Source organism: Klebsiella sp. I138 (assembly GCF_051131765.1).
Classification (GTDB): Bacteria; Pseudomonadota; Gammaproteobacteria; order Enterobacterales; family Enterobacteriaceae; genus Klebsiella.
Genome location: NZ_CP180447.1, coordinates 5,052,936 through 5,110,606 on the forward strand (window position 1 = coordinate 5,052,936; position 57,671 = coordinate 5,110,606).

The 57,671-nt window shown below is 52.4% G+C and carries 51 protein-coding genes and 1 tRNA gene (2 of these 52 cut by a window edge); 21 read left to right on the forward strand and 31 right to left on the reverse strand.

Annotated elements, in window-relative coordinates:
* The 4 genes from dsbC to lysS all read left to right on the forward strand — a co-directional run.
* Nucleotides 1-15, forward strand: partial view of a bifunctional protein-disulfide isomerase/oxidoreductase DsbC gene (gene dsbC / locus ACMYSK_RS23700; protein ID WP_434638869.1) — the 3' portion only. It extends 699 nt beyond the left edge of the window; the window shows 15 of its 714 coding nt (coding positions 700-714); its start codon lies off the left edge, out of view; its stop codon occupies nucleotides 13-15.
* A gap of 5 nt (nucleotides 16-20) precedes the next feature.
* Entirely contained in the window at nucleotides 21-1,754 is a 1,734-nt protein-coding gene (gene recJ, locus ACMYSK_RS23705; RefSeq protein ID WP_434638870.1) for a single-stranded-DNA-specific exonuclease RecJ, read from the forward strand.
* 122 nt (nucleotides 1,755-1,876) lie between these two features.
* A protein-coding gene (gene prfB, locus ACMYSK_RS23710) for a peptide chain release factor 2 (RefSeq protein WP_434638871.1) occupies nucleotides 1,877-2,975 on the forward strand; the annotation gives its coding sequence in 2 pieces (ribosomal slippage) (nucleotides 1,877-1,951 and nucleotides 1,953-2,975; 1,098 coding nt in all).
* A 9-nt stretch (nucleotides 2,976-2,984) separates the two neighbouring features.
* Entirely contained in the window at nucleotides 2,985-4,502 is a 1,518-nt protein-coding gene (gene lysS, locus ACMYSK_RS23715) for a lysine--tRNA ligase (protein ID WP_434638872.1), read from the forward strand.
* A 120-nt stretch (nucleotides 4,503-4,622) separates the two neighbouring features.
* On the opposite strand, the gene idi is transcribed toward lysS, so the two are convergent.
* Entirely contained in the window at nucleotides 4,623-5,177 is a 555-nt protein-coding gene (idi, locus tag ACMYSK_RS23720) for an isopentenyl-diphosphate Delta-isomerase (RefSeq protein WP_434638873.1), read from the reverse strand.
* 235 nt (nucleotides 5,178-5,412) lie between these two features.
* Here idi and actS point away from each other — a divergent pair, with 235 nt between their 5' ends.
* From actS to potE, 4 genes are all read left to right on the forward strand, one after another.
* The gene (gene actS / locus ACMYSK_RS23725) at nucleotides 5,413-6,135 is read left to right on the forward strand and encodes an amidase activator ActS (protein WP_434638875.1); all 723 of its coding nucleotides are present in this window, start codon (nucleotides 5,413-5,415) and stop codon (nucleotides 6,133-6,135) included.
* An 80-nt stretch (nucleotides 6,136-6,215) separates the two neighbouring features.
* A tRNA-Gly gene (locus ACMYSK_RS23730) sits at nucleotides 6,216-6,289 on the forward strand.
* Between the two features lie 680 nt (nucleotides 6,290-6,969).
* Nucleotides 6,970-9,168, forward strand: coding sequence for an ornithine decarboxylase SpeF (gene speF / locus ACMYSK_RS23735; protein ID WP_434638877.1), 2,199 nt, complete (start codon nucleotides 6,970-6,972; stop codon nucleotides 9,166-9,168).
* Entirely contained in the window at nucleotides 9,165-10,481 is a 1,317-nt protein-coding gene (gene potE, locus ACMYSK_RS23740) for a putrescine-ornithine antiporter (protein ID WP_434638879.1), read from the forward strand. The genes speF and potE overlap by 4 nt, the downstream gene beginning before the upstream one ends.
* Nucleotides 10,482-10,643: 162 nt before the next feature.
* Here the strand turns inward: potE and ACMYSK_RS23745 are convergent, their stop codons facing one another.
* The 6 genes from ACMYSK_RS23745 to ACMYSK_RS23770 form a co-directional block, all read right to left on the reverse strand.
* A complete protein-coding gene (locus ACMYSK_RS23745; RefSeq protein WP_434638881.1) occupies nucleotides 10,644-11,579 on the reverse strand; it encodes a helix-turn-helix domain-containing protein in 936 nt (311 codons plus the stop codon).
* A gap of 317 nt (nucleotides 11,580-11,896) precedes the next feature.
* Nucleotides 11,897-12,151, reverse strand: a complete 255-nt coding sequence (locus ACMYSK_RS23750; RefSeq protein WP_434638883.1) for a hypothetical protein — start codon at nucleotides 12,149-12,151, stop codon at nucleotides 11,897-11,899.
* A gap of 205 nt (nucleotides 12,152-12,356) precedes the next feature.
* Nucleotides 12,357-12,914: a hypothetical protein gene (locus tag ACMYSK_RS23755; protein ID WP_434638884.1), complete on the reverse strand. Its 558-nt coding sequence runs from the start codon at nucleotides 12,912-12,914 to the stop codon at nucleotides 12,357-12,359.
* Nucleotides 12,915-12,939: 25 nt separating this feature from the next.
* On the reverse strand, nucleotides 12,940-13,341 hold the full coding sequence (locus ACMYSK_RS23760) for a winged helix-turn-helix domain-containing protein (RefSeq protein ID WP_434638885.1): 402 nt from the start codon (nucleotides 13,339-13,341) through the stop codon (nucleotides 12,940-12,942).
* A gap of 428 nt (nucleotides 13,342-13,769) precedes the next feature.
* Nucleotides 13,770-14,255 carry a hypothetical protein gene (locus ACMYSK_RS23765; protein WP_434638886.1) on the reverse strand — a complete coding sequence of 162 codons (486 nt, stop codon included), beginning with the start codon at nucleotides 14,253-14,255 and terminating at the stop codon, nucleotides 13,770-13,772.
* 7 nt (nucleotides 14,256-14,262) lie between these two features.
* Nucleotides 14,263-15,138: a winged helix-turn-helix domain-containing protein gene (locus tag ACMYSK_RS23770; RefSeq protein WP_434638887.1), complete on the reverse strand. Its 876-nt coding sequence runs from the start codon at nucleotides 15,136-15,138 to the stop codon at nucleotides 14,263-14,265.
* A 2,141-nt stretch (nucleotides 15,139-17,279) separates the two neighbouring features.
* Between ACMYSK_RS23770 and ACMYSK_RS23775 the strand changes: the two genes are divergently transcribed.
* The 6 genes from ACMYSK_RS23775 to ACMYSK_RS23800 all read left to right on the forward strand — a co-directional run bounded on the left by ACMYSK_RS23775 (nucleotide 17,280) and on the right by ACMYSK_RS23800 (nucleotide 23,973).
* Nucleotides 17,280-17,801: a fimbrial protein gene (locus ACMYSK_RS23775; protein ID WP_434638888.1), complete on the forward strand. Its 522-nt coding sequence runs from the start codon at nucleotides 17,280-17,282 to the stop codon at nucleotides 17,799-17,801.
* 96 nt (nucleotides 17,802-17,897) lie between these two features.
* Complete coding sequence (locus ACMYSK_RS23780) at nucleotides 17,898-18,584, forward strand: fimbria/pilus periplasmic chaperone (RefSeq protein WP_434638890.1); 687 nt, start codon at nucleotides 17,898-17,900, stop codon at nucleotides 18,582-18,584.
* A 34-nt stretch (nucleotides 18,585-18,618) separates the two neighbouring features.
* A complete protein-coding gene (locus ACMYSK_RS23785; RefSeq protein ID WP_434638891.1) occupies nucleotides 18,619-21,219 on the forward strand; it encodes a fimbria/pilus outer membrane usher protein in 2,601 nt (866 codons plus the stop codon).
* Nucleotides 21,220-21,411: 192 nt separating this feature from the next.
* A complete protein-coding gene (locus ACMYSK_RS23790) occupies nucleotides 21,412-21,657 on the forward strand; it encodes a fimbrial protein (RefSeq protein WP_434638892.1) in 246 nt (81 codons plus the stop codon).
* A gap of 587 nt (nucleotides 21,658-22,244) precedes the next feature.
* A complete protein-coding gene (locus ACMYSK_RS23795) occupies nucleotides 22,245-22,904 on the forward strand; it encodes a fimbrial protein (protein ID WP_434638893.1) in 660 nt (219 codons plus the stop codon).
* A gap of 718 nt (nucleotides 22,905-23,622) precedes the next feature.
* Nucleotides 23,623-23,973, forward strand: coding sequence for a fimbrial protein (locus ACMYSK_RS23800; RefSeq protein WP_434638894.1), 351 nt, complete (start codon nucleotides 23,623-23,625; stop codon nucleotides 23,971-23,973).
* 132 nt (nucleotides 23,974-24,105) lie between these two features.
* On the opposite strand, the gene ACMYSK_RS23805 is transcribed toward ACMYSK_RS23800, so the two are convergent.
* From ACMYSK_RS23805 to ACMYSK_RS23820, 4 genes are all read right to left on the reverse strand, one after another.
* Complete coding sequence (locus tag ACMYSK_RS23805; RefSeq protein ID WP_434638895.1) at nucleotides 24,106-24,588, reverse strand: hypothetical protein; 483 nt, start codon at nucleotides 24,586-24,588, stop codon at nucleotides 24,106-24,108.
* Nucleotides 24,578-25,525, reverse strand: a complete 948-nt coding sequence (locus ACMYSK_RS23810) for a winged helix-turn-helix domain-containing protein (RefSeq protein ID WP_434638896.1) — start codon at nucleotides 25,523-25,525, stop codon at nucleotides 24,578-24,580. Before ACMYSK_RS23810 ends, ACMYSK_RS23805 begins: the two co-directional genes overlap by 11 nt.
* 455 nt (nucleotides 25,526-25,980) lie before the next feature.
* On the reverse strand, nucleotides 25,981-26,727 hold the full coding sequence (locus tag ACMYSK_RS23815) for an SAM-dependent methyltransferase (protein ID WP_434638897.1): 747 nt from the start codon (nucleotides 26,725-26,727) through the stop codon (nucleotides 25,981-25,983).
* Between the two features lie 10 nt (nucleotides 26,728-26,737).
* Nucleotides 26,738-26,995 (reverse strand): YjhX family toxin, encoded by a 258-nt coding sequence (locus tag ACMYSK_RS23820; RefSeq protein WP_434638899.1) that lies wholly within the window; start codon nucleotides 26,993-26,995, stop codon nucleotides 26,738-26,740.
* 366 nt (nucleotides 26,996-27,361) lie between these two features.
* On the opposite strand from ACMYSK_RS23820, the gene ACMYSK_RS23825 reads away from it, so the two are divergent.
* Nucleotides 27,362-27,751, forward strand: a complete 390-nt coding sequence (locus tag ACMYSK_RS23825) for a VOC family protein (RefSeq protein ID WP_434638900.1) — start codon at nucleotides 27,362-27,364, stop codon at nucleotides 27,749-27,751.
* A 29-nt stretch (nucleotides 27,752-27,780) separates the two neighbouring features.
* Here the strand turns inward: ACMYSK_RS23825 and ACMYSK_RS23830 are convergent, their stop codons facing one another.
* Nucleotides 27,781-28,338, reverse strand: coding sequence for a nucleotidyltransferase family protein (locus ACMYSK_RS23830; protein ID WP_434638901.1), 558 nt, complete (start codon nucleotides 28,336-28,338; stop codon nucleotides 27,781-27,783).
* 624 nt (nucleotides 28,339-28,962) lie between these two features.
* On the opposite strand from ACMYSK_RS23830, the gene ACMYSK_RS23835 reads away from it, so the two are divergent.
* On the forward strand, nucleotides 28,963-30,516 hold the full coding sequence (locus ACMYSK_RS23835) for a peptide MFS transporter (RefSeq protein WP_434638903.1): 1,554 nt from the start codon (nucleotides 28,963-28,965) through the stop codon (nucleotides 30,514-30,516).
* Between the two features lie 70 nt (nucleotides 30,517-30,586).
* On the opposite strand, the gene ACMYSK_RS23840 is transcribed toward ACMYSK_RS23835, so the two are convergent.
* The 3 genes from ACMYSK_RS23840 to ACMYSK_RS23850 form a co-directional block, all read right to left on the reverse strand.
* Complete coding sequence (locus ACMYSK_RS23840; RefSeq protein WP_434638904.1) at nucleotides 30,587-31,762, reverse strand: TCR/Tet family MFS transporter; 1,176 nt, start codon at nucleotides 31,760-31,762, stop codon at nucleotides 30,587-30,589.
* 27 nt (nucleotides 31,763-31,789) lie between these two features.
* Entirely contained in the window at nucleotides 31,790-32,431 is a 642-nt protein-coding gene (locus ACMYSK_RS23845; protein ID WP_434638905.1) for a TetR/AcrR family transcriptional regulator, read from the reverse strand.
* 220 nt (nucleotides 32,432-32,651) lie between these two features.
* Nucleotides 32,652-33,431: an acetoin reductase gene (locus tag ACMYSK_RS23850; RefSeq protein ID WP_434638907.1), complete on the reverse strand. Its 780-nt coding sequence runs from the start codon at nucleotides 33,429-33,431 to the stop codon at nucleotides 32,652-32,654.
* A gap of 196 nt (nucleotides 33,432-33,627) precedes the next feature.
* On the opposite strand from ACMYSK_RS23850, the gene ACMYSK_RS23855 reads away from it, so the two are divergent.
* Nucleotides 33,628-36,363, forward strand: coding sequence for a LuxR C-terminal-related transcriptional regulator (locus ACMYSK_RS23855; protein WP_434638909.1), 2,736 nt, complete (start codon nucleotides 33,628-33,630; stop codon nucleotides 36,361-36,363).
* Nucleotides 36,364-36,395: 32 nt separating this feature from the next.
* On the opposite strand, the gene ACMYSK_RS23860 is transcribed toward ACMYSK_RS23855, so the two are convergent.
* Genes ACMYSK_RS23860 through ACMYSK_RS23875 form a run of 4 tightly spaced genes read right to left on the reverse strand, consistent with a single transcriptional unit; the run spans nucleotide 36,396 to nucleotide 41,128 of the window.
* Nucleotides 36,396-37,868 carry an MdtP family multidrug efflux transporter outer membrane subunit gene (locus ACMYSK_RS23860; RefSeq protein ID WP_434644318.1) on the reverse strand — a complete coding sequence of 491 codons (1,473 nt, stop codon included), beginning with the start codon at nucleotides 37,866-37,868 and terminating at the stop codon, nucleotides 36,396-36,398.
* 5 nt (nucleotides 37,869-37,873) lie between these two features.
* A complete protein-coding gene (locus ACMYSK_RS23865) occupies nucleotides 37,874-39,811 on the reverse strand; it encodes an FUSC family protein (RefSeq protein ID WP_434638910.1) in 1,938 nt (645 codons plus the stop codon).
* A gap of 9 nt (nucleotides 39,812-39,820) precedes the next feature.
* Nucleotides 39,821-40,849, reverse strand: a complete 1,029-nt coding sequence (gene mdtN, locus ACMYSK_RS23870) for a multidrug transporter subunit MdtN (RefSeq protein ID WP_434638911.1) — start codon at nucleotides 40,847-40,849, stop codon at nucleotides 39,821-39,823.
* A 6-nt stretch (nucleotides 40,850-40,855) separates the two neighbouring features.
* Nucleotides 40,856-41,128, reverse strand: a complete 273-nt coding sequence (locus ACMYSK_RS23875; protein WP_434638912.1) for a YtcA family lipoprotein — start codon at nucleotides 41,126-41,128, stop codon at nucleotides 40,856-40,858.
* Nucleotides 41,129-41,398: 270 nt separating this feature from the next.
* Here ACMYSK_RS23875 and yjdI point away from each other — a divergent pair, with 270 nt between their 5' ends.
* Together yjdI and ACMYSK_RS23885 are read left to right on the forward strand one after the other, a co-directional pair.
* Nucleotides 41,399-41,629, forward strand: a complete 231-nt coding sequence (yjdI, locus tag ACMYSK_RS23880; protein ID WP_434638914.1) for a 4Fe-4S mono-cluster protein YjdI — start codon at nucleotides 41,399-41,401, stop codon at nucleotides 41,627-41,629.
* An 11-nt stretch (nucleotides 41,630-41,640) separates the two neighbouring features.
* Complete coding sequence (locus tag ACMYSK_RS23885; protein WP_004867312.1) at nucleotides 41,641-41,913, forward strand: GNAT family N-acetyltransferase; 273 nt, start codon at nucleotides 41,641-41,643, stop codon at nucleotides 41,911-41,913.
* Between the two features lie 166 nt (nucleotides 41,914-42,079).
* On the opposite strand, the gene ACMYSK_RS23890 is transcribed toward ACMYSK_RS23885, so the two are convergent.
* Nucleotides 42,080-43,318: an MFS transporter gene (locus ACMYSK_RS23890; protein ID WP_434638916.1), complete on the reverse strand. Its 1,239-nt coding sequence runs from the start codon at nucleotides 43,316-43,318 to the stop codon at nucleotides 42,080-42,082.
* 605 nt (nucleotides 43,319-43,923) lie between these two features.
* On the opposite strand from ACMYSK_RS23890, the gene ACMYSK_RS23895 reads away from it, so the two are divergent.
* Nucleotides 43,924-44,838 (forward strand): L,D-transpeptidase family protein, encoded by a 915-nt coding sequence (locus tag ACMYSK_RS23895; protein ID WP_434638917.1) that lies wholly within the window; start codon nucleotides 43,924-43,926, stop codon nucleotides 44,836-44,838.
* A 43-nt stretch (nucleotides 44,839-44,881) separates the two neighbouring features.
* Complete coding sequence (locus ACMYSK_RS23900; protein WP_434638919.1) at nucleotides 44,882-45,508, forward strand: LysE family transporter; 627 nt, start codon at nucleotides 44,882-44,884, stop codon at nucleotides 45,506-45,508.
* 182 nt (nucleotides 45,509-45,690) lie between these two features.
* Here ACMYSK_RS23900 and ACMYSK_RS23905 read toward each other — a convergent pair whose 3' ends face one another.
* From ACMYSK_RS23905 to ACMYSK_RS23955, 11 genes are all read right to left on the reverse strand, one after another.
* Entirely contained in the window at nucleotides 45,691-47,139 is a 1,449-nt protein-coding gene (locus ACMYSK_RS23905; RefSeq protein ID WP_434644322.1) for an EAL domain-containing protein, read from the reverse strand.
* A gap of 28 nt (nucleotides 47,140-47,167) precedes the next feature.
* Nucleotides 47,168-48,073 (reverse strand): fimbrial protein, encoded by a 906-nt coding sequence (locus tag ACMYSK_RS23910; protein ID WP_434638920.1) that lies wholly within the window; start codon nucleotides 48,071-48,073, stop codon nucleotides 47,168-47,170.
* A gap of 17 nt (nucleotides 48,074-48,090) precedes the next feature.
* Nucleotides 48,091-48,594 (reverse strand): fimbrial protein, encoded by a 504-nt coding sequence (locus ACMYSK_RS23915; protein WP_434638921.1) that lies wholly within the window; start codon nucleotides 48,592-48,594, stop codon nucleotides 48,091-48,093.
* Between the two features lie 12 nt (nucleotides 48,595-48,606).
* The gene (locus ACMYSK_RS23920) at nucleotides 48,607-49,137 is read right to left on the reverse strand and encodes a fimbrial protein (protein WP_434644325.1); all 531 of its coding nucleotides are present in this window, start codon (nucleotides 49,135-49,137) and stop codon (nucleotides 48,607-48,609) included.
* 10 nt (nucleotides 49,138-49,147) lie between these two features.
* On the reverse strand, nucleotides 49,148-51,787 hold the full coding sequence (locus ACMYSK_RS23925) for a fimbrial biogenesis usher protein (RefSeq protein ID WP_434638923.1): 2,640 nt from the start codon (nucleotides 51,785-51,787) through the stop codon (nucleotides 49,148-49,150).
* A gap of 74 nt (nucleotides 51,788-51,861) precedes the next feature.
* Nucleotides 51,862-52,602 (reverse strand): fimbria/pilus periplasmic chaperone, encoded by a 741-nt coding sequence (locus ACMYSK_RS23930; RefSeq protein WP_434638924.1) that lies wholly within the window; start codon nucleotides 52,600-52,602, stop codon nucleotides 51,862-51,864.
* Between the two features lie 20 nt (nucleotides 52,603-52,622).
* Nucleotides 52,623-53,162, reverse strand: a complete 540-nt coding sequence (locus tag ACMYSK_RS23935) for a fimbrial protein (RefSeq protein WP_434638925.1) — start codon at nucleotides 53,160-53,162, stop codon at nucleotides 52,623-52,625.
* A 72-nt stretch (nucleotides 53,163-53,234) separates the two neighbouring features.
* Nucleotides 53,235-53,783 carry a type 1 fimbrial major subunit FimA gene (gene fimA, locus ACMYSK_RS23940; RefSeq protein WP_434638927.1) on the reverse strand — a complete coding sequence of 183 codons (549 nt, stop codon included), beginning with the start codon at nucleotides 53,781-53,783 and terminating at the stop codon, nucleotides 53,235-53,237.
* A 495-nt stretch (nucleotides 53,784-54,278) separates the two neighbouring features.
* Nucleotides 54,279-54,875 (reverse strand): type 1 fimbria switch DNA invertase FimE, encoded by a 597-nt coding sequence (gene fimE / locus ACMYSK_RS23945; protein WP_434638928.1) that lies wholly within the window; start codon nucleotides 54,873-54,875, stop codon nucleotides 54,279-54,281.
* A 537-nt stretch (nucleotides 54,876-55,412) separates the two neighbouring features.
* Complete coding sequence (locus ACMYSK_RS23950; RefSeq protein WP_434638929.1) at nucleotides 55,413-56,018, reverse strand: tyrosine-type DNA invertase; 606 nt, start codon at nucleotides 56,016-56,018, stop codon at nucleotides 55,413-55,415.
* 1,063 nt (nucleotides 56,019-57,081) lie between these two features.
* On the reverse strand, nucleotides 57,082-57,671 hold the 3' portion of the coding sequence (locus tag ACMYSK_RS23955) for a LysE family translocator (RefSeq protein ID WP_434638930.1). 22 nt of this gene lie beyond the right edge of the window; the window shows 590 of its 612 coding nt (coding positions 23-612); the start codon falls outside the window, past its right edge; the stop codon is at nucleotides 57,082-57,084.

Genomic DNA, 57,671 nt, shown 5'->3' on the forward strand with positions numbered 1-57,671 from the left:
ACAAGCGGTAAATAATTCGCGTGAAACAACAGATACAACTACGCCGCCGTGAGGTGGTTGCAGGGGCCGAGCTCCCTGCCGACCTGCCGCCGCTGCTGCAGCGGCTGTATGCCAGCCGCGGTGTCCTTCGTGCACAGGAGCTGGAGCGCGGAGTCAAAGGCATGCTGCCGTGGACGCAGCTGAACGGCATCGAAAAAGCCGTGGACATGCTCTACGACGCATTCAGGCAAGAACGGCATATTGTAGTGGTCGGTGATTTTGACGCCGATGGCGCCACCAGTACTGCCCTGAGCGTACTGGCGCTGCGTGCGCTGGGTTACAGCAATGTCTCTTATCTGGTACCCAACCGTTTTGAAGATGGCTACGGGTTAAGCCCAGAGGTGGTCGATCAGGCTCACGCCCGCGGCGCGCAGATGATTATGACTGTCGATAATGGGATTTCATCGCATGCCGGCGTCGATCACGCGCACGCGTTGGGGATCCCGGTGGTGGTGACCGATCACCACCTGCCGGGGGACACGCTGCCGGCGGCGGAAGCGATTGTGAATCCGAATCTGCGCGACTGCGAATTCCCTTCGAAATCGCTGGCAGGCGTCGGGGTAGCGTTCTATCTGATGCTGGCGCTACGCACGTATCTGCGGGATAAAAACTGGTTTGAAGAGCGCGGCATTACGCCGCCGAATCTTGCTGAACTGCTGGATCTGGTGGCGCTGGGCACGGTGGCGGACGTCGTGCCGCTGGATGCCAATAACCGGATCCTCACCTGGCAGGGGCTGAGCCGAATCCGTGCCGGCAAGTGTCGTCCGGGTATCAAAGCGCTGCTGGAGATTGCCAACCGCGACCCGCAAAAGCTGGCGGCCAGCGACCTGGGCTTTGCTCTGGGACCAAGACTAAATGCGGCAGGTCGTCTGGATGACATGTCGGTCGGCGTGGCGCTACTGCTGAGCGATAACGTTGGCGACGCGCGGATGTTGGCCAATGAGCTGGATGCGCTGAATCAGACGCGCAAAGAGATCGAGCAAGGAATGCAGGCTGAAGCGCTTACGCTGTGTCAGAAGCTTGAAAACAGCGGCGACACGCTGCCCGGTGGGCTGGCGATGTATCATCCCCAGTGGCATCAGGGGGTGGTCGGGATCCTGGCTTCGCGGATTAAAGAGCGTTTCCATCGCCCGGTTATTGCCTTCGCCCCAACCGGTGACGGGCTGTTAAAAGGCTCCGGGCGTTCTATTCAAGGGCTGCACATGCGCGATGCTCTTGAGCGTCTTGATACGCTGTATCCGGGGCTCATTCTGAAGTTCGGCGGCCATGCTATGGCCGCGGGTCTGTCGCTGGAAGAGGCGCGCTTCGAGGAGTTCCAGCAGCGCTTTGGCGAACTGGTCACCGAGTGGCTGGATCCGGCGCTGTTGCAGGGGGAAGTGCTATCGGATGGCCCGCTGGACGCGGCTGAAATGAGCATGGAAGTTGCCTATCTGCTCCGTGAAGCTGGGCCCTGGGGCCAGATGTTCCCGGAGCCGTTGTTTGATGGCCGCTTCCGCCTGCTACAGCAGCGGCTGGTGGGGGAACGACATCTTAAAGTGATGGTTGAACCGGTCGGCGGCGGCCCGCTGCTGGACGGTATTGCCTTCAACGTTGATACGTCGATTTGGCCGGATAACGGCGTGCGCGAAGTGACCCTGGCGTATAAGCTCGATATTAATGAGTTCCGTGGCAACCGCAGCCTGCAGCTTATCATCGACCATCTCTGGCCGGTCTGACGAAAAAGTCGCCAATAAACAGGCTGACTGAAAGCCGAAGTGTATATAAAAGAGAGCGGGGATCCGGTACAATTCCGCTCTTATCACCGCATTTTGACGAATCCATTAAAAGAAAATCGATCATGTTTGAAACAAATCCGGTAAAAAACCGCATTCAGGACCTCACGGAGCGCTCTGACGTTCTTAGGGGGTATCTTTGACTACGATGCTAAGAAAGAGCGTCTGGAAGAAGTAAACGCCGAGCTTGAACAGCCGGACGTGTGGAACGAACCCGAGCGCGCACAGGCGCTGGGTAAAGAGCGTTCTTCACTGGAAGCTATCGTCGACACGCTGGATCAGATGTCCCAGGGGCTGGAAGATGTTTCCGGGCTGCTGGAGCTGGCTGTTGAAGCCGAAGACGAAGAGACCTTCAACGAAGCCGTTGCCGAACTTGACGTACTGGAAGAGAAGCTCGCACAGCTTGAGTTCCGCCGTATGTTCTCCGGTGAATACGACAGCGCTGATTGCTATCTCGATATTCAGGCCGGTTCCGGCGGTACGGAAGCGCAGGACTGGGCCAGCATGCTGACGCGTATGTATCTGCGCTGGGCTGAAGCGCGCGGCTTTAAGACTGAGATTATTGAAGAGTCTGAAGGCGAGGTTGCGGGTATCAAATCCGTGACGATCAAAATTATCGGCGATTACGCCTACGGCTGGCTGCGTACCGAAACCGGCGTCCATCGTCTGGTGCGAAAGAGCCCGTTCGATTCCGGCGGCCGTCGTCATACCTCCTTTAGCTCCGCGTTCGTGTACCCGGAAGTTGACGACGATATCGATATCGAGATCAACCCGGCTGACCTGCGTATTGACGTTTACCGCGCTTCCGGTGCGGGTGGCCAGCACGTTAACCGTACGGAATCCGCGGTGCGTATTACTCACATCCCGACCGGGTTAGTGACGCAGTGCCAGAATGACCGTTCGCAGCACAAGAACAAAGACCAGGCCATGAAGCAGATGAAAGCCAAGCTTTATGAACTGGAAATGCAGAAGAAAAATGCCGAGAAGCAGGCGATGGAAGATACGAAATCCGACATCGGCTGGGGCAGCCAGATCCGTTCTTACGTGCTGGATGATTCCCGCATTAAAGATCTGCGCACCGGGGTGGAAACCCGTAATACTCAGGCCGTGCTTGACGGCAGCCTGGATCAATTTATCGAAGCAAGTTTGAAAGCAGGGTTATGAGGAACCAACATGTCTGAACAACAAGCACAGGGCGCTGACGCGGCAATTGACCTTAATAATGAACTGAAAAGCCGTCGTGAAAAGCTGGCTGCGCTGCGTGAGCAGGGTATTCCGTTCCCGAACGATTTCCGTCGTGACCATACCTCTGACCAACTGCACGCTGACTTCGATGCCAAAGAAAACGAAGAGCTGGAAGCACTGAACGTTGAAGTCTCCGTTGCTGGCCGCATGATGACCCGTCGTATTATGGGTAAAGCCTCTTTCGTCACTCTGCAGGACGTGGGCGGTCGTATTCAGCTGTACGTTGCGCGTGACGATCTGCCGGAAGGCGTCTACAACGAGCAGTTCAAAAAATGGGACCTCGGCGATATCATCGCAGCGCGCGGTAAGCTGTTTAAAACCAAGACCGGTGAGCTTTCTATTCACTGCACCGAACTGCGCCTGCTGACTAAAGCCCTGCGCCCGCTGCCGGACAAATTCCACGGTCTGCAGGATCAGGAAGCCCGCTATCGCCAGCGTTACCTGGATCTGATCTCCAACGATGAATCCCGCAAGACTTTTAAAGTTCGCTCCCAGATTCTGGCCGGTATCCGCCAGTTCATGGTTGGCCGCGGCTTTATGGAAGTCGAAACCCCGATGATGCAGGTGATCCCTGGCGGTGCGTCTGCCCGTCCGTTCATCACCCATCACAACGCGCTGGATATGGACATGTACCTGCGTATCGCGCCGGAACTGTACCTGAAACGTCTGGTCGTTGGCGGCTTCGAGCGCGTGTTCGAAATCAACCGTAACTTCCGTAACGAAGGGATCTCCGTTCGCCACAACCCAGAGTTCACCATGATGGAACTCTACATGGCCTACGCGGACTATAAAGATCTGATCGAGCTGACCGAATCCCTGTTCCGCACTCTGGCGCAGGATATTCTGGGTAACACCGCTGTGCCTTATGGCGATCAGACCTTCGACTTCGGCAAGCCGTTTGAAAAGCTGACCATGCGCGAAGCTATCAAGAAATACCGTCCGGAAACCGAGATGGCCGATCTGGATAACTTCGATTCCGCGAAAGCGATTGCAGAGTCTATCGGCGTTCACGTTGAGAAGAGCTGGGGTCTGGGCCGTATCGTGACGGAGATCTTTGAAGAAGTGGCGGAAGCGCACCTGATTCAACCGACCTTTATCACCGAATACCCGGCGGAAGTTTCTCCGCTGGCTCGTCGTAATGACGAGAACCCGGAAATCACCGACCGCTTTGAATTCTTCATCGGTGGCCGTGAAATCGGTAACGGCTTCAGCGAGCTGAACGATGCAGAAGACCAGGCGCAGCGCTTCCAGGACCAGGTGAATGCGAAAGCCGCTGGTGACGACGAAGCGATGTTCTATGACGAAGACTACGTGACCGCGCTGGAACATGGCCTGCCGCCGACCGCAGGTCTGGGCATCGGTATTGACCGCATGGTGATGCTGTTTACCAACAGCCACACCATCCGCGACGTCATTCTGTTCCCGGCAATGCGTCCGGTTAAATAAGACCGAGCGTAAAAAGCATAACCCCGGCTACAGGCCGGGGTTTTTTTTGTCTTTCAGCCGCGCAACGCACGTCGCGGTAGTCCGCGGACAGGGGGCGAAAAGCCGTTGCCAGCAAGAGCGCTAGTAGCGCAGCCGGGCAACATAGTTTCTTAGCGTCCGCCGGGCACTGTCGTCAGCCGCTTCGAGCACCATCCACGGGCTGAAGGCCCACGGCGTGGCCGTCAACCCCTGCAGCAAATCGTCCAGCTCACACCATTGATAGTCCATGACCTCATCGCTATTGGCCTGCACCGGGCTGGTGGTGTGTGCAGCGTAAACCGGGCAGACTTCGTTTTCGACAATTCCGTTAGGGGCCACCGCCCGATAACGAAATGCCGGATGAACGGGCGCAATGTTGGCAATACTGACGCCCAGCTCAAAGCGGCTGCGCCGCGTCACGGCCTGTTCAAACGTTTCTCCCGTCTGAGGATGCCCGCAGACTGAATTGGTCCAGACGCCGGGCCAGGCTTTTTTGCCCAGTGAACGACGCGTCACCAGCAGCTGACCTTGATCGTTAAATAACCAGCAGGAAAAGGCGAGGTGTAAAGGGGTATTGAGGGTATGGGCGGCATATTTTTCCAGCCTGCCAACAGGCTGATCTTGCTCATCGAGCAAAATGACATGTTCCCCGATCATGACAACTCCTGATAATAAAAATGACCCGGCATAAACTCGCCTGGTCATGCATTCGCCACTAGGGTAGCCGATAACGGAGTGAAAGGCATTATCAAAACAGGCTTCGGGTACCGCCGGCGGCCAGGGAAATCCGAATAAGACAACGCAAGCGTAGCGATTGGGGATCTGCCTGCGGGCTGGTATGATAGTCATCCATTGTGACGAGATGAGAGCTGTGTTGAGTGCAGGACGCCTGATGAGAAAACGCTTTTTTATCATGATGATGTTGGTCAGCAGCCTGGTGATTGCAGGGTGTTCCAGTTCATCGGATTCCGGTTCCGTCTACACCGTTAAACGCGGTGATACGCTGTACCGTATTTCCCGGACGACCGGTACCAGCATTAAAGATCTGGCCCGACTGAACAATATCTCCCCACCTTATACCATTGAGGTTGGACAGCGTCTGAAGCTGAATCCGGCCTCTGGCTCCACAAAGAGCGGTTCATCCGGGAAGAGTAGCGCCGGTACGCGCACCGCGGCTAACAAGCCGGCTGCGACCTTGCCGCCTGTCTCCTGGCCACCGGTGGGGCAACGCTGCTGGCGTTGGCCGACCAGCGGCAAGGTTATCCTGCCTTATTCATCAAATGATGGTGGTAATAAGGGGATTGATATTGCCGGCACGCGCGGGCAGCCCGTTTATGCCGCAGGGGCGGGGAAAGTGGTGTACGTCGGTAATCAGCTGCGTGGTTACGGTAATCTGATCATGATTAAACACGGTGAGGACTACATCAGCGCCTATGCTCATAACGACAAAATGATGGTCAATAACGGTCAGAACGTGAAGATTGGTCAGCAGATAGCCACGATGGGGAATACTGACGCCGACTCCGTGCGATTGCATTTCCAGATTCGCTATCGGGCAACGGCTATCGACCCACAGCGCTATTTACCGCCTCAGGGCAGTAAACCTAAGTGCTAAATGGTTATTTTATCGGCAGTTAGCGTCATTCAGTCTTGTAAGACGGTGCGTAAGGTCTATAATGACCCTCGCACCCTAAAGCGGGCGTAGTTCAATGGTAGAACGAGAGCTTCCCAAGCTCTATACGAGGGTTCGATTCCCTTCGCCCGCTCCAGTCTCTATTCTTCTTTAGTTCGTCAGACCCAACGTTCCCTTGATACATCAACAGCTATAGTACCTGTGGCTGGCAACGCACCTTCTCTTGCACGATATATTCAGTCAGCCTGTTAGGATACTGCTCTGGGCATTGCATAAATGGCTAAATACTCCCTGCTCAATATCAGTAGAGTGCCTCCCGTCAATCCAGACCGATATAACCCGTCTGGCTACATGCCTTGTTGACTATGTTATTTATTTTAAGCCCGCAGTTGCGGGCTTTTTTTATTGCGGTTACGAATATTGTCTCGTCACGAGGGGGACATCAACACTCATTTACGGCGGCTTTGAATGGTGTTTTTTTTTGCCGCGCGAGTATGACGATATACAAGTCGTCTACTCAGAGTTTGACTTGCTATTCAATCGGAGAACGACGGCCCTCCGCAGAGTAATAAAGAAGAGCCCCGATGACGATTGCATAATTAGCTAAAAATCGATGATTTCCCTCATGCTCTAATGCCACGGCAACCTAGCAAAGATTGGTCTAACCTGTGATCCATTACTTCTGAAAAGAGCAACGCTTACATGTATTGTCTTTTCTTTCTCATTACACTTTCATAATGGATAAGCAAAGTGGATACATCGTGTAGCTGAGTTATTTCTGCGGTAGGGATTGCCTGGAATTAAGTGGAATGGAATATGTTAGAATTGAAAATTGCCGTAGGTCGTAGTTGTCATGGTTATTTTTATACTCATCGCGCATGTGTGAGTGTAGATGAAAGTAATTGTGTGGATGTGGCTGCCGTTGTATTATCAGTCGGTGATGTTGAGCGTGGGAAGCTTGACGAAATAAAGGCTACGGCTTATGGCATTCCTGTGTTTATTGCGACGGAAAAGAAAGAGCGGGTGCCAACAGAATACCTTGCGCACATATCTGGTGTCTTCGAACATGACGAGGCACGCCGGAAATTTTATGGTCGCCAGTTAGAAACGGCCGCCAGACATTATGAAACTCAGCTACGCCCTCCCTTCTTTCGCGCACTGATTGATTATGTGAGCCAGGGTAACAGCGCCTTTGATTGCCCCGGACACCAGGGCGGGGAGTTTTTCCGTCGCCATCCGGCAGGCAATCAGTTCGTGGAATATTTTGGTGAACAGCTTTTCCGTTCTGACCTGTGTAATGCTGACGTGGCAATGGGGGATTTACTGATCCACGAAGGTGCGCCATGTCTCGCTCAGCAGCATGCGGCCAAAGTATTTAATGCAGATAAAACGTACTTTGTACTGAACGGGACATCATCGTCGAACAAGGTGGTGCTGAATGCACTTCTGACCCCGGGCGATCTGGTGTTATTCGACCGTAATAACCATAAATCGGTCCACCATGGCGCGTTATTACAGGCTGGCGCAACGCCGGTGTATCTTGAAACGGCGCGTAACCCGTACGGCTTTATCGGTGGGATCAATGCCCACTGTTTCGATGAGAACTACCTGCGTGAAAGGGTCAGCGAAGTAGCGCCTCAGCGGGCCATGGATGCGCGTCCATTCCGCTTGGCTGTTATCCAGTTAGGTACCTACGACGGTACAGTTTATAACGCCCGTCAGGTGGTGGATAAGATTGGTCATCTTTGCGACTACATCCTTTTTGATTCTGCCTGGGTAGGCTATGAGCAGTTTATCCCAATGATGTCGGATTGTTCTCCGCTCCTGCTGGAACTCAATGAAAACGATCCGGGAATTCTGGTGACTCAGTCGGTTCACAAGCAGCAGGCCGGTTTCTCTCAGACGTCGCAAATTCACAAAAAAGACCGCCATATTAAAGGCCAGGCACGCTATGTCCCGCATAAGCGCCTGAATAATGCCTTTATGATGCATGCCTCGACCAGCCCTTTCTATCCACTTTTTGCGGCACTGGATGTGAACGCTAAAATGCATGAAGGTGCTGGCGGTCGTAAGATGTGGATGGAGTGCGTTGCAAACGGCATTGATGCCCGTAAGCTGATTCTCAATAACTGCCATCACATTCGTCCGTTTGTTCCAGAATTGGTTGATGGTAAGCCGTGGCAGTCTTATCCAACCGCAGACATCGCCAACGATCGGCGTTTCTTCCACTTCGTCCCCGGTGAGCACTGGCATGCGTTCGAAGGTTACGCGGAGAATCAGTACTTCGTTGACCCCTGCAAACTTCTCCTGACCACGCCAGGTATTAACGCCCGTACCGGTGAATACGACGCCTTCGGTGTACCAGCGACCATTCTTGCCAATTTCCTGCGTGAAAACGGGGTGATACCGGAAAAATGCGATCTCAACTCGATTCTCTTCCTGCTGACCCCGGCAGAAAACATGGCAAAACTCCAACAGCTTGTTTCCCTGCTAGTGCGCTTTGAGCAACTGCTGGAGTGTGATGCGCCGCTGGCTGACGTGCTGCCGTCTATTTATAAGCAGCATGAGGCACGCTATGCAGGTTACACCCTGCGCCAGTTGTGTCAGGAGATGCACGATCTGTATGCGCGCCACAACGTGAAGCAGTTGCAGAAAGACATGTTCCGCAAGTCGCATTTCCCTTACGTCAGAATGAACCCACAGGAGGCCCATTATGCCTACCTGCGCGGTGAAGTTGAGCTGGTGCCGCTGGCGGAGGCGGAAGGGCGTATTGCCGCTGAGGGCGGTCTCCCTTATCCACCAGGTGTACTCTGTGTCGTTCCTGGTGAAGTCTGGGGTGGGGCGGTGTTGCAGTACTTCCAGGCACTTGAAGAAGGGATCAACCTGCTACCCGGTTTTGCGCCAGAATTGCAGGGGGTGTATATCCAGGAGCGTGATGGTCGCAAGCAGGTATGGTGCTACGTGATTAAATCGCGTGAAACACAGAGCAGCCTGTTAAAAGGAGAAGTGGGATGAGTCAAACTAAACCCAATAAAATGGGCGTTGTGCAGCTCACTATCCTGACCATGGTTAATATGATGGGGTCCGGGATTATCATGTTGCCAACAAAACTGGCGGAAGTCGGTACCATTTCGATTATTTCGTGGCTGGTCACCGCCGTTGGCTCCATGGCCCTGGCCTGGGCGTTCGCTAAGTGTGGGATGTTCAGTCGCAAATCAGGTGGGATGGGCGGTTACGCTGAATACGCTTTTGGCAAATCCGGCAATTTTATGGCGAACTACACCTATGGCGTGTCGCTGCTGATTGCCAATGTCGCCATCGCAATTTCCGCGGTGGGCTACGGTACAGAGCTGTTCGGCGTCACCCTCTCTCCGGTACAAATCGGGCTGGCCACCATTGGCGTACTGTGGATCTGTACGGTGGCCAACTTCGGTGGCGCGCGTATTACCGGACAAATCAGCAGTATTACGGTGTGGGGCGTGATTATTCCCGTGGTCGGTCTGGGTATTATTGGGTGGTTCTGGTTCAGCCCGTCGCTCTATGCTGCCTCATGGAACCCGCATAACTTTCCGTTCTTCAGTGCAGTTGGCTCTTCCATTGCCATGACGCTATGGGCTTTTCTTGGCCTTGAATCTGCCTGCGCAAATACTGAAGTCGTGGAAAATCCGGAACGTAATGTCCCAATTGCTGTTCTGGGGGGAACGTTAGGGGCTGCGGTGATTTATATTGTCTCTACCAACGTCATTGCCGGGATTGTACCGAACCTGGAACTGGCAAATTCAACTGCACCTTTCGGACTGGCTTTCGCACAAATATTCACCCCCGAAGTCGGTAAGGTGATTATGGCGCTGATGGTGATGTCCTGCTGTGGTTCACTACTTGGCTGGCAGTTTACTATCGCTCAGGTCTTTAAATCGTCTGCCGATGAAGGTTACTTTCCTAAGGTCTTCTCACACGTGACCAGGGTAGAGGCACCAGTACAGGGGATGCTGACCATTGTGATTATCCAGACGGGACTGGCATTGATGACCATCAGTCCATCGCTGAACAGCCAGTTTAACATCCTGGTTAATCTGGCGGTGGTGACCAATATCATCCCGTATATATTGTCGATGGCCGCTCTGGTGATTATTCAGAAAGTGGCGAACGTTCCACCGTCAGAGGCCAAAATAGCCAACGTGGTTGCCTTCATTGGCGCTATATACAGTTTCTATGCGCTTTTCTCTTCTGGTGAAGAAGCCATGCTGTATGGTTCTATTGTGACTTTCTTTGGCTGGACGTTATATGGGCTGATATCTCCGCGGTTTGAATCGGAAAAAAATCACTAATATCAGTTGGCGCAAGCTTTAAGCTATACATAGCGCCCGATAATCTTGTTACCTTGGCAAAACAGGCACATATATAACTATATGTGCCTGTAGATATATGCCTGTAGAGGGTACGGCCAGGATCTTACGATATTACTCCGCAACATATATGATATTGGCCCTCTAAGTGTGTTCATCTTCTTGTCGTTTTTTCTGAGGGCTTATATATTCACTCGCCGCTACTGGCTCATCCACGCATGCGGTTTTATTACGAACCGGAATATACAAATCCACATCAACCCAGTCCGACTTCTCGCCAAGGCGCGTACCAGCAGCCCGGAAATGTTCAAGGTCGCAACCCTGCGTTCGTACGAGTCCTGCGGCAGGTAATGCTTCCAGATAGAACCGGCGGGGTAGATTGACATACTCAGCCCAGGGCCCTTCATAGTGAAACATGGCATACATTCCGCCAGGCAAGGAAAACGAACCTATTGTCGGCATCTTAGCGCCGGAGATTAAGGTGCCTATATGACTTTCGACGGCTATCGCATTGATATTTCGGCTGGAGTTCTGAAAACGGTTCATACAGTAAATGTCTTTTTTCCAGCGGGCTAACTGTTTCGTCAGCTGCGTGCGACGATAGGTGATTTCATCTTTTGGCGGTGTTTCCCCAACTGTTGTGTGATAGGAAAATACACTCCCGCTGAAATGCATTTCTGTCAGCATGATCAGATGGCAGTCTGGCAGGTCTGTCTGTCGGGTTAACCAGTTCGTACAGATAGACTCAAGATCCCAGTCATCTCGCTTACGGTATTCTCTTGGCGTACAGCCAAAGCGTTTTTTAAATTCCCGGCTAAAAGTCTGCTGTGAGTCAAAATGCAGTCGTAGTGCGATATCGCCGATGGTCATGGATGTCAGTCTGACCAGCATCGCGGCCCGGCATAATCGTCGTTGCCGGATGTAGGATCCTAATGGTATCCCCACCATATTTCTCACCAGCAATAGAATATTACGTCGGCTGTAGCCGGATTTACGCGCAATATCGTCGATTAAAAGTGGTTTTTCGAGGTTCAGTTCGATCCATTCCAGTATATCCTTCACAGTTTGCTGTCTAACCATACCATTTACCTGTATGTAATAGAGATGATCACCACTCAGCAGATTCCTTTGTCTTTAAACGATGCTTTATAATAAATTCCCGACCCGGAATGTGGGACCAGAAACGGCCATGAATAAGTTCTTCTCTGCCGCTAGTTCGCTGCGCGATTCTTGGTGTTTTGCGAGAGAAGAGTAAGATGTTGGTGCTGTATTTTAACAGTGGTGAATATCATTTTACGATATTTTTTATATTTGGTTGACCTTGCTGGAAGTAAAGGGATGTAAACATTGCCTGGCTTTTTTTAGTTTTTCTAAATCCCTGGGCTATCCCTGTTAAATTACCGCTGGATAAATTTAGATACTTCATGAAGATATGTTGAAATATCTACTAGAAATAACGCTGAGGACCTGTCTGTTTTTGCTAAGCGTTGTGCATGAATTCTGGATTTTAACTCAAGCATCGCTATCCCGTCACAATAATTAATGATGGCATTTTCAAGTAACTGTAGACGTTTGACATTTGAGTAAAATAACATATCAATATCATTGCCTTGTCTTTTTTCAGCTACAGCGTCATTTTCTTTCTTCTCCATCGTGTACTCCACTATGTTATCGCCAACTCCGCCGTTACGGATCAACATGTACTTATGTTCGACTGCTTGTTATACCGAGTAATAAGGTAATATTTATCACTCGGTTAGCTGGTTGTTGGTCATGTCCTGATTGCCAGTTATATATTTGTTAAAGTAAGCGCAGTCTGTCTATTGTATTTGCGTGTTTGCATGAGTGATTTTTCAATCACGAACCATGCATACGATACAACAAATAGCTATTCAAAACATTTCTTGGGGTATGTATATCAAACCCACATTTATCCAGAATGCGTTTTCTTTTTTGGTAGATGTTTTTTATACTTATACCTCTAAAATTTGAAACGAAGCATGGAGTGTTTTCTTTAATTAAATCATCAAGTAAAATAGATTCCTGCAAGGTTAAGAATACTTTTTTGGGCCGTATTTTTTTATGTAATATAAGGTCGAGGCAGGTACTGGTGATTTTTTTTGAGATATAACGGTCCTCTCTCTCATACCATTCATGCAACCCACCAGGGCTATATCGATCAAAAGTAATAAACTTATGTTCAAACAGTTCGCTGATTTTAAATATGGCATCATAATTTTCAAGCAGAATACTTTCGGCATCAATAAGTAAAATGTCGTTGTCATAGCTACAATTTAAATTTGCATTGACATTCTGATCCAGAGAGTGAAAGTTTACTTCCTGCTTTTCACACAGTGTTTTTACGCCAAGTGAGAAGTATAGGTCCTCACTGTAAAGATACAGAGAAACTGGCAAGGTATGCTCCCGATGAATGTTGAAACTAATACCTGCGAACAGGTTTATGATTTTTAGAGTACATTGGGAATACTAATCCGCTGTCTAAAGTATAGCCCCGGCCAGGGAGCCTGAAGATTACAGGTTCTTCTATCCCAGCTTTAACAATGATGTTTTTCAGGGCTTTAATTACCTGTCCTAATCTTTGAGTCGATGAACTTAATGAATTTTCTTCCCACACGTTCAACATTAGTGATTCATCACTGACGACCGCGCCGTGAGCATTTTCTAATAAGTAGATAAGAAGATTTTCCATTGTTCTTCTCACCCTTATTTCACCCCGCAGTCCGGCAATATAGCCACTTCCAGCATGATATGTGACCTGCGAATCTTTCCCGAAGGAACAGCAGTACAAATTGAAAACAAAATCCTTCTCAGCTACAAACATCCAGGCCCCCGCTACAGAAATGAAAATTCACCCTTCAATATTTATATCTTTTGTTAACGATTTCACCTCCTAACTTGAACAGTTTGTAAAACCGCCTGGTCGGATAAAATTTTATATTTGATGAATCTATCCTGTCTTGACACATAAAAATTAAATAAAAATTTGAGTAACTTCAAATGAGTAAAGCTTTAATAGTTTTATTTTATCTTACAAGATTGTAAGATATTTTAAGTCAATGGGTTATGTTGACTCTATTTGTTTATCTTAGATTTTCTTATGAGGTTTTATGACGGTCAGTCGCTATAATCGATATGTCTTATTTGTATCGTGTTGATAGCCCCGTGTTCAGGCAAGAGTATTGCCTTTGTTCAGGTGGACAGAGTTGGTCTGCCACTACTTGCCATCACTGAGTGCTTTCATTTTTTCGGTTACGGTTGATTTTTATCTCTTTTTCCGCAATAGAAAATTGGGATGTCATGCATATATATTACGGGAACGCCATGGATATCTCTTTCTATCTTTAAGGTTAGCGCTTTCCCTTTTTCGCGGAAAAAAGAAAGGTAGTGATGGTCTACGTTGCTGTCTCTGCTGTTATCTCTGCTAAGATATTCGACGTTAGTACTTTGCAGACTGTAAACGGAACGTTCTTTGTGATAAGAGTAGTGTATTAAGCGACTGACCTGATGTGATTCACCGTCTTCGGTTGCAATACCATTTATATTCAGCTCGCCATCTTTTTCACCGAAAATAAAACTATAGGTGGCGTCAAGCGTAAACCCACTGTGGAGTAAGGTATGGCGACTTTGGCATGAAAGGATCTGCGCCTGGTTGGCGCTGTGGTAGAAAAACAATACCGTGCCAGATGTTATAACAAATAGCGCGATAGTGATTAAAATATAATTTTTTTTATTCATTCTATGCTCAAATATTTTTCATAATAGTTAATGAACGGCAGTTTTTATTTTTATCAGAGTATACCTGGCAGTACATTATATTCATTCGTGCCCCCATCGGAGATGACGTTACCAGAGCTGTGGCATTTTTCGTGCACGTTATCCCCGCCTGGTGAAGTGTATTGATGATAAAATCAGTCGAAATATTTTTATCTGAAACATAAATATTACATGTGCCAGAGCTTATTCGCGCATAATCTTTAAAGGCCATGGCGGAATTATCATGGTCAACTAATAAAATAAAAATCTCAGCAGCTATCAGCGTGATAAGCATAAATGTGGATATTATGAGATAAAGTGAAGTCCTCTTACTTGCCTCTTCATGCACAACGAGTGTTTTCTGAGTCGTCGCAGGTTGTGGCGAATCTTTAAGCCGCAATACCGCTTTGCTTTGTGAAGAGGACGCCAGCATATCGTTACTTTCTGTTCCTTCGCGGAACGTGGCTGGGGGGACGTCAGGGAGTTGAGTCGCGGCAAAACTCACCGATTCAGGAAGATACTCAATGGCGATACTGTCACTGACTTTTAACCCCATGCGCGGGACGGTGACAATAAAATCAGATAATCCAATGTTATTAAATGATTTTCTTAGATGGAGTATACACTGGTAATAAGCATTTGCACTGACGCTGGCGTTACGTTTTTCTCCCCACCCACACAGAATTAACTCTTCCTGCGAGACAATCTCGCCTCTCTTAAGGAGTAATCTTTCCAGGCACAGGCTGGCAGGTACCTGCAGTTTGATTTTCTTTGAGGTAACTGTGTCAACGAGCTCCCGCCTGGAGACAATAAACAGCAGATGCTCGCTAATTCTTATCTGTGGAGTATGTCCGTTATTATTCATGTTGCTTATATTTTCACCTTAAATTATTAATGCCTGGCCGGTTGTCTTTACTGTCATTCCTGTTAAGTTAAACATAAAATCTTCCTCAGTAGAGGTGTTTACAAATAAAACAATATATTACATGGCCTGTGGTTATTTGTGTCTGGCAATAACTCATTGTGTGTTGTTTAAATGGAGACCAGTCTGCGTTGATAATCGATGGTATAAAAATATAAATGAATGATTTATTCTAAAGCAATGAATGACATATCGACAATTGAAAAACATTCTGCATAAGAACACCGGGTACTAAACTTCAAGCGAAGGCAGTGTGATTTTTTGACTTCAGAATTCTGTTATCTTTGCTTCTCTGATGAGAAAATAAATAATAAAAAAATATATTTTTTATAAAATAATCTATTTTTATATGACTTTTCATCCCTTCTCCCCTGAACGCATTTTCTGTTTAATAATATTTTCTACTAATCATCGTAGTGGGTTCCTGTAAGCTGTAAAGAGTGGTTCAACTAACTATGTAGAACAAGCCGAGTAGTGCGGTTTCGTCGCTCTCATCGTTCTCATACTCTCTGATCCTTCCTGGAAAATTTCAGTATGTGAGAACTTAATGTTAGCGTTTGTATCTGAAATTAAAATTGAAATTTTATTTGTTTTCCTCAAAAAAGGTTTTCGTTTGCACTGCTGGCAGTTGTCAGCCAAAGGTTTCCTCTGTATGTGATTGTGTAATTGTTTGTTTTTATTTGCATTTTTTTTGTTTTTGTTCAGTTCTTACTGTTCATGAAGTCGGAAGGTTATCACGGCTAGTATCATCCCAGAAGCTCAGTTACGTTAGTTCACTAATAAAAAATAAAGAAACTACATTAAATAAATTTTTAAATCTAAGCCTTTTCGATGATTAAACGATCAACAGAATGAAATTTAACTGGAGAGGAGTCGTTCTTTTTGTCATCAGGGGAAGAGAGGGCTCTATACCAGTATTGTACTCATATAGCGTGTCAAAAAAATGGGGGGTATATTCAATAATAAAAAAGGGGGGCAGGTGCCCTTCCTGGCGCGATGTATTTGGCAGTCAAATGTAGCATGTAGGGTCACAAGTGAAAGAATCACTGTACTGGCTCCGGGCTGAAAATCTCATGTTGGTAAGATTTGCAAAATATTTTCTGCGCGGAATACCCACTCGGCGGATAGAGTTTTCGCTTCCATTGGTGCATATAATAAACCAGGCGTTATCGATGGTGGAAAACCGCGGGAGTAAAAAAGGTGACAGATGCATTGCTGAGCTTCGTTTTAGAAGTAAAAATTTCTCCATCGATATTCAAAGTATGACGTCCGATAATAGTAGAACAGCGAACGTGTCCGGTTGATTGAAAACGGATATCTTGCCACTCGATAGTAGACCCCTTACTGCTAAACTATCCAACGGCCCGCGCCAGGATATAGCTGATCTTGTCTCTCTGACTATTGAAAAATATTCTGGGTGGATGAAATGACGATTATGAACCAGTTGATGCGCTGAACGTCATAGGTAGGCCTGAGTTCAGATCAGAAAATAAATGAGTCTTCATTAATATGTTTTTCATATTAATTTATCGTGTTTAATTCATAAATTAAATAACCCCCATGGTTGTTTAAATAAATCATCAGAATAATGTATATGTAACCTTGTTAGCTTTGATATTGTTAATGCTATCAAGTATATATTAAGTTGAAATTGCATTTGCGTGCTTGAACTTGTCTTCATCGGAAATGAAGTGGGATGGTAAATACAGCTGAGGTCAATTTTTATATTTTTTGCCTGTAACTTATTTTTTCTTTTGCATTTGAATTTTTTGCGATTTCTTTAAAGCCGCGGCATTGTCATTTTTTTCTTAAGATTCAATGTATATCTGCGGGTTGCAAATGAGTGTGCCGGGAGAAGTGTGTAGGTAAGAGAGTTGGTTGAAAGTACAAAAACTAATTTTAATTAAACTATTCAAGGCGATTGGTTACTATTTTTAACGCTCGATAGTTAATCCTGTTCGGCTGTTCTGGGCATTATAAATTTAGTGTTGGGATGTTTATTACCAAGTGTTTGTCTTAGCGAGTCTGCACTATTGAGTGTGGGCTATATATCAGGAGCTTGCTCCATACAAAAGGGAATATGAATGAAGAAGTTTAATATTATTGCTACTGCTATTATTGCTGGTACTTTATCTGCGTCTGCTCTGGCATATGACGGGCAAGTTAAGTTTGTTGGTAAAATTACCGATGAAACCTGCACGGTGACAAATAACCCCACTAACCCACTGACCGTCACGTTGGGATCAGTGGCTAAATCTGCATTTACCGGCGTCGGTGTTTCTGCCTCCACGACTAAATTTACTCTTGCATTGACCGCCTGTCCGGTCGCGGCCACTAAAGCCAAAGTTAAATTTGATGGCGCACCTCATCTCGACAATGCCGATTTCCTGGCGCTTACCGATGAGACGGGCGTGGCGACCGGTGTTGGTGTTGAGATACTCGATGTCAAATCTGCAACGATCCCAATGAATACGGCTTCAATGGAATATCCACTGGTTGCTGGTGCTAATAACCTCGACTTTAAGGCCCGTTATACCTCTACAGCCGCGACAGTGGGTACCGGTCCGGCAAACGCCTCCACTAACTTCACCATTAACTACAACTAAAATCTCTCTCCTGAATCACTTTGGGTTCGGGAGATTGGTTCTGTGGACCGGCGACTGCCGGTCTACTTTCCGTTCAGTAATGGAGTCCTTGACGTTATGAATATCTGGTTCAAAACCCTGGTGCTTTCCGTCATTTTGGGGGGGCAGCTGGCGTATGCCGCAGGGTCAGGCGGTGTCACCGTTGGTGGTACGCGTCTGATTTATGACGGTAGCCGAAAAGAGGCGTCTCTGAGCGTCACTAACTCAACCTCTGCCCCCTATCTCATTCAGTCATGGACTGAAGTGCGTGAAAATAGTACCGAGAAAGCTCCCTTTATCGTCACTCCTCCACTGTTTCGTCTGGAAGGCAACCAGCAAAACGTCCTGCGTATTGTCCGCGTCGGCGGCAATCTCCCGGAGGACCGTGAATCCCTGTTCTGGCTCAGTGTGAAATCGATTCCCAGAGGCAGCCAGCAGGACAACGTCAACACCCTGCAGATTGCGGTGAAAAACCGTATCAAGCTGATCTATCGTCCGGCAGCGCTGACGGGCGTACCTGAAGCGCAGGCAGACAAACTGAGCTGGCGCGTCTCTGGCAATAAAGTGACCGTCACTAACCCAACGCCATTTGTGATGAATTTTTATGAGATCAAGGTGGGATCCCGCGACGTCCAGGATGTCACCTGGGTGCTGCCGATGAGCGAGGCGACGTTTACGATTCCGGCAGGTGCTGCCGGACAGGTGAGCTGGAAGCTGATCACGGATTACGGCGGCGTAGGGCCGGAACACACCACTTCGCATTAATCGACGGTCGGTAAAAACATGGAGGAGTTAAGGGATGGATAACAAGAATAATCAGCACCTTAGGATCCAGTTAAGCAAGGTTGCGGTTCTTGTGGCAATGGCGCTGCTCCTGCAAGCTGGAGCAAGTACGAATGCCTGTGCCCGGGACTATTTTAACCCAGCTCTGTTGGAACGAGGGATGGCGGGAGATGCGGCGGGAGATGCGTCAGCAGATCTGTCTGCGTTTGAAAGCGAAGGTGGGCAGACTCCTGGTAATTATCGGGTGGATATCTATCTGAATAATGAAAAAGTCGATACCCGTATGGTTGAGTTCCGGGCAGTTAATGCGCCGAACGGCCAAAGTCAGTTATTCCCCTGTATTCCAGTTGATGACCTCGCTAAATGGGGCGTTCTGACCGGGAAGTTCCCGGCGCTTGGCACGGCGGGGGAGAGTTGCGCCCGGCTGGCGGCCATTCCCCAGGCAGCCAGTGAATTTCGCTTCAGCCAACAGCAACTCCTGCTGAGTTTCCCCCAGGCTGCGGTCAGTAACTCCGCCCGCGGCTGGGTTGACCCGCGTTTATGGGATGATGGCATTCCCGCCGCCCTGTTGAACTACAGCCTCAACGGCGCAAGCAATTCTCCCCGAAGCGGTCAGGGGAGCGACAGTAACAGTCAATATGTCAACTTGCGCCCGGGGCTGAATATCGGACCATGGCGTCTGCGTAACTACACCACCTGGGCCCGCAGTAGCCAGCAAGGGGGCAACACCACTAACAAGTGGGACACGGTGTATACCTACCTTCAGCGTGATATTAAATCACTGCGCAGCCAGCTGCTGCTCGGGGACAGTACCAGCCCGTCAGACGTATTCGACAGTGTGCCATTTCGTGGTGGGCAGCTGGCATCAGATGATGAGATGTTACCTGAATCTCTGCGGGGTTATGCACCGTCCATACGCGGGATCGCGCGGAGCAATGCTCAGGTCACTGTTCGCCAGAGTGGGTATATCATTTACCAGACCTACGTTTCCCCCGGCAGTTTCGAAATTACCGACATGTACCCAACGGGGGGGGGTGGAGATTTATATGTCACGATAAAAGAGTCTGACGGCAGTGAACAGAATCTGGTGATCCCCTATGCCTCTCTTCCGGTCTTGCAGCGCGAAGGGCACCTGAAGTACAGCCTGACATCCGGCATCTATCGGTCTTATGACAGCCAGGTGGACAAAACGCCTTTTACCCAGGGTACGGTCATTTACGGGCTACCTGCCGGAATAACCGCCTATGGCGGGGGGCAGTTTTCCAGCGTTTATCAGTCACTGGCTTTGGGATCAGGGAAGAACCTGGGCTCGCTGGGGGCTTTCTCCATTGACGTCACTCAGGCCTGGTCCAGGCGGCAGGGCCAGGAAAAAGAGAACGGGCGTTCCTTTCGCGCCCGTTACAGCAAGAACGTGCTAAGTACCGGGACGAACTTCACGATAGCCGGTTACCGATATGCCACGAATGGCTACTGGAGCATGCAGGAAGTGATGGATACCCAGCGCAGAGGATATACCTGGCAGCTACAGGAGCGCCGGCGTAACCGCGCTGAAATAACTCTGGCCCAGAGCCTGGGTTCAACGCTCGGCAGCCTGTCGCTAAACGCGATTCGCGAAGATTACTGGAGCACTAACAGGCGTCTGGAGTCGCTTGGGGCAAGTTACAACAGCGCCTGGGAGGGGATTAGCTACGGACTGAGCTATACCTATAACCGAAATTCAGGCCAGGGCGGCAATAGCGGAGGCGGCTCAGGCAATACGGACCATTTGATTTCATTCAATATCAGTGCCCCGTTAGACAGGCTGTTTGGTCGTGATAATCGCCGTTCCCTGTATGCGGGGTACATGATGAACAGCAGCCGGAAAGGGAGTACCACGCACAGCGTGAGCCTGAACGGCACGGCGCTGGAGGACAGCAATCTGAGCTGGGGTGTACAGCAGGGTTACGGCACAAGAAGCCAGGGAAACAGTGGCGGAATGAATGTGGACTGGCGGGCGACCTACGGCGAAGTGAACGGGGGCTACAGCTATGACAAGTTCAGCCGTCGTCTGAATTATGGTCTTCAGGGGGGGATCGTGGCTCACGGTGAAGGGATAACGCTCTCCCAGTCGCTGGGAGAAACGATAGTTCTGGTGGCAGCACCTGGTGCGAAAGGGGTTTCAGTGAATAATCAGACAGGTGTGAGAACAGACTTCAGGGGCTACACGGTGCTGCCCTACAGCAGCCCTTATCGCAAGAATACCGTCACGTTGAATACGGAAACAATGGGTGATGACACAGAGGTGGCGATAGTGTCGCAGACGGTCATTCCGACCCGGGGGGCCGTTGTCAAAGCGAACTATCAAACCAGCGTGGGAGTCCGAGCTTTAATGGTGTTGAGCCGTGCCGGGGGGCAGGTAGTACCCTTTGGTGCCACGGTGACGCTGGTGGGGAAAAACACAGATCAGGGCTATATCGTGGGGGATGGTGGCCAGGTGTATCTGGCAGGTCTGCCGGAGTTGGGAGAACTGGATGTTCACTGGGGTAAGGGCGCAGGGCAGCAGTGTCGGGCTGCATTCCAGGTGCCTGATGAGGCGGTTACATCCGGGATTCGAAGCTTGACGGTGCTGTGTAGATAGAGGATAGATTGGAATGTATATTATTAAAAAAGGGATGTGCCGTAACCAACCCCAATCAGATCGTAACGCTGTCCGGAGTCAAAAATACGGCGTCAATAAATAATCCCGGAAGATATTCAGACGGGGAAGCGTTTAATATAGGGCTAAACTGTCCCCCAGACGAAAGTCTCAGTGACATTCGACGGTACCCCCATGACTGGCCATCATGATGTACTGGAAAATCAGAGCACAGGTGCGGGTGCCGCTGGTAACTCAGTCGGCATACAGATGATGTATGGCGATAATCCCGTCACTCTGGAGCAGACCTTCCTGGCGGTTGCTGATGCAAAAGATACAGAGACGTTGTCTTTCAAAGCGCATTATTACTATAACGGCGGAGCGAATATACAGGGTGGCGATGTCACCGCCTCGACCACGTTTACCTTTACCTACCAGTAAGGAGAACACTTTCTTCACAATGCTACTCCTAATCTTTTCTTTATTCTAAGTGTAAGGCCTGTTACCAGCCACCGGTATATCCTTAATATAAGGATATACCGGTTCATGTTACCTGTATTGGTATAATCATTTTACTGACCTTTCAGCATATTTTACATGGTGGATAGTTGTGTACCTGTCTATTATCCCATGCCTCACAATCCTGCCTTAAAAAACATTCGCCCTGAAAAATAACGTTTCCCTGCTGTTTAATTATAATTCTAACCTGTATTTTCTCGAGCAAGAATTTATCAGAATATGTCGTTTTGTTGTTCTGCGGTTTTTGTAGCTCACGTGAATTGCCCCCATAAGGTGAATGAGGCCTCCCTTTGGTGGATAGTTCCTGGTATGTGCTGAAAACCGTTTGTGGATAGTTTCTTTTGTGAGAGCATTGTTATTTATCAATTCAATGTGAGATTTTCAAATGAAACTTAAGATTGTGTTGAATGTGTTTTTAGGTTTTATTTGGTGCGAAAATAAAAATAACAAATTTACTTTAAATGTTAATTTAAAAAAATAGTGGTTATTCTGATTTGGCTTTGGGATTAATGCGTTTATTACGCTGGTGTTATGCGTCATTATTTTCTGTGTTTATGAATGCCCGGATTAATTACCGTTCAGTATTTTTATTATCTGAATATTTCACAAGATACAACAATATGAAGTTAAATCGTTTCGGTATAATTGCAGTGCTTTTGGCTGCCACCGGTTTATTAAGTTCAGCAAATGCAGCAGACGGTACCATTAATTTTATCGGCACCATCTCTGCGGCGGCATGTTCTGTAAATAATACGGCCGGTTCGTCCTCAACCAGAGGTACCGTTGATTTTGGGCAGATCGGTAATGTGACCTTAGCTGCTGCCGGATCCTCTACGGTCAGTACGCCATTTAGCATCGTACTGACGGAGTGCGCCGTTGACGCGGCGCCGAAAATTACCTTCTCCGGAACCACCCTGGGCTCTTCTGCCCGACCGGAGCCCTTTGTCTCCGGCCTTCCTGGCATTGGTATCCATATTGAAGACGCGGGTGCTACCGGCACTGACTACACCACCGGCATATCAACCAGCAATACCGGCATCCCTCTCCTGGGCGACGGAGTGCCATTGGCAACCGGCAATTTCAATGCTTATGTGGTCAGCGATACCGCTACGGCAAAAAACGGTGGTGATATTGATGTCGATGTGACGTTCACCCTCGACTACAGCTGATAACCCTTGGTGGCGACCGGTGGATGCTGCTTGCTTCGCTGGTCTTTTCCTGGAGCCGGATAATGACTTTTAAATACACGCCTTGTCTCTGTGGTGTTGCTTTTCTTCTTTCTTTACCGCCAATCAGCCTGGTGGGGAGTTCACAGTTAAGTTATATCCTCCATCGAGACTATACTCCGGCGCAAGTCTTGCGGCGATGACGGGCGCGTCAAGAGCCAGTGATGATATCATTCAGTGTACTTCTGGCAGCGACATTATAACGCTTGAGAGTGGTGATTTTTCGTCTGGAACATGATTAGCAAACTCATACTTTTCAATTTATCCGGCCAAATAATGACGTTTGCGTCGGGTTTTATTTTCGCTCCTCCAGGCCTTCTGACTACTGGACGTACCCCAATGTGACCAGTGGAGGACCAACTTCATATACAGTAGACGAGATCTATGTCTTGAACGGCACCCGTTTTTCTGAGCGTAATGGACTACTCCCCTGGTCAGATATCATTTTGCAGGGGGGAGTAATATTAATATTTATGCCTATCAAGCCGGCGGCTCAGTTAATTCAGAAACTCTTCCTTCGGGGTTATTTGGCAGTGTTAAAGCCGGATCTCTGACCTTGTTAAATATCTACTTCAGTGACGTAGATGTTACCGCCGCTTCCTGTGAAGTAAGGGACTACCCTGCAGAGGTTTCTCTGGAGACCACTGATAAGTAGCGGTTTATGAACCCGGGTGATACCCAAAATGAAACGACTTTCAGCATCAGCCTGACCTGTGAGGATTATAATCTTGTCCCCGCTCTCGCCTTTGAGGGGACGACAGGCGGTACCTATCGGACAGTGTTCAGAAATGCTTCAGGGGGCGGCTATGCTGCAAACGTGGGGGGGGGGCAACTGATGCGAAATGGCAGCGTGATCACACCTGGCCCGACAACTGCAGTGTTACTTGGCGGCAAGGTGAGCACACTTGCTCCCAGAGCGTTTGACATCAGCGCCCGACTGTTCCGGTTAAATGGCAACATGACCGCCGGCGCGGTGGAAGTCCCTGTTACTTTCACCATTGTTTACGAATAGACAGCGAGTGCCGCAAAATTTCACTGAGTCAGGCGTTCATGCTCAGGGGATAAAACTAATAAAAAGAATGCTTGATTGAATGCTGGCCGTGGATGACGGCCTTTTATCTGCACAATATGAGGCTTTTTGTGGTTATACCCGGACATTGCAGTAATATAGTGGCATATTGTACAAAAAAATGACCTTATTGTGATATTTATCATCCATAATTTTAAGGGTGATGTTTTTCTCTGGTTCATAAAAGAACGAAGGGAAATGGCGGTTTATATTGCTGTCCAGGCTTTTGTCTGCACTCAGGTTCTCAATATGCTGGCTTTTTAGAGTGTAAGTGTTATTTGATTTGAGATATGAAAAATAGATCGCCCGGCTTATCTGAAAATGTTTTCCGCCTTCAGTGGTAATGCCGCTAATGCTTAGTTCACCTTTGTTACCGTTAAAAGTAAACGCATAGTTAGCATGAAGCTCAAAATCGCCATGAATCAGGGTGTGCCGACTCTGGCATGAGATAACGTCTTTACGTCCAGGTAATAGTTTATGCTGAAAGAAAAAGTAAGCGGCGATGATGATTACGATCGCAAATGTAAAAAAAGCAATATTTGTGGTTTTAATTTTCATTCTTTACCTTGATATCTTTCATTACGGTAATAGTTTGGCAGTTTTGTCTTTTGCTAACATACTCAGAGCAGTAAGCTATATTGAGTTGCGAACTTAGTGGTGAAACCGTCAGGAAAATGGTGGCGTTGCTACGGCATGTCACGCCAGCCTGTTGCAATAAGTCTTTTATTTCAACGCGTGTGAGGTGCCGATCCTGACTGAATATATTGCAAGAGGTGTCATTGAGCTGAACGTAGTCTTCAAAAGCCTGCGGTGACTGGTCGGGGTAATGATAAGCGGCGTAGATTAAAAAGACAGGGATTAAAAGGATGAGTATGTACTTTAAGTATAATGCCGACCCTTTCTTTAATATAGAGTTTGATATACCCGTATCTGTTACCGTGCCTGGTGTCGTTTCTTCAGCGACGATATCATCAGATAGTTCAGAGCCGGAGGTTGGGTTGTCGGCGTTCAAATCCAGAGTATTTAAACGGCAGACACGGTCATCATTAGAGGGGGAGGGGGTAACATCAGCAATGATCTCGTTATTTTCCGGCTCTGAGATGGGAGTATCCAGTGCATTATCCGCTAACCTGCCCGTGCAGTATGTTATGTCTATGTGGATATTAGCGTTAAGCTTTAAACCATGCCGGGGTACGGTATCAATGACATCGTTTAAACCTACTTTAGCCAGACTTCTTCTGAGATGTAAGATGCTCTGATAAAAAGTATTAGTATTAATACTACGGTTACGTTTTGGTCCCCACCCGCAAAGAATCAGCTCTTGTTGAGAAACAATATTGCCATTCTCATCCAGTAGCTTTTTAAAACATAAGCTTGCAGGTACCTGTAGCCTGATTTTTATACTGCGATGAACGTCGACCAGCTCCCTCCTTGAAGGGATAAATTCAACATTTGAGTTGATAGTAAATTGTTCGTTTTTGTTAATTCTATTCATCTTGAAAAAAAGTCATGGTAATAGCGCTCTAATCAAAAAGCTATGTAAGCCAGGTTATATGAAGTCCATTTGACAACGGAGTGGCTTTAAACATATCGCAAATATGCATGTTTAACAAATAAGATTTTCCTAAAGCCATAATTAAGAGTCGGCGGGGGTAAGTGTTATTTTTGTTCGGTTTGTTATATTTCCTTGTTGTTGTCGAATGTATGATTGATGTGAATGAATTTAATTGGATTGATAAGGTTGTGATAATAATATTTTTGGTTTTATCGTTAAACGTATCTTCGTCATAGCGATAGCCCGGTGGAGATAGCCAGCAAATAATAAGAATAAGAGCCTGTCCCGGCAGGCGTAATGAGTGCAGGCAGTTTGAACACGGACAGCACGGAGAAGCCGGAGCGTTCGTGCGCAAGGGCCGGAATAGTCTGTCAGGCTATTCCGGCCTGTACCTCTTAGCGCGCTATCAGCGCGAATACCCCCCAGCCAAGATATTCGCGCGTGAAGGCCACGTGGCGTTCAGGCGAAGCCGTGAGTTGCTCGCGGACTTCCGTGGCGAAATCATCATCGGGGTTTGCCTCCAGCCACTGGCGCATCGTCAACCATTTAGCCGCCTCGTAGCGGTCCCAGCCGTCCTGGTCGGCCAGCACCATTTCCACCAGGTCATAGCCGGAATCGCCGAAAGAAGCGACAAGCTGGGGCAGGGTCAGAAAATCGGCATCAGAGGTGGCACCGCACGCTTTGGCTATCTCTTGCGTCGTGGGCACCCGGCGCCAGTACGGTTCGCCGATAAGCATTATTCCACCTGCTTTTAGGCTTTGGCTCAGCAGCGCGAGAGTCCCGCAGACGCCGCCACCGATCCAGGTCGCACCGACGCAGGCTGCCACGTCGCATTGCCTGTCGGCGAGGTAGCTCGCAGTATCGGCGTGGATAAATTCGAGGCGCCCGGCGACGCCCAACTCCTCAGCCCGCCGCACCGCTTGCTGCGTGAATAACGGACTCAGATCGATACCAACGCCGGTAATGGCGAAATCGCGTGCCCAGGTGCAGAGCATCTCACCGGAACCGCTGCCGAGGTCGAGAATATGGCTTTCGGGCTTCATACGCAGCGCTGCGCCCAGGGTCGCGTACTTCTCGGGCGTAAACGGATTATGGATACGGTGATTGCTTTCGCTAACGGTGAAAATTCGTGGGATATCCATGTCTGTGTCCTTAGCGATTATCTAACCGGGCGCGAACGTTGTTCAGGCCGGTCGTGTTGATACGATAGGGCTGACCGTTGACGGATTTAATCAGCTTTTTGGTTTTGAGTTTTTTAAAGACAGCCAGCGTGCAGTCGGCCAGCACCAGCCCTTCGCGGCTGTAGCATTCAACGGCGGTGACGCGGCCCGAAGCATCGCGAATGTGCGCGATACGTCCACCTTTGGCGAGAACGTGTAAGGTACGTTGTTCCTGACGGGATAAATTCATACTGGAAAACCTGTTCATCATCATGTGCAAAACGTGCAAACACACAGCGGTGTCCGCATTCGATTTCAGCGCATTGATAATCAGTCCGGCCTGAAAAGGTCGGTAAGCTGATTATCAGATGATGACATTCTCCAGCATCAAAGCCTCGGTATGAGTTGAAAAGGATTTAGCGGGTGAATCATAACACCTTCTTTTTGTATGGATATGATTTCTTCCGAAAAGTGTGACCTTGTCCCGCGATAATCCAGGTAGACGATTTATGTTGTGGCATCGAGGGCTCTGACGGACAAACTCCGGCCTGAAACCCGGGTACATTTAGCGTCTATATCTTCTTCCCGCTAGCCCATTTCCCCTCAGGAGCCCGGCATGATGTTCAGCCATATGCGTATTGCCCGACCCGTTACCCATCTGGGACGTACTTGTACCATGTACACTCAAGGATTAGGGCTTCAACAGATTGCCGATTTCACCGACCATGACGGCTTTAGTGGGATAATGGTGGGCCATCCTGAGCTGTCCTGGCATATTGAGTTCACCCATTGTCCCGATCATCCGCGACAGCCCGCGCCGACGGATGAAGACCTGCTTGTGCTCTATTACCCCGATAAAACAGACTGGCTGCAGGCATGCGGAAGAATGGAGGACGCGGGGTTTCGTGCGGTGAGTGCCTTTAATCCCTACTGGGATACGAACGGGAAAACCTTTGTCGATGATGACGGCTATCGGGTGGTGTTGCAAAACCGAAACTGGCCTTAGCATTCGGCGCCGTGGGGAAGTTCGACGGTTTATCGTGGCAGCAGCTGTAGGTGGGGATAGCGGGTCAGCCACTGTTTTTCTGCAATACGCTGTTGAAACTGACCATATTTCTCACCCTGAAAGCGAGGCGTTGGCCTGAGGATGAGTCCAAAAAGATCGTCGAGGCCGAAAGGCGCCAGCACCTCAATATCGGCATGCGCATTTAATCTAACGGCCACCGCGGTGGCCGTTTCAGGCCAGTAGCGCATCGCGTCGGCGATATCATCATAGGCGGTATCGCCGTTGCGGATATGCATCCTTGCCTGATTCCTCACGGACCAGTCGAATGCGCAGGACAGATGCCTGAGCCGCTGCTCGAGGTGTATTTCAATCGCAGTATCGGAGTGAGACTCCGCCCAAAAAAGTACATCGACATCGCCGGTGATTGGGCAGGTTCCATGGCGGTGTCGATCATCCCAGACGGCATCTCTGACGAAGCCTGCGCCAATCCAGCCGCTCTCAAGACCCAGCGAACGGAGGCTCTCCATGGCCTGCATGCGCATATTATCGCGGCGCAATATTCTCTTCAGATGAGTCAGGTGGCGCATTTTTTCAGCATCTATGTCAGGAGGAATTGGGGTCGCTCATCAGCAAAGTAGTAGCATAGCGTCATAGAATCATCTGGAACAGGGCGCTACCTTTGCTGGAACCTGCAACAGGTTAAAATAGATACCAGAAATGCGTACAAAGCGCGCAGTCTGACTCCGCTGTCGCGCCATATTTTCTGCCGTTTGGCTCACCTTCGCTCGTGTGCCAGGGCACCGTCATCTGACTAAAAAATCAAGAGCACGATTTATCGATACTTCCTGCCATAGTGAAGACCAACCGCGTATTTACCCTACTTTTTATCGCGTTATATTGCCACCCTGCACCGGTCATGAGTGTGAATATCAATTCACATAACTTATTGTTTATAAAAAAATAATTAATCTCATTGTTCGCATTTGAGATGTCAATCACATTTTGGTGTTAGCCAACTTTAAATCTATAAAAGTAGACGTTTGTCGACTTTTCATCTAAAAGATGGGGTTGAGGGGCTAGACAAAACCAGAATCTGGTTATCAAATAGTTAAAAAACATCACGCCTCATGTAAATGATTGTCCCGTGTAAAAAGGGTCAACACGCTTTCCGCAGTCTCTCTGTGCTGCGGCGCACCTTATCTGGAGAAGTTATGCATTCCTCTGTGAATAAAAATGAAAACCGGACCTTCCTGGGCCATCCTTATCCGCTAGGTTCGTTGTTCTTTACCGAAATGTGGGAGCGGTTCTCGTTTTACGGTATTCGCCCCTTATTAATCCTGTTTATGGCCGCCACCGTTTACGACGGAGGGATGGGGCTGGCACGTGAAAATGCCTCAGCAATCGTCGGTATCTTCGCGGGCAGTATGTACCTGGCGGCGCTGCCGGGCGGCTGGCTGGCGGATAACTGGCTGGGCCAGCAAAAAGCTGTCTGGTACGGGTCGATTCTGATAGCCCTGGGTCACCTGTCGATCGCCCTGTCTGCCGTGATGGGCGACAATCTGTTCTTTATCGGATTGATGTTTATCGTGCTGGGGTCTGGCCTGTTTAAGACCTGCATCTCGGTCATGGTCGGTACGCTATACAAGAAAGGCGATGCGCGTCGCGACGGTGGATTCTCGTTGTTCTACATGGGCATCAATATAGGGTCGTTCATCGCGCCGCTGATTTCCGGTTGGCTGATTAAATCACACGGCTGGCACTGGGGCTTTGGCATCGGCGGTATCGGGATGCTGGTGGCGCTGGTTATCTTCCGGGTCTTTGCGGTCCCGGCGATGAAGCGCTACGACAGCGAGGTTGGGCTCGATTCAACCTGGAACAGCCCGGTAGTGAAGAAAAACGGTGTAGGCGCATGGCTGCTGGCGCTGGCGGTGGGTGCCGCAGTTGTTATCGCGCTGATTGCACAAGGCGTGATTGTGGTCAACCCTGTCGCCGTGGCCAGCATGTTGGTATACGTGATTGCCGCGTCGGTCGTGCTCTATTTTATCTATCTGTTTGCCTTTGCCGGACTGAGCCGCAAAGAGCGCGCGCGTCTGCTGGTGTGCTTTATCCTGCTGGTTTCTGCCGCCTTCTTCTGGTCCGCATTTGAGCAGAAACCCACGTCATTCAACCTGTTTGCCAATGATTATACCAACCGTATGATCGGCGACTTTGAGATCCCGGCCGTCTGGTTCCAGTCAATCAACGCGCTGTTTATTATTCTGCTGGCACCGGTGTTTAGCTGGGCGTGGCCGGCCATGGCGCGTAAAGGCCTCCGTCCGAGCAGCATCACCAAGTTCGTCATCGGTATTCTCTGCGCAGCGGCGGGCTTTGGCCTGATGATGCTGGCAGCTCAGCACGTGCTGAGCAACGGCGGGACCGGTGTATCACCGTTCTGGCTGGTCGGCAGTATTCTGATGCTGACTCTCGGCGAGCTGTGCCTGAGCCCGATTGGCCTGGCCACCATGACGCTGCTGGCGCCGGAAAGAATGCGTGGGCAGATGATGGGGCTGTGGTTCTGTGCCAGCGCGCTGGGTAACCTGGCGGCGGGCCTGATCGGCGGCCATGTGAAGGCTGACCAGCTGGATATGCTGCCGGACCTCTTCGCACGCTGCTCGATTGCGCTGTTGATCTGTGCTGCCGTACTCTGCGTGCTGATCGTCCCGGTGCGCCGGATGCTGGCAAATACCCAGAATAAAACCGCACAAAACCCGGCTTCTGACGCCTGACGGCAACGGAAACCTCGCAGGCTGGCGCGTTATGCGCCAGCTTTTTTTTCGCCTGCAGTTTGACGGAAATCTACGATTGCGTGCGCGTACAGCGGAAGATTAGCGGTAGCGCAAAGACGTAGAGAACCACCACCGACAGCCAGATAGCGCCGGGCCACGCCGTACGCACACCGAAATATAAGCTGGAGAAGACCAGCGGAGCGACAATTGAGGCCAGGCTGACGGTTGACGCCAGCACGCCCTGCAACTGCCCCTGCTGGTCGGCATGCACCTGGCGGGTAGCCAATGTCTGAAGCGCGGGCGTACCAATACCGCCAAGCGCTATCAGCGGCATGACGGCGAAGACCATCCAGCTTTGTTGGGTCATCGACAGGACGATCAGCGCCGTGCACGAACAGGCGATACCGCATAAAATCGCCCCGCGTTCACCCAGTCGCCGGGTGGCCGGGCCGGGTAAAAAAGCCTGCGCCAGCGTCTGGCACACGCCAAATGCCGCAAGCGACAGGCCAATCCATGCGCCGTTCCATTGAAACATATCCTGCCCCCACAGCGCCCAGCAGGTGCCATAGACCTCACCGGTAGCACTCAGGAAAAAGAACACCAGCGCAATGGTCAGCAGATTTTTGGCGGAAAAGAGCCAGCGCATGGGCCGCAGCGGATTCAGCCCGGCAAGCGTCATTTTTCGTTTCGCCGGAAGACGGGATTCCTTCAAGATGCAAAAAGCCAGCAACATGTTGCCGCCGTTGAGAACTGCGGCGACGATAAACGGCAGCCGGAGGTCATAATCTCCCAACAGCCCGCCGAGAACCGGGCCAATAATAAAACCAGCGCCGAAGGTGGCATTAAACAGCCCAAAACGGCCGGCACGCTTTTCCGCTGGCGTAATATCCGTCAGCCACGCCATCGCCACCGCGATATTCGCACTGGTCAGCCCGGCAACGGCCCGCCCGATGAGCAGCAGCCCGAGGTGACTGGAAAACGCCATCATCAGATAGTTGACCACTGCGCCGGCAAGGGAGACCAGCAGTACCGGCCGCCGGCCGAAATTATCGCTGAGCGCCCCGAGCAGCGGGGCGAAGATAAACTGCATCAGCGCATACAGCGCCGCCAGAATACCAATGTAGGGCGCGATATCCGCCGTCTGCATGACCGATTTAAGCAGCTGCGGGAGAACCGGGAAAATGAGCCCGATACCCACCGCATCGAGCCAGATAGTCATGAAAATAACGCTAAGCGTTCTGTTCATCGTGGCGCACTGCCCGCAGGGGATGGCTTATACATAGGGAGTCCCTTGAGCGGCAGCTTCCGCCGCGCGAAATCCGCATTCGAGCAGGGCCAGAAAGCGCTGTCGTACGGCGGCGGCAGGGTGCGTTTGCTCCAGGCGTAGCGCCTCAGCAAAGGCAATATGCCAGCTGTTCAGGACGATGCTGGCAATCAGGCTGGCTACGGGATCGTTCTCTGGCGCCCGGACGTGCGAAGCAAGCATTTTGCCCAACGCCTGGGTCAGGAGCGAAAATTGTTCAAGCGCATACGCGTGCAGCGAGGGGCTTTCGACCACCCCCTGCCAGAAGCCAGCAACCCGCTGATCCATTCTGACCAGCGGATGCTCCTGCGCCAGCAAATCCTGAGCCAGGCGCCTGAGGACGGCAACCGGCGCCAGCGTCGGATGATCGTCGAGCGCGCATTGCAGGAGCTGGTGAATCTCATCGATGCGATCGAAGTAGAGCTCCTCTTTGCGCGGGAAGTAGTTAAACACGGTCATTTTCGACACCTTCGCGGCAGCGGCAATATCGTTAATGGTGACGTTATCAAAACCGTGCTTGATAAAAAGTTCGGTTGCGGTAGTGGAAAGCTGCTGGCGCGTAAGGCGTTTCTTTTGCTCCCGCAGGCCTTCTGCGCGGTGCCGGGTTGCCATCTGTTGACTCCGTATTGCTTGAGATAATAATTTATACTGAGTAAAATTTTATGATCGGCATAAATTTAAGTCCAGCACTATTTACCGGTCATATATAAGAGGACCAATAAGCGGGGAGGGCAGATAATCTCAGTGCAGGGCAGCAGCAGGAGACACAGCAGAAGAGTCAGAAGGCGCTATGCAGAATGGGCCGCCGGTTTGCGACGGCCCGCATCGGGTATTAACGGTAAACGATCCCGCCATCGATCAGGATCGACTGACCGGTAATGTAGTCGGAATCCGGGCCGGCCAGATACGAGACCAGGCTTGCCACATCATCAGGCGTTTCCGCGCGGCCAAGCGCAATCCCTTCGACATATTTTTTATAGGTCTCACCGACCGGCGCACCGGTAATTTCAGCGAAACGCCTGTCGATTTCGGTCCACATGCCGGTGCCGACAATCCCCGGGCAGTAAGCGTTAACGGTGATCCCGCGGCTGGCGTACTCTTTCGCCGCCGCCTGAGTCAGGGCACGAACGGCAAATTTGGTAGCGGAATAGATCCCCAGCAGAGCGAAACCGTCGTGCCCGGCAATCGAGCAGGCGTTGATAATTTTGCCGTTCTGCTTGCGGTCGATGAATTTTTTAGCCGCGGCCTGAATACCCCAGAGCGTGCCCTGAACGTTGATGCGCATGATGCGATCGACCTCTTCAGGCGTCACGTCGGCGATGGCCTGTACCTGAGCAATCCCCGCGTTGTTGACGATAATATCAAAGCCGCCCAGCACCTTTTCTGCCTGGTCAACGGCGGCATACACCTGGTCGCGCTCGGCAATGTTCGCCACGAAAGTCGCGGCCTTGCGACCCAGGGCCTCAACCTCGGCGGCAACCGCCGCAATCCCTTCCGGGTTCACGTCGACAAGCATCAGCGACGCACCCTCTTTGGCCAGACGTAAAGCAATACCGCGGCCAATGCCCTGACCGGCGCCGGTCACTAAAGCAACTTTATTTTCGATAGCCATTTCTGTACTCACCTTGTACTGATTAAGAGACGATGAATGCCTGATGGGGGAAGGCTCGCAGCGCGAGAGGGCTGACCTGACGTACCGCCCATCGGTGGCAGAGGATAAAACTACTTTATAGGTATGGATAAACGTGGCCTACCCCCCGGTTGGGGGGGATAATGGCCTATGCACGGGATGAAGAGGTCATGGCGCTATGGAATTGTTACCCACGACGGAAGACGCATTGAGCGGGTTTGTTCATCAAGAACCGTTCCGCCTTGCGCGCACCTTGCCGCTGATCGCGACGCGCTTTACGCCGCCGCGTTCTCCAGGAACGTTGCAGCCCCGCGAGCGTCTGATTCAGCGGCTGGATGCTGCTCTCACCAGCACCCTTACGCTGGTATGCGCTCCCGCCGGGTCCGGTAAAACTACGCTGCTGGCCCAGTGGTACCAGCATCGGCAACAGCAGGGTGATACGCTCGCCTGGCTGAGCATTGACGAAGATGACAGCACGCCCTTCCTGTTTATGCGCTACCTGCACGAGGCGCTGCGGCCGCTCTGGCAAGCGGTGAATGCTCCGGCGGAGAACGAGCCCGGGGACGATTTCCGCCTGTTTCTTGCCGGGCTCGTCAACCACCTGCACCGCTGCCCGGCGCCGCTGTATCTGATTCTCGATGACTACCAGAATATCGCCCACCCGGATATTCATGATGGCCTGAACTGGTTGCTGAGCCACGCTCCGCCGTCTCTGCATCTGATGATTGCCAGCCGCTGCCAGCCGCCCTTCGCGCTGAGTCGCCTGCAAATGCAGGATCGGCTGGTGGAAATTGATGATATCGCGCTGCGTTTTAACCCCGCCGAAGCCAGAACCTATTTTTCAACGTCGATTTCACCGGCTCCGGGCCCGCAGGATATTCCGCGCCTGATTGCCCGCACGGAGGGGTGGGTGGCCGGAATGAAAATGGCCGCTTTAGCAAGCGGTAGCCCCAGCGCCTGCCCGACAGACGGCAAGCTAAATACCGCCTCTCGTGCTCTGTCTCGCTATCTGGAAGAGGTTATCTTTGCGCCACTGCCCGCCGAGGTGTTGGCCTTTCTTCTGCGAACCTCCATGCTCACCCGCCTGCACCCGTCGCTGTGTGACGCCGTGACCGGGCAACGCAACGGGGAAGCGATGCTGGCGTGGATAGCGCAGCACAATCTGTTTCTGTCCGCGCTGGATGCGGACGGGTTCTGGTTCCGCTACCACCCCCTGATGCGCGAAGCGCTGCTGCACCGCCTGCGCCATAGTGCGGAGGTGGATATCCGCGAACTGCATGAACAGGCCAGTAACTGGTTTGCCGGGCAGCAGCTATGGGCGGAGGCGATTCGCCATGCCCTGGCCGCTGGAAAAGCGGGGACCGGGCATGCTCAGGCCGGCGCGCAATCGCTGGCGGAGGAGGGCGATATTGAGACCATGGTGCGCTGGATCCGCTACCTACCGGCCAATCTGGACCCTTCGCGAATCGAGCTGCAAACCAACCTCGCGTGGGCGTTAGCGCACCGCTTTCGCTTTCACGACGCCCGCCAGCTGCTGGACGCCATTGAGTCGCTGGCGGTCGCTAACCGCAGCGAGATAGCCCACAGTTCATGGATCAAGATCCGCGTCGTTCGGGCTATCTGTGAAGCCTTTGCTGACAATATTACGCAGAGTATTGCGATAGTCGAACCGCTGCTGCATGACGTGCCCTGCGGTGATATCTGGGTGGATGGCCTGGTGTGCAATATTCTCAGCTACTGCCATCTGGCGAACGCCCGGCCGCAGCAGGCGCTGGACGTCCAGCAACGGGTATCGGGCGCGCGGGTGGCGAACCGCAATCTGTTTGTGGAGGTGTACCGGGCGTTTGTCATGGCCCAGGGGTATCTGCGCCAGGGCAACCTGGCCGAAGCGCAGCGGCAGGCGGCACGGGCGCTACAGTATGCCGAACGGCAAACCGGCCCCCATTCCAGCAGCGGTGCAACGCTGGCGCCGATCCTTGCCGAAATAGCCTGGGAACAGGGAGAAGTGCAGCCCATTACCACTTTGCTGATGCTCCGCCTGGAGATGATCGATGACTTCTGCCCGCCAGATGGTTTTAGCCGCTGCTACATCGTGCTGGCGAGGCTGGCGCGCTTCAACGGTCAGACGGACGAAATGGCATCGTTGCTGCTGCATGCCGAAGGTCTGGCGGTTCAGCGTGGATGGCTGCGGGCGCAGGCGCCGCTGCTGGCTGAGCGTATTTTCAATGCGCTTCAGGCGGGCGATCGCGCGGCGGCCAACGATTTGCTTCTGCGCCTGCAGCAGCTGGCCCTCAGGGCGGAGGCGGGGAACAATGATATTGTTAGCGCCTGTTTGACCTTAAGCCAGAGCCGGATGTTGATGGCCTGCGGAAAACCGCTGGCGGCGGCCCGGCAGCTTGGTACCCTGGCCGATGAACAGGAGCGCGTTGGCGAGTGGCTGTTTGCCGTGCGCCTGCGGCTGATTCAGGCCGTTGCGCTGTGGCGTGCCGGAGAGCAGGAGCGGGCGGTTGCCGCAGGGATCCCCGCGCTACGCCGCGCATTTCAGCAAAGGTTATGGCGCAGCCTGCTGGACGGCGGGGAAGATATGGCCTCATTACTGGCGGCTATCCAACAACGCGGGGGCCAGGGTGAGGCGTTCAGTGCTGAGCTGACGCAGTGCCTTGTCAGATTTAGCGAAGCCGGGATCCTGCCCGCCACAGCCCGCCAGGCGCCGGCGAATCTTCGCCTGACCGAGCGGGAGCAGCAAACGCTGGGCCTGATAGCCGAGGGCTACTCCAATAAAGAGATCGCCCGGGCCTTAGGGATTACGGCGGAAACGGTGAAATGGCATCTCAAGCAGCTGTACGAAAAGCTGGGGGTGAATGGCCGGATACAGGCAGTCAATCAGGCGCGAGAATGGCAGTTATTCAGCTGACATCTGGCAGGCTGTGTCCCGCCACGAGCTTCTCAGCGCGCCTGTTGCCCCAGATCCTCCAGCGCCGGGCCGCGATAATCCCCGCCTAGTGCCTTAATCAGCGTAATGTCGCTGCTCAGCTGTTGCGCCTGGATATCCAGCAGTAGCAGCTGCTGCGCGATGACGGGCCGACGCGCCTCCTGAGATGCATAGTAGCTCACCAGCCCGCGCTGATAGTGCGCGCTGGCGCTGCGGGAGGTGGCCATGGCCGCCGTCACTTTCAGCTTTTGCAGCACCACCTGCTGGTTTAGATCGTTCAGCTCGCTGGAGCCGATCGCCACATCGCGCACGGCGTCCAGTACCGCCTGGTTGTACTGCTTGATCAGAATATTGCTGGCGGTACGGACCGATTGCAGGTTGGCATTCAGCCGGCCGCCGTCGAAAACAGGCAGATACAGGCCCGGCAGCAGGTTGATCTGCTGGAATGAAGATTTAAACAGATCCCCGACGCTCAGGGCGTTGTATCCCCAGAAAGCCTTGATATCAAAGTGTGGGTAAAAGGCCGCCTTCGCCGCATCAACCTGGCTTAGCGACGCCGTAACATAGCCGCGCAGCGCCTGGAGATCCGGGCGGCGGGCCAGCAGTTCAAAGGAGAGCGAATCGGGTAGCGTTTCCTGGAGCGTTGGCAGCGCAACCGGGTGGATCTCCGGCATGCTGTGTGCATCGGCACCGATCAGCGCACGCAATGTTTCCCGATACTGCGTCAGCGTCCCTTTTGCCGTAATCACCTGCTGCTGCGCCGCCAGCAGCTCGGCCTGGGCATTGGCGATATCCACGCTATCCTCAACCCCGCGCTGGGTGCGGTGTTCATGCGCCTGTACCGAGAGGCGGGCAATTTCTTCCAACTGGTTCAATAGCGCAATCTTCTGGAAGGTGGCCTGCATCGCAAAGTACAGCTGCGCCACGCTGCTGGCGAGATCCAGTTCGATTCCGGCCGTTTCTGCCTGGCGCGCATTTTTCTCGCCAATGGCTGCGGCAACGTGGGCGCGATCGGCACCCCACAGATCGATATTCAGCGTCGCGCCGACGCCGACGGTATTCAGCGTGTACCAGGGGCCGTTTTTATCGACCGGCAGCGAATAAGAGTAGGGCCAGGTGAACTGTTTGTCGGTGACCCGCAGGCGGTTCTGTGCTGCCACCGCGGTGGCCTGCACGCCCATCGCTGACTGCGCCAGCTCAACGGTGGACTGCGATTGTGCAATCCGCAGCCGGGCGGCCTGCATGGTCGGGGAGTTTTGCAGCGCGCGGTTGACCAGCATATTGAGCTGAGCATCGTGGTAGCCTTCCCACCATCTGGCCGCCGGCCAGCCGCTGTTGGCCAGGTGAATCACCTGCGCGAGCTCCGCCTGCTGCGGGTTCACGATTTTCATCTGGCCGGGATCGTCCTGAATTAACGCGCAGCCGGTGACCAGCGTCAGGACGAAGGCGAGCGGTGAGTAGCGCAGGAAGCGGGATGCGGTGTCCATTTTTCTCATGACTTTTCTGCCTGTCGCGGAATCTCTGAAGGTGCGGAAGACCAGGTTGGTAATGTCGTCAGCAGGGTGGCCAGCGGCGGGCCAAAAGGATTATCGGGGTCCGGGCGGAGCTCGCCGGACGGCGCTGGCGCCTTTTGCTGATCGATGTCATCGGCATAGGCCTGGAGCAATCCGGCGCAGCGGCGGAGAAAATCATCTCCCGGGGCGGCGTAAAGTCGGTAGCCTTCGCTGAGGCGCACGATTTCGAGGGCCTGGGTCCAGGTTGCCTTCACCGGCCAGTTTTTGGCCTCAGGATGCGGGTGAGCATAGGCCTTCAGCGGTTCAGCCGCCACCCGATACATCAGCGTTTCGGCGTTGTTCAGGGCGTGAAACAGCGGCACTAATTCCACCTCATCACGACCGGCGCGCAGGTCGTCGGCAATTCGCCGGTAAAGACCAGCCAGCCGGGATTTAAGCTGCGGAGCTTCGCTATCCGGCCACAGATACAGATGGACAATCGAAGAGACCAGTACCCCGAGCAAAATACCGATGACGCGATCGCGCAGCTCGGTCAAATTGGTCAGTGGGCCAAACCAGCTGAGAAACGCCAGCGAGAACGTAAAACCTATCTGAATTCCGGCGTAGGCAATACGCTCCGATCCCGCCGCTATCCAGGCCGACAGCGCCATCACCGGCAGGGTCATCGCCAGCAGACCGACCAGCGATTCGGTATGTGGCTGAACATACACGATCATCAGTAGCGCCAGCAGGGTGGCAAGCAGGGCGCCGCCGATGCGAAGCCAGGTTTTTTGCAGCGTGGCCCCAAGCCCCGGTTGGGCGACAATCACGCAGCTGAGCATAATCGTGTGGATACCCTGCCAGTCGGTGGCGGTATAAAAAACGTAGCACAGCAGCGTTGCCAGCAGCGTTTTCAGCGCGAAGTGCAGATACGCCGGGTTCGACCAGGCATCAGGCAGCAGCAGGGGGGCTTTCTCCACTTCTCCCGCCGGTAGCGGTACCGGCTCGCCGCGCGCCAGCTGGCCTAGCGTGACGGCCATCTCCTGCAAAATCGCGTGGTTTGCCGTATCCCGTGCCGTGAAGTCCGGCAGGTTTGCCGGGAGCGTATTGACGTCCAGATTTTGCGCCAGCGTCGAGATCGCGGTGGCAAGCTGCTGGCGCCCGGCTGAAGGGGTATCTTCCGGCTGAAGCAGCGCGGCCAGGTGGTAGCAGTGCAGCGTGGCGGCCATCAGGGATTGCCATGCCTGCGGGCTATCGGCCATCTCGGGGCTGGAGCGGGTGGCCTGCTGATACAGGGACTGTAGCTGGGCGAACTGTTCGGCAATATCTTTAAATGTCGGCGGAGCGTTGACGCCCGGCGCGGCGAGAAGCGTTGCCACCTGACGCAGCAAGACTGTCGTTCGTGCCTTGAACTGATAGCCGGGAAAGGCCTGCTGAAAGCAGGCGTTGATCAGCAGCGTAACCACGATAGCCAGATTGATGACGACCCACAGCCACAGCAGCAGGCGCACCAGAATCTCACTTTGGCTGGTCATTGAGGGGAAGGTCTGCGCGTAGATAACCACCAGGGCAACCACGAAAAAGGCCAGCCCCAGCTTGCCCAGCACCCGCATCAGGTAGATCGCGCCGAAAAACAGCAGCACCGAGGCCACCAGGCGGATCAGCGGGTAATCATAGGTCCATTTGATAATCAGCAGCACGCAGCCCAGCGCCACGCTAACGGTGAGGAAAAAGACCACGCTCACCAGCTTTATCATCAGCACGTTGGGCTGGCTGACGTAAAACACCACGATGAGCGCCACGGCTAAAAAAGGGATCTGCAGGGTCATAAACAGGGCGATCAGCACCGCACAGCTGAGGGTCAGACGCAGCGTGTAGTTTGCCCTCCCCGGCACGTCGCGGAGTTCCCGGTTCAGAAATGACCAGACGTTCTGCATATCGCCCCCTTACTGAGGCTGAAGAACGGCGCTGGCGGAGGCGCCCATGCGGAAGAGTTCAGGGTCAGGATCTTTCACGGCGATCTTCACCGGGAAACGCTGAGAAACGTGGACCCAGTTGATGCTCTTCTGAATAATCGGCAGGCCTTCAATCACGCTTCCGCCTTCGGGTAGAACGCCGGAACCGACGGAATCGACCACGCCGGCAAACGATTTATCATGGTTGGTCATGATGGTGACCCTGGCCGGAACGCCGGGGCGCACGTTTTTAAGATCGGTTTCACGGAAGTTGGCAATCACGTACCAGCGATCGTCGTCCATTAAGGTAAATACCGGTTTTAACGCCGAGGCGTACTGGCCGACGGTGGTTTTCAGCGCCACCACCACGCCGTTGAATGGCGCCCGAACTTCGGTAAATTCAAGGTGCAGTTCCGCCAGCGCGATCTGCGCCAGAATCCCCGCCCGCTGGGCAACCATTGCGTCAACGCCGGTAACGGCAGCAGAGGCTTGTTTGGCCTGCAAAAGAGTGGCCTCCAGTTCGGCGCGGGCGGCTTTTTCGGCGGTCCGTGCCTGATCAAGATCTTCTTGTGAAGCAAAGCCCTGCGGGACCAGAGGTTCAAGACGCGTGCGTGATGATGTCGTCTGTTTAACCAGCGCTTTCGCGCGCTCTACGGCGGCGGTGACCGACTGAGCGTTGTACTCCTGGGCTTTAATCGTGCGTCGGGTAAGCATGATTTGCGCATCCAGCGTGGTTAACCTCGCTCGGGCATCATCGAGCATCGCCTGATAAGGCCGCGGATCGAGACGGAACAGCAGATCGCCTTTTTTCACCCGCTGGTTGTCACGGACAGGCATCTCCACAATCCGGCCGCTCACTTCCGGCACCACGTCGATGGTGTCGGTGTAGACGTAGGCATCGTTGGTTTCCGGCGCGGTCTGAAGCTGCCAGATAACCAAGATAAGCGCCACGATTGCGGCGAGGACGAGAGCCAGCAGGGGCCACTTTTTCCGTAATACGCTTGGGCTGGAGTTTGTCATAGGGGCTTAGTAAACAAAGAAAAGGAACCACAGGATCGTGGCGAACAGGAACATCAGAGCCAGGTAGCTGAATACCAGCGGAGAAAATCGCGATTGCCAGCCTTTACGGACGATCAGGATATGGCAGGGAATGAGTAACAACACGCCGCCCAATAAACAGAAAAACCAGCCAGGAAATGCGGCACCTAATACCGGAATCGCTGGTGATAATGAACAACCAGAGAGAAAGAGAAACGTGAATAATAGCGCCGGACGTGCCAGCTTCACTCGATAATTCAAAGGATAGTTCCTGAGCGCGCATACCATTGTGGGGTGAGTTTAATCGCCCTTTCCTGGAAATAAAAGCGAATGGGAAAGTTCGCATGCGCTATTTATGTGCGCAGTCAGCGCTGCCGCTGAGGGCGCAGTGAATATAAAATCGTTTATTTCGCATTAATACAAACAGTTCAGCACATATATGAGAGGCGGCTTTGGGATTTCCTCATAGCTCGTATGCGCTGGCAGGGCTATGCTTAGCACCTGAACAATAAAAACAACTGAGGCAATGTCATGGATAAGGAACTACTGGAAGCGGGCTACCGGGCCTACACCGGTGAGAAGATTGATGTCTACTTCAACACGGACATCTGCCAGCACTCGGGGAACTGCGTGCGCGGTAGCGGGAAACTCTTCAATCTAAAGCGTAAGCCGTGGATCATCCCGGATGAAGTGGATGTCGCCACCGTCGTGCGCGTGATTGACACCTGCCCAAGCGGCGCCCTGAAGTATCGCCAAAAATAAGCGAGGAAATGATGGAAATACTGGAAGGCCATAATAAGTTTTACGTCAATGATGCGGCGGGAAATCAGGTCGCTGAAATTGTTTTTGTCCCCACCGGCGAGCATCTCAGCATTATTGAACATACCGACGTGGACGAGAGCCTGAAAGGGCAGGGCGTAGGTAAACAGCTGGTGGCCAAAGTGGTGGAAAAGATGCGCGGTGAGCAGCGTAAAATTATCCCGCTGTGTCCTTTTGCCAAACACGAGTTTGATAATACCCGCGAATACGACGATATCCGCGCCTGAAATAAAAGCACCGGTTAAACCGGTGCTCAATTTTTACTGATGAAAGGATGCGTGGGATCTGGCATCCGGATTCATTTTGTTGATTATGTCGAATAATATTATTTCGACAGCATGTTTCCGGCGTGCCGCATAACGTGCAGCGTATTGACCGGGGTTGTGTCTGTCATCAGCTCGCGCCTTCATTTTCCAGTTTTTGCCTTCTGCGCAGATGCGGGAAAATGGTCATCCATATTGCCACGACGACCAGGGTTCCAATCCCGCCAAGCGCCGCTGCCGGTACGGCCCCCATCCACGCCGCGAGCAGGCCGGATTCAAATTCCCCAAGCTGGTTCGAAGTATTAATGAAGATGGCGTTCACCGCATTCACGCGACCGCGCATATCATCCGGGGTATCCAGCTGCACCAGCGCGCCGCGAATGACCATGCTCACCATATCGAACCCGCCCAGCGCGGCCAGCGCCAGCAGGGATAGCCACAACTGCTTAGACAGCGCAAACACCAGTGTCGCGAGGCCAAAACCAGCGACTGAAGCAAACATGATCAGGCCTACATTTTTCTCCAGCTTGTTACGGCTGAGCCAGACGCCGACCAGCAGCGCGCCGACGGAGGGTGCACCGCGCAGCATCCCCAGCCCCCACGGACCGGTATGCAAAATATCCTGCGCGAAGATCGGTAACAGCGCCGTCGCCCCGCCGAGGAGTACGGCAAACAGATCCAGCGAGATAACCCCCAGGACATCTTTTCGCTCGCGGATAAAATGCACGCCGGCAAACAGGTTGGTGAGATTCATCGGCAGGCGGGTTTGCGGCGCCCGCTCATAGCGCAGCTGACCGACCAGCACGATAGAGAACAGATAGAACAGCGCCGATACGCCGTATACGACTTCCGGGCCCGCCACGTACAGCAGGCCGCCAAGCGTTGGACCGATAATCACCGCCGCCTGCCCGCCGACGGAACTGGCGGCCATCGCGCGGGCCAGGATCGGTGGCGGCACCAGCGCCGGCAGCATGGAAGTGATCGCCGGCCACTCCAGCGCTTTTGCCACTGAAATTAAAAAGACCAGTCCCCAAATCTCCGTCTTGTCTGCCCAGTGCAGTAGCGTCAGTGCGACCAGTCCAAGTAACGCCAGCCATTCAATGAACTGGCCAAGCAGCACAATCCGCCGGCGATCGAACTGATCCGCAAGGTGCCCGGCAGGCAGGGCCAGCAGGACGGAAGGTAAGAACTGCATCAGACCGATCATCCCGAGCGCCATCGCACTGTGGGTGATGGCGTAAATTTGCCAGCTGACGGCAACCGAAAACATCTGAAAACCAAACGATGAACAGGTGCGCGCCAGCCAAAAGGTGACGAACGACCTGTGCCGCAGCAGGGAATCTTCCGCTGCGGATACCTGTGAACCCATAGTCTTATCCCATTCAAAGCCAATATATCGGCCAGCATCGTGGTACCGGCCTGGTGAAAAGTCCGTCAGGGACTTTTATTATTTTTTTACCACCGGATAAAGTGCGACATCTTGTGCGTTCGGACAGTGGCGAGGCGTGCGCTTTGCCACCCGGCGCCAGGCATAAATGAGCGAGGGCCTGAAGTAGACAGCCAGCGTATTGCTGGCTCAATAAAAATGCTGTAACCGCTGCTTACATAAATTTAGCGGTGCCCATCGGTCGCTATATTAATTATTTTCATAAATATTTTTTTTATAGCGCTAGCTGTTCTATCTCAGTCTATTAGCATATGAATGACATTTAGCGACAGAGGTATTTATCCTTTCTATAAATATCATTGAGTTATCTTTCATATGTTCTAATCCATAGGTCCGCGCTTCAATATACCTTTTGTTAACACAGTCGGTGCATATAACGTTTATCGGCCAGGATAAGAAAATAAAAACAGGTTTTGTTATAAGACCTGTCGGACTGGCCGCGGGAATAGGCGATAAAAGTAATGGCGTGCAGTGATACAGGTGAGTAGACTCATTTTTCTGATAAATTCATCATACAATTCTTCTTAATGAATATTAATAAGTTAGCAGCAATTTTAACCATTGCATGCAGTATTCCGGCAGCTCAGGCCGTGACTTTTACACTGACTAACGATGGTGGGAATTTGGTAGGGCGTACAGAATATATGCAGATTCCACAAGGAAATAAATTCCCTCTGGAAACGTATGCAGCAAAATACCATGTTGGGATGAGTAATATGCTAGATGCAAACCCTGGCGTTGATGTTTATTTACCAAAGTCGGGTACGGTATTAACTATCCCCTTGCAAACAATATTACCCGACACGCAGCATACGGGCATTATTATTAACACTGCCGAAATGAAGCTGTACTACTACCCGCAAGGCACAAACCGCGTGGAAATATATCCGGTTGGCATCGGTCAGATTGGACACGACACGCCAGAACATTGGGTGACCTCTGTGCTGCGCAAAAAAGTAGGTCCAACATGGACACCCACTCAGAACGAACGAGAAGAATTTGCCGCAGATGGCGATATTTTACCCGCTGTCGTTCCCGCAGGGTCTGAAAACCCCATGGGGTTATTCGCCATGTATATTGGTAATGAATTTGCGATTCATGGCACTAACGCCAACTTCGGTATTGGGCTTCGTGTCAGCCACGGTTGCGTGCGCTTGCGCGCCGATGACCTCAAAACCTTGTTTAGCGAAGTGCCTGTCGGTACGCGTGTGGAACTGGTTAATCAGCCCATAAAAATGAGCGCGGATGCAAAGGGTGACCGTTACATTGAGGTCCACCGCGCACTCTCAGAATCAGAGGCTGACAGCGTCGATAATCACCCAACCTCTTCAATGATACCGAATTCACTGAAGTCCTCCCTGACGGCGCACGACATCCAACAAGATATTTTAAAACAGGCGCTGGCGATGCGCTCAGGTATGCCGGTCAGGCTCAATGAATAATAGTTGTTGGCTGAAATCCTTTTTATCCAGAGGGCAGTGAAATATGTTTATTCCTTCCATGGGGTCAATGGCATTTGTTGCGGCGATTGCGACGCTGGGCATTCTTTCTCCTGGCCCGGACTTCTTTATGGTTATCAAAAACGCAGCGCGGTATAAACGTCTGCCTGCCATGATGACTGCGCTGGGCATTGTCGGCGGCGTTGCTACCCATATGTCGTATTGTGTCGCCGGGTTGGCGGTTGTGATTACCACCACGCCATGGCTGTTTGATATTCTGAAATATGCCGGTGCTGCGTACCTGATATGGGTTGGTCTGCAGGCCCTGTTCTCACGCGGTCATAAAAGTATGGACGTGACGCATATCGTTCAGCAGGAGGTCGCAACAGGAAAAGCTTTTCTCCAGGGCTATCTCTGTAACCTGCTTAACCCAAAAGCGACGCTGTTTTTCCTTTCTATCTTCACCCAGGTGCTCAGTACCCGTTCTGGCTTCCCGGAAAAACTGTGGTATGCCGGGGTGATTCTGGCCGTGTCGGTGATCTGGTGGCCGGTGTTGGTTGTCCTTATCCAAAGTGCGCCAGTGCGTTATGGACTGGCAAAGGCACAGAAGGTTATCGATAAAATGCTCGGTGGTCTTCTGATCGCATTTGGGATCAAAGTGGCTCTCAGCTAACCGGATGATGTTCAGGTACGGATGCGGTCGCGCATGCCGATAAAAGTCAGGGCCATGCCTGAGTCCGTGGTGCCTGAACCCTGAGGTGGCGCTGGGGATGAAAAGGTGAGGCCAAAAGTGAGAATCCCGACGCAGGCGGTCGGGATTTTTAATCAAACAATGAAATAAACATCTGGCATGAATTACCCGGCAATGCTGGTGGGATAGCGTCCCGGCGAAAAGCGCTGAATAAGATCCTCAAGATTCTCGCCATTGACCGGCGGTGAGATGAGATAGCCCTGGAAACGGTCGATCCCCAACGCCTTCAGCATATTGAACTTCTCCAGGCTATCGACGCCCTCGGCAATGCAGCGGCTGCCGGAGAGCTGGCAGTAATAGATCAGACTTTTGATCAGCGCCAGGGCATGTGGATCCCGCGGCAGATCGTTCACGATACTGATGTCCAGCTTGTACTCATTAAAGCGCACGGCGCGGACCGGGAACATGACGCTGCTTTGCGAAAAGCAGTCGTCGAGCATAATGCAGAAGCCCTGCTGTTGTAAGCGGGTGATATTGTCGCCAATTTTGCCGTGACGGCTGAGATCGACAGTTTCGGCAAATTCCAGTACCAGCCTCTCGCCCCACTGCGGTTGAAGTAACTGCTGACGGGCCGCCTCCATCATCCGGATAATATTGTCGTTTTTAGCGATGACCGACGGGATGTTGACCGCGAAATAATAGTCGCCCTGGCGCTGATTGATGTTCTGCACAGCCTCCTGGAGGACAAACGCGGTCAGCAGTAGCCAGGCATATTCCGAGCGTATCTGCGGCAAAAACTCGCCGGGCAGCAGTACATCGCCATTGCGTCGCCAGCGCGACAGCACCTCGATGCCCTGCAACATCAAACGCCCATCGGTGATGGGCTGAAACACCGGGAAAATTTGCCGGCAGTGAATGGCATGGACGAACTCGCGCTCAAACGCGGAGAGCGCGGCAACCGCACTTATTTTCTGTCCTTTGGTCTGGCTTCCGGGAAAACGGCTTGCCAGATGGGGATGATGTTCCACCATCTTTTTCAGTCCTGAACTTCTCTGGGTATAGAGGGTTTTGTGGCTAAGCCCCCGGCGTTGTGCCTGATGATTGATGCTAAAGCCCCGCAGCCAGTCCAGCGCGGTATTCAGTTCCGGTTTGGTTACGCCGCTGGCCGGTTTACCGCAGACCAGCATCTCCTGAAACGCCAGCTGCTCCAGCAACGGATAGCCTTGCAGAGCGCCGGGCTTGAGCAGCGCCCTTAGCTGCTGGCAGGGTAAATCAGACGCGACGGCCCGCACGGCGGCCAGATGGCGCGGCTTACCAACCTGATGTAACAGCGTTTGCCACAGCCAGTTTGCCGGGCTGCGGCTGAGGATCAGCATCGGCAGTGGCGTGGCGCTGTGTTTCAGCAGCAATGCCGCCTGCCGCAGGGTGAGCAGTAGCCAGAACGGATCGTCGGGCAGAAAGACCACGATACGCCTGACGGTCACGATACCGGGAATTAACAGCGCCTCATGAAGTTGGGGGAACAAGCGCCTGGCCGGCAGCAGGCAGCCGTCTTCCATCATTGAAGACAGTCCCTCGGCGGCTATCGCACAGGGCGAAAGAATATAGTCCACCGGTGGAGAGGCCTGCGTCGCGCAGGCATTACTGGTAGACAAATGTCACCCCAATAATGGACTGCACGTTACCCGCCGTCACCTGGCCCGTGGTTCGTGCATAGGTGGCGGTTAACCCCAGATTGACCGGCGAAGTGCCCACCGTGCCCAGCGATACCGTGCTGTTGGCGGGGACGATACTACCGTTACGTGTCATCTGGACGCCGATGCCCTGTGCCGCCGACGTCGACGCGGTATTGCTGAAGACCGAATTGGCGGTATCGGCGGTAGTACCGGAGAGGTAGTAGCCGAGATTCTGGTTTTGCGCACAGTGGACCGTAACCGGAACGGCCATCGAGCCAGGATAATCCGGGAGCGTCACCGTCACATCGCGGGCGGAGACGTCGCATCCGCCGGTCGGTACCACCACATCATTGTTGGCGTAAATGTTCCAGACGAACTGGTAGGAGTCGCCGTTATAGTTGTTGGTCTGATGGAGAATGAGTACTGCGATCAGCGAACCGGAGGTGATCGCCACCCCGCCAGCGGTACTGACCGGCGTCAGATAGAGTACGGTTGGCCACGGCTTATCGGTGGTGGAATCGTAGATCACCCGTGCGGTTTCCGTGGTGGTTGGAAAGGGATAGGAGGTGCCGTTGTATTTTACGGTACCGGAAAAGCTCGACAGCACCCCACCATAGGCGGAACCTCGCTGCAAGGTCACGTAGTCGGTAATGGTTTGCGGATAGTCGTTATGGCAGAAGATTTGCGTGGAGAGATCGACCACCAGGTTTTGCCCGACGTTCACCGCCGGCGTCAGGTTGACGTAGACGTTCGCGCTGCCGCCACCGATGGGGATCGTCGCCCCGGTTGCAGTTTTACAGGCAAAGGACCAGGCATTCACCGACCAGCCCAACAGCAGCAGCGTGGTGAACAGGGTTATCATTTTTTTCATCAACTTACTCTCCTGACTCAGGCGTAGGTGTAGGTGACGCTAATCACCGCCTGAATGGTTCCCTGGGTGGCACCGCCGTTAACCGTCAATGCTCTGACCTGCAACGGGAAGCGGGCGGACTGCGTTGAGTCATCTACCTGGACCGCTTTAGTGGCGCCATTGTTCAGCGTGGTACCGCCGTCATCCTGCAACTCCAACTGGATATTGCCGGCACTCCCCTGGTTTTTGTAATACCCGGTGGCGTCTGCCGTGCCGCTAAAGCTGGCGGTCACTCGTGAGGTACCTATGGGGCAGTTGCTCAGATCGAGCGACACGCTGTGCCAGGCCGACGCGGCGCCAGCCGATACCAGGCTAAAGGTATAGAGATCGCCGAGATCGACGGTGGCATTGGTGGTGGAGACCGTGCAGGGTTTGGCGACCACTTTGCCGTTAACGGTGATCGTGATATCGGCCGCCTGCAGCGGGGAGCAGGCCAGCGCCAGCGCGCTCGCCAGCAGCCATCCTCGGGGAGTCCATTTCATCTCAACCTCCGGTTACTGGAATTCCAGCGTGAATGTCGCTGTCGCGTTGACGTGCCCGGCGGTGACTGGCACCTGGGTGGCCATCAGCCGCGCGTAAAAGTTCAGGGTATTGGTCTGCCCTGGCGTCAGCGTCGTCCAGGTAATCGCCGTCGAGGCGGCGTTCAGCGGCAGCATCGTCTGCTGACCATCGAGGATCTGCACCCCCATGCCCGCCGCGGCCGCGGCGCCGCTGTCCAGCTTCAGCAAACGGGTGTTGTCGGTATCCGCGACGCCGATGAAGCCGACTTTCACCGCCGTCACCGAGCTGCCGCAGGGCGACAGCACGATGCGAAACGGTACCGCCGGCGTTGTCGCGCCGATGGCGTGGAACTGTTTAGCGGCGTTATCCATCAGGTCGACGGTAAAGTCTTTCGACTCACCCGCTACCGCACAGGCGTTATCTCGAACATACCCGCTAATGGAGATAGTACTGTCGGCCGCTGTCGCGTTGGCGGCGGCAAGCGACAGTACGACGCCCAGGAGATACAGCGATTTGGTCATCATCATTCCTTCCTTAGCGGCAGACAGCAGACAGCTGGCTCAACGCCTGCTGCTGGCTCTCTTGCGGCAGCTGATACTCGGCCACGCAGCTGGCGTCGGGGCCTTCACCCCATGTCACCAGCACCTTGCCAGCCAACGGCATGCCGCTGAGATAAACCTGTCCGTTATCGGCCACGATGCTGCCGCTCTGGTTACTGGCCGACGTCACCATGGCGCCAAACGGAACCGGCTTGCCGTTGCGGGTCAGGGTCATCAACAGCTTCATCCCGACGTGCGCCTTGAAGTCCGCGCGAACAATGGCGCCATGCGTGGGCACCACGCTGACGACCGCATCATCCAGATCGACGTTGTCAGCCAGCGTGTTGGTATCCAGCGCAACCCGGTTTTCACGGTATTCGGTGGCATAGGGCAGCACCGCATAGCCGCGCCAGTCGGTGCGTACTCCAGTCTGGTTTTCCACTTTCACGTTATCGGCTCCCGGGGCTTTAATCAGTACCACCGTGTCGTTGAGCGGCTGGCTTAAGGTGACGCCGTTGCCGTGGGCAAGCACGCCGCCGCTCACGCCGTAATACAGCTGCTTAAGTCCATCGCTGCGGCTGTAGCCGACGTTGGCGTTACCGTAGCCGCCGCGATAGTTCAGCGCCGCGTACCCGGTGCCACCGCTCCCGCCGTTGCCGCCGCCGGCATAGCCGGTCTGCATGCTGTAGCTCAGGTTGTTATCCTCCAGCAGCGTGCCGTACAGGCCGGCCAGGTTGGTCATCCGGCCATCAAGATCGTGCGACATGCTGTAGCTGGCGCTGGCGTGCCGCCAGACAGATCGGGTATCGGAACGCATCCAGTGGCTGAAGGGGATGTTGACGTTGACCGCCAGCATCTGATCGCGTCCGTCCTGCCAGGCATTTTTGGTGACGCTATAACTCAGGGTCCAGTTGATATCATCGACGGCAGCGTTCAGCCCGGCCTGTAACTGTTCATCGGCTTTGCCGGTGCCCCAGTAGCTCTGGTGGCTGCCGCTTAAATAGAGGGTGGCGGTACGCCCGAGCTGTTGGGTCACGCTGACCTGCACCTTGCCGCGTTTGCTGTAGGCGAGGTTGTAATAGTCGGTGTACTTCGGCTTGACCTGAATTACCCCGTCCTGTGTCTCAACGTCGTAGCCGCTCATCCGGTCGTAGGTGGTATCGGCGAAGCTGAAATAGCCACGGGTGGAGTAGCGATAGCCGACCAGCTGGATATTGGTGCCTACCTCATTGAGTGATTTGTTATAGAGGAAGCGCAGCGACTGCCCCTGGTGATCGCTGTCATCGGGGAGCGTGGCGTTGGCCTGGGTTATGTCCAGCGACACGGCGCCAAATTCGCCCATGTTTTTCCCCAGACCCAGGTTAAATGCCCGGTAGCGGTCTGCCAGCTGGGTACCGCCGTACAGCGTCCAGCCTGCCGGTAAGCCGTGCAGCAGCGTGCCCTGGAAGAATTTAGGTTTCTCCTGCTGGTCGTTACCGCTGCGGTATTCCCCGGCGGTCAGGGCAAAACGCGTATGGCCTTCACGTTGTAAAACCGGCACCGTGGACCAGGGAACGGTAAAGACCTGACGGGTGCCATCGGCTTCTTTTACCGTCACCTGCAGATCGCCCCCGTTACCGGCGGCGTAGAGATCGTCGATCGTAAACGGTCCCGGCGGGACCGTACTCTGATAGATCTCATAGCCGTTTTGCTTGATCGAAACCTGCGCCGTGCCGCGGGCGATGCCGTGGATCACCGGGGCGAATCCCTTCTGGCTATCCGGCAGCATATTGTCGTCAGAGGCCAGCTGCGCTCCGCGAAAGTTGATGCCGTCAAAAACATCGCCGTTGGTGTAGCTGTCGCCCAGCGTCAGGCGCGAGCGCAGGGGGATAATATCCCGCTCCAGCCAGCTGTTGACGTGCTGCCATTTATTCTCATTGCTGCTCGATGAACTGCCGCCGCTGCTGTAGCTCCAGGTCGTGTTATCGCGCAGGCGCCAGGCGCCGATGTTCAGTCCACTTTGCAGGTTCAGATAGGCATAGTTGCTGCTACCGCCAACGTCGTTATGGACATTGTTGCCGGTAAAGTTGTAGTTCAGTAGCCCGGCGGTAATGCCGTCATCCCACAGTTCTGGCGGGATATATCCGCGTGCGCGATTGCCCATAAAAGCCTGGGGTACGGTCAGATACAGGCGCTGCTGGCCCACGTCGAAACGGCTGGTCGAATCCTTGATCAGCTCCGCCATCGGTACGCAAGCATCGGCTGCCAGGGCATTCATGCCGGCTACGGCGGCGGTGTTGACGCCCATGCTGGCGAGCTGGCCGCGGGTCAGACAGGGGGCCAGGCCGCGATGGTTTTCACCGCTCTTAAAGGTGACGTCGCGGGTGGTCATAAAGCCGTTATTCAGATAGATATCCACGCGATAGGTGCCTGGCGGCACCTCTTGTCCCTTTTCAAAATTCGACAGGTCTGCTACCGCAGCAGGGTCATCGGCAAGGAAGCGCGGGTTAAAGTAAAGTTCCGCCTGCGCGGAAAAGGCCTGCATGGCAAGCAACAGGGCAAAAGGGAACCCGACAAATGCGCGAGCTGATCCCGGCGTGCTGCACCGCGCATGCCGGGTTCCCAGGCGGTCCGGCCCATATTTCAGATGTGACATAGTCCCTCCGGTCCGAAGTCGCCCGGCTGTCAGTTCTTTTTATATTTCAGGGGATAACGCTATTTTCCCCGTGGTTATTGCAGCACGCCCTTCATCCGGGGAGTCAGCGCGCCGTAGTCGTTAATCGTCCGGTAGGTGATGTCTCGCCCGGCGTCAGACGGGATTTTCACCGAGGCTTCGCCCATCGGCGGGACCAGCGCATTTTCCAGTACTCGGGTGCCGGCATTGAGTTCGGTAACCGTCAGGTAGTAGGGCGTGGGGTTAATCAGCGTCAGGGCGTTCGCACTGCGGCGAAACGTCAGCTTCTCCGCCGCCTGATCCGGCGACAGCGCGAGTTTCCCTGGGCGGTAATACAGCTTGATGCGGCTGATAATCGCCAGCTGCAGCGTGTTATCGCTGAGCTTCGATTTATCCATTGAGGGGATGGCCTTCACGTTCATCCAGAACAGGCTTTCCCGATCCTGCGGCAGCTTGTCGTTAGTCGCATCGATAATGCGCAGCGTGTTCTCTTTTTTGCCCTGCATGGCGAACAGCGGTGGGGTAATCACGAAGCGCCCGTCTTTTTGACCGTCGGCGTTTTCGACCCATGACTGAATCAGATAGGTGCTGTTTTCGTCATTATTGGTGACCGCCAGCTGAACCTGCTTTTGCCCGGCGGGATAGATGACCCGGGTAGCGCCCAGCGCGACGCCAGCTTCAGCACGCGCAGCGAAACCGGCCGTTGCTATCATTAAAAAACCTGCCAGTAAGCAGCGTGTCATCCCCAGTGTTGTTCTCACGTTTTCCCCTTTTATACTTACCGTTGTGTCCTGCATCCGGTATGCCTGCTGGTTAATTACTGATAGGTCAGAGAAAACCAGGCCTGAGCATTGGCGGCTCCGCCGGTAACCTGATGCCCGGTCGCCCGATATTTGGCGACAAAATGGAGCGTGGTGGGACCGGCATACAGCCGTGACCAGGCGCCCGGTGGCCCGTTGAGCGGGATCAGGCGATCTTCTTTATCGAACAGCGCGACGCCGATACCGGTTGCGATGCCGGGGCCTTCGCCAACCGAGAGCACGTCCGGATTTTTTCCATCTGCTACGCCATGAAAGGCGACACCCACCCGTTGACTGACGGCGGTGCTGCAATCCTGGAGATGGATATCGAAAGGAACAGGGTCAGTATCTTCCCCTGCCGAATGAAACCGATTGCTGCTGATCTGTCCCATGTTGACCGTCAACTGCTGGTCTCCCGCTTCAACGCGGCAGGATTCGGCAATAATGACGCCCTGAAAGCGCATATTTCCGCCGGGTAACGTCACATTCCAGTGGTTTCCGGCAAACGCGAGCGGCGACAGCAAAAATAGCAGCAGGCTTGATTTCATTCCTTGCATCGTTATCACCCCAGTCCTGTCGTGGATAACGGGCCATCCTGGCCCGAGCAGCGTCCTTGCGCGATGAGAGAATTATTCGTACTGCACTTTGAAGGTAGCGTCTGCGTTAGCCGTACCCGCGGTTGCCGCGCCAGTTGCGTAGTAGCGAGCCTGGAAAGGAATGATGTTGGTGCCGTCGTTCAGCGTGGTGGCTGCACCGAAGGTTGCGCCGTCCAGCGCCAGCGGGGTGCCGGTGCTGTCGAGGATCTGTACGCCAACGTTGGTTGCGCCGCCGGCTGCGGAGTTTTGCAGTGCCAGAACGGTGGTGTTGGTGCTGTCTACAGCAGTACCGGAGAACGCAACGGAAGCCTTGGTAGCGACGGTAGTATCGCAATCATCCAACTGGATGTTAAAACCAACCGCAGAGCTGGTGCTGCCTGCAGTGGCGAGCTTGGCTGAACGAACCTGGCCCAGTTGAACGGTCTGATCGATAGAGCCGGCATCAACTGCACAGGCTGCGTTGACCACTTCCCCTTTAAAATGCACTGTACCGCCATTAACCGTGGTGGTATCAGCCAGGGCCGCCGCGGAACTCAGGGACAGGGCTGACACAACAACGATTGCCAGTGTTTTGATTTTCATGCTTTTTTCCTTTAAACAATGTCGATATTACGAACCGAAATTGGCAGTCGTCGTGCCTTCCAGGCATTCCATGTATCAGCCGAATGGTTCGACTGCCGGCTCTGCGCAGTTTTCGCCCAACTGATGAGTCAATTGGGGCCATTTTGACTCATTGATATAAATGTCTGGTTTTTTGGTTTTTATGGTTTCTTTTTGGTTTATTAGTTTGGTGATTTTGATTTTGTTGGTTTTATTGGCTGTTTTTTTGTTACGGAGAGAATGGGTTACCGGGCGAAGTCAGAGAGGATGATATTGCGAGTAAGCGGAAAGGATGGAAAGATAAGTAAAGTTTCTTAAGGGTAAAACGTGATAATAATCAACCAGATGAATTTAATTTCTGGGAATATATGTACTTGCCAGTTGCAAAAGATTGCAAAACATTTTTATGATATAAACAGTTTGGCCCCAATTGACTTGTTCATTTTTAAATTTATCCTTATTTATCAAATGAATAAATCATTTCTTTTGACCATGAGAATTTTCTTCAAGCAGGTTATTTCTTTCCCATAATCCCGCGAAACGTGCGGCATTACTGGCGGTATAGCGTACGGTGTGCCGAATATTGCGGTGACCCAGATAATCCTGAATTAAACGTGTATCGGTGCCTCTTTCGGCGAGCTCATAGCCGCAGGCATGACGCAGCATATGCGGGTGAGTATGGGTGGCAGTTCCGGCTTCTTCCCCGGCGCTACGAATAATCCGATAGGCCTGCTGGCGGGAAAGCTGAGTACCGCGGCGCGAAATAAAAATCGCATTGGTTTGCTGTGCCGCTTTCCAACCTGCGCGAACCTGGGTCCAGCGGTCAATGGCTTCCAGTTCGTCGAATCGCAGTGGGTGGATGGTCGAAAATCCGTTCTTCAACCGGCGGACGTTGATGCGCCCCTCATTGAGATCAAGATCGCGATAATGCAGATCGAGCAGCTCGCTGATGCGCATCCCGTGACGAAAAGCCAGCAGGATAAGACAATAATCCCGCTCTCCGGTTGGACCTTGCCGTGCCGCCAGCATCATTGCCTGAACTTCTTTGGCGGTAAGAAAACGACGTCGATTCACAATACATTGCTCCTGAAATTTATTTGAACGAAGGCAGCGCCCTGAAGCAATTATCAGGACGGTTAAAAAATAATCCGCAGTGTTAATGGCGTATTATATAAAAGTACAGATACAGTTCATTCTTCACGTTGCCATGATGTTGGAGCTGTAAAAATAGATGGTCACATTACATTTACACATAGTTAAAATATCGCCACGCGATAAATCTTATTTTTATAGATTTTAAGGCATATCACAACAGAAGCCGCAGGGCTTCTTGCCAGGTACATCAAATCACAGGGAAAAAAGTTATTGGCGACGCAATTTTAGACGGAAAATATAATGCTGAATGGTTTAATCAGACAATAAATAACGAATTGAAATCCTGAGTATTTACAAGGGTATCGACAGGTAACGTATTATGAACGAAATAAGAACTTGCGGGAACAATAATCATAATTAACGCATGGTTAATATTTATTAATGTTTTTAGTAACAGCTGTTCAATTTAACGCCATCCATGGCGTCAGGCGTCAAGGCCTTGTGATCCCAAAACGGTCATTGAAAAATGCGGTTCCGCTGCTTCTCTTTAGTATTGTCCCAGATGCCGTAAAAGCGACCGGCATTGCTGGCGGTATACCAGACGGTATGGCGGATATTACGATGGCCCAGGTAGTCCTGAATAAGGCGGGTATCAATGCCCATATTAGCCAGCGCAAATCCGCACGAATGGCGGAGCATATGCGGATGGATCTCAATCGTTAATCCGGCGGTACCTCCGGAAGATGAAATAATCTGGTAAAACTGCTGTCGGGAAAGCGGATTGCCTTTGCGTGATAAAAACAGCCATTCACTGTCGGCATGGGGATAGGTTTTTCGAATATCCAACCAGTTTTTGAGTGCCTGAATTTCTTTATTCAGCAACGGGTGGGTAGTGGAAAAACCTTTTTTAAGACGATGGATATAGATACACTTTGAACGTAAATCAATATCGGAAATTTGCAGGCGGCAAATTTCACTGGCACGGAGCCCATGAATAAAGCAGAGTAATGTCAGGCAATAATTACGAGCGGCATGTGCTCCGGTATTTGCTGCTTTAAGAAGCGACTCAATCTCATTTTGAGTGAGGAAGTTCCTTTTTTTGATATCGGCATTATTCTTCATTATATTCCCTTTTAATTGCAGGCGTACATTACGTTCTGTTCGTCTTCGTCAGGCCAGTATTGTTGTCCGATTGATATTCTTGTCGTTTATTTTTCGCCATAGCGTCAGGTACTTTTTAAAACGAATAACGTTCTCCAGCGTGTATCATGCTGAACCGGGTCATCTGAAGGCAGGGATTTAGTTGAATCATGAAGTATCTCCACTCTCAAGAACGGGGGGATTCACGTAACATGATGAAATAAATATTTTTTTGTTAGTAAATGATACGGCTTCTGGGGGTTTCCATGTTCTGCTCATTCTTCATTCCTCCTGGTTGCGCACGCCGGGGATACGGAGGCGCAGGGCACCGGTCTGGCGTTAGTCAGACGGATATAAACATCCTTATTCATGTCGCTATGCCGCGAGATATCATAGTTTCCCGGTCTCGTAGACGACGGGAATGGATAAATCATCTCCTTGTTCTCCCTTGTCGCTTCAGCGCAGGTTGAATGATTGTGTGTCGAGAGAGTTAATAATAAAACGCTCGCTAACCCGCCAAATTCCTCACAAAAGGGAACCCGGCCCTGGGTCAGGTGAATATTCCGCGAGACGTTTCACAAAACGCGAGGAACGATATACTCGGCCGGATAGAATTCACTACACCAATGCAACAGCGATTAAACCATACTGCAAAATTATGCTTTAGAATAGTAATAATAAGCCCGGAAACAAAAGAGCCCCTGCCGACAGGGCTTAATTTCTGCCGGGAGCCGGCGGCGGATTTCGCAACCATATGATGGGGAAAATGCGGAGATTTATGATTTTACTGGAATCTTTTGGAGTTTTTATTTTAGAGGTTGAGGTTATCTTATTGTTTATTAAGGTGTATGTTTTCACTTCAGTAGAGATTACTGGAGTTGTCTGGAGCCTGCCATGGGCATTTGAGTGAGACGGCATTTTTTACGCCGAATAGATGCCAGAACCCGCCGTGAAATATTCAGCTCTGCTGACTCACCCCTGTCACGAGGGCACAAATAACTTAAATACGGTGTAAATTTATTTTGCTCATTCAGTATCTGGCGCATTATTTCAGCTGGCTGCAGAATAGCAGAACGGCTATCGCCACCATAATCGCCCCGGAAGTCATACTGACTCTTCTTGCTACCGCTGGCCGGGTGGCTAATAGTCTTTTTGACCCGTAACCCACCAGGAAATAGATAAGCGTGCAGGTCAGCAGGTGGATACTCCCCAAGGCTGACATTTGCAGTGCAACAGGCCAGCGCCCTTGGGGATCGGTAAATTGTGGCAACAGGGCGAGGAATAAAAGGAAGACTTTTGGATTCAGCCCGCTAATGCATAGTCCTTTTAGCGCCCAACGGTTCCAGCTTCCGGCCTGTTGTGTTGCGGCATCAGGCGCAGAAGGATGACGCAAAATCGCGATCCCCAGCCACAGCAAATAGGCTGCTCCCAGCAGGGTTATCAGCGACAGTACCAGCGGATGTCCGGCGATCGCCACGCCGATCCCGGCGATCACGATAACCGCCGCCAGCAGGTGCCCGGACATCAGCCCGATTACCGCGGGGATCACCCGCTGTCCGTTAATGCCGGCGCTGATGGTGTAGGCCCAGTCGGCACCGGGAGTGATGATAAGCAGGAAGGAGACAACCCAGAACC

What these genes read in the sequence shown, in the direction of transcription:
- ACMYSK_RS23820 (WP_434638899.1), bottom strand. Translation starts at nt 26,995, where the DNA reads ATGAATTTATCCCGTCAGGAACAACGTACCTTACACGTTCTCGCCAAA.
- ACMYSK_RS23920 (WP_434644325.1), bottom strand. Translation starts at nt 49,137, where the DNA reads ATGATGACCAAATCGCTGTATCTCCTGGGCGTCGTACTGTCGCTTGCC.
- ACMYSK_RS23810 (WP_434638896.1), bottom strand. Translation starts at nt 25,525, where the DNA reads ATGAATAGAATTAACAAAAACGAACAATTTACTATCAACTCAAATGTT.
- ACMYSK_RS23890 (WP_434638916.1), bottom strand. Translation starts at nt 43,318, where the DNA reads ATGGGTTCACAGGTATCCGCAGCGGAAGATTCCCTGCTGCGGCACAGG.
- ACMYSK_RS23915 (WP_434638921.1), bottom strand. Translation starts at nt 48,594, where the DNA reads ATGAAATGGACTCCCCGAGGATGGCTGCTGGCGAGCGCGCTGGCGCTG.
- ACMYSK_RS23750 (WP_434638883.1), bottom strand. Translation starts at nt 12,151, where the DNA reads ATGGAGAAGAAAGAAAATGACGCTGTAGCTGAAAAAAGACAAGGCAAT.
- speF (WP_434638877.1), top strand. Translation starts at nt 6,970, where the DNA reads ATGTTAGAATTGAAAATTGCCGTAGGTCGTAGTTGTCATGGTTATTTT.
- ACMYSK_RS23845 (WP_434638905.1), bottom strand. Translation starts at nt 32,431, where the DNA reads ATGGCAACCCGGCACCGCGCAGAAGGCCTGCGGGAGCAAAAGAAACGC.
- ACMYSK_RS23830 (WP_434638901.1), bottom strand. Translation starts at nt 28,338, where the DNA reads ATGCGCCACCTGACTCATCTGAAGAGAATATTGCGCCGCGATAATATG.
- ACMYSK_RS23895 (WP_434638917.1), top strand. Translation starts at nt 43,924, where the DNA reads ATGAATATTAATAAGTTAGCAGCAATTTTAACCATTGCATGCAGTATT.
- yjdI (WP_434638914.1), top strand. Translation starts at nt 41,399, where the DNA reads ATGGATAAGGAACTACTGGAAGCGGGCTACCGGGCCTACACCGGTGAG.
- ACMYSK_RS23860 (WP_434644318.1), bottom strand. Translation starts at nt 37,868, where the DNA reads ATGGACACCGCATCCCGCTTCCTGCGCTACTCACCGCTCGCCTTCGTC.
- actS (WP_434638875.1), top strand. Translation starts at nt 5,413, where the DNA reads ATGAGAAAACGCTTTTTTATCATGATGATGTTGGTCAGCAGCCTGGTG.
- ACMYSK_RS23815 (WP_434638897.1), bottom strand. Translation starts at nt 26,727, where the DNA reads ATGGATATCCCACGAATTTTCACCGTTAGCGAAAGCAATCACCGTATC.
- ACMYSK_RS23910 (WP_434638920.1), bottom strand. Translation starts at nt 48,073, where the DNA reads ATGAAAAAAATGATAACCCTGTTCACCACGCTGCTGCTGTTGGGCTGG.
- mdtN (WP_434638911.1), bottom strand. Translation starts at nt 40,849, where the DNA reads ATGACAAACTCCAGCCCAAGCGTATTACGGAAAAAGTGGCCCCTGCTG.
- potE (WP_434638879.1), top strand. Translation starts at nt 9,165, where the DNA reads ATGAGTCAAACTAAACCCAATAAAATGGGCGTTGTGCAGCTCACTATC.
- ACMYSK_RS23950 (WP_434638929.1), bottom strand. Translation starts at nt 56,018, where the DNA reads ATGAAGAATAATGCCGATATCAAAAAAAGGAACTTCCTCACTCAAAAT.
- ACMYSK_RS23825 (WP_434638900.1), top strand. Translation starts at nt 27,362, where the DNA reads ATGATGTTCAGCCATATGCGTATTGCCCGACCCGTTACCCATCTGGGA.
- ACMYSK_RS23765 (WP_434638886.1), bottom strand. Translation starts at nt 14,255, where the DNA reads ATGAATAAAAAAAATTATATTTTAATCACTATCGCGCTATTTGTTATA.
- ACMYSK_RS23885 (WP_004867312.1), top strand. Translation starts at nt 41,641, where the DNA reads ATGGAAATACTGGAAGGCCATAATAAGTTTTACGTCAATGATGCGGCG.
- ACMYSK_RS23800 (WP_434638894.1), top strand. Translation starts at nt 23,623, where the DNA reads ATGAACCCGGGTGATACCCAAAATGAAACGACTTTCAGCATCAGCCTG.
- ACMYSK_RS23805 (WP_434638895.1), bottom strand. Translation starts at nt 24,588, where the DNA reads ATGAAAATTAAAACCACAAATATTGCTTTTTTTACATTTGCGATCGTA.
- ACMYSK_RS23850 (WP_434638907.1), bottom strand. Translation starts at nt 33,431, where the DNA reads ATGGCTATCGAAAATAAAGTTGCTTTAGTGACCGGCGCCGGTCAGGGC.
- ACMYSK_RS23935 (WP_434638925.1), bottom strand. Translation starts at nt 53,162, where the DNA reads ATGCAAGGAATGAAATCAAGCCTGCTGCTATTTTTGCTGTCGCCGCTC.
- ACMYSK_RS23770 (WP_434638887.1), bottom strand. Translation starts at nt 15,138, where the DNA reads ATGAATAATAACGGACATACTCCACAGATAAGAATTAGCGAGCATCTG.
- ACMYSK_RS23855 (WP_434638909.1), top strand. Translation starts at nt 33,628, where the DNA reads ATGGAATTGTTACCCACGACGGAAGACGCATTGAGCGGGTTTGTTCAT.
- ACMYSK_RS23795 (WP_434638893.1), top strand. Translation starts at nt 22,245, where the DNA reads ATGCGTTTATTACGCTGGTGTTATGCGTCATTATTTTCTGTGTTTATG.
- ACMYSK_RS23780 (WP_434638890.1), top strand. Translation starts at nt 17,898, where the DNA reads ATGAATATCTGGTTCAAAACCCTGGTGCTTTCCGTCATTTTGGGGGGG.
- ACMYSK_RS23840 (WP_434638904.1), bottom strand. Translation starts at nt 31,762, where the DNA reads ATGAACAGAACGCTTAGCGTTATTTTCATGACTATCTGGCTCGATGCG.
- ACMYSK_RS23865 (WP_434638910.1), bottom strand. Translation starts at nt 39,811, where the DNA reads ATGCAGAACGTCTGGTCATTTCTGAACCGGGAACTCCGCGACGTGCCG.
- ACMYSK_RS23930 (WP_434638924.1), bottom strand. Translation starts at nt 52,602, where the DNA reads ATGCAGGACACAACGGTAAGTATAAAAGGGGAAAACGTGAGAACAACA.
- idi (WP_434638873.1), bottom strand. Translation starts at nt 5,177, where the DNA reads ATGATCGGGGAACATGTCATTTTGCTCGATGAGCAAGATCAGCCTGTT.
- lysS (WP_434638872.1), top strand. Translation starts at nt 2,985, where the DNA reads ATGTCTGAACAACAAGCACAGGGCGCTGACGCGGCAATTGACCTTAAT.
- ACMYSK_RS23775 (WP_434638888.1), top strand. Translation starts at nt 17,280, where the DNA reads ATGAAGAAGTTTAATATTATTGCTACTGCTATTATTGCTGGTACTTTA.
- ACMYSK_RS23785 (WP_434638891.1), top strand. Translation starts at nt 18,619, where the DNA reads ATGGATAACAAGAATAATCAGCACCTTAGGATCCAGTTAAGCAAGGTT.
- ACMYSK_RS23835 (WP_434638903.1), top strand. Translation starts at nt 28,963, where the DNA reads ATGCATTCCTCTGTGAATAAAAATGAAAACCGGACCTTCCTGGGCCAT.
- ACMYSK_RS23790 (WP_434638892.1), top strand. Translation starts at nt 21,412, where the DNA reads ATGACTGGCCATCATGATGTACTGGAAAATCAGAGCACAGGTGCGGGT.
- ACMYSK_RS23900 (WP_434638919.1), top strand. Translation starts at nt 44,882, where the DNA reads ATGTTTATTCCTTCCATGGGGTCAATGGCATTTGTTGCGGCGATTGCG.
- fimA (WP_434638927.1), bottom strand. Translation starts at nt 53,783, where the DNA reads ATGAAAATCAAAACACTGGCAATCGTTGTTGTGTCAGCCCTGTCCCTG.
- ACMYSK_RS23745 (WP_434638881.1), bottom strand. Translation starts at nt 11,579, where the DNA reads ATGGTTAGACAGCAAACTGTGAAGGATATACTGGAATGGATCGAACTG.
- ACMYSK_RS23760 (WP_434638885.1), bottom strand. Translation starts at nt 13,341, where the DNA reads ATGTTTGTAGCTGAGAAGGATTTTGTTTTCAATTTGTACTGCTGTTCC.
- ACMYSK_RS23925 (WP_434638923.1), bottom strand. Translation starts at nt 51,787, where the DNA reads ATGTCACATCTGAAATATGGGCCGGACCGCCTGGGAACCCGGCATGCG.